Source organism: Alteromonas sp. CyTr2 (assembly GCF_947311905.1).
Classification (GTDB): domain Bacteria; phylum Pseudomonadota; class Gammaproteobacteria; order Enterobacterales; family Alteromonadaceae; genus Alteromonas; species Alteromonas macleodii.
Genome location: NZ_CAMZMZ010000002.1, coordinates 115,343 through 173,013, shown reverse-complemented (window position 1 = coordinate 173,013; position 57,671 = coordinate 115,343). Strand labels below are relative to the sequence as shown.

Here is a 57,671-nt window from a genome sequence, read left to right as displayed (position 1 = left end):
TCAACGCGGCAATGTGTTTTCTCTGGTTTTTAACTGGGTGAACAGACGTGTCGCTTTTGCTAATGTGAACATAAGACGTAAATACAGGTCGGGCTTAGCGTGAATACCATCAATAAAAAAAATAGCACTCACTCCCAGCGCAACGCAGTGTCTGAAGAGCACAACGCAGTGAATAAAGGGCGCAACACAGCGATTGAAGTTAGCAATTTACAGTTTTCGTATACCAAAGAAAGTCCTCCCATCGTTGACATTAAAGCGTGGCAAGTTTCGCAAGGTGAACACGTTTTTCTTTCAGGGCCTTCGGGTAGCGGAAAGAGCACATTGCTCAATTTGCTGTGCGGAACATTAACTCCAACTCAGGGCGACATCGCTTTATTAGCGCAGCCTTTCTCCGCATTATCGAACCGACAGCGGGACAAGTTTAGAGCACGCAATATCGGCGTTGTTTTTCAACAATTTAATCTTATTCCCTACCTTTCTGTGGCACAGAACATTAATGCGGCGGTGTATTTTGCAAGTACAAACGTCAGCAAGACAGCATCAGACGCAAAGCTTCGTCATTTACTGGACAAGCTACAGCTGCCTTCTCACGTGCTGCATGCGAAAGCTGACGCATTGAGTATTGGTCAGCAGCAGCGCGTTGCCATTGCCAGAGCACTGATTAACGACCCACAATTATTAATTGTCGATGAACCTACCTCTGCCCTAGATACCGATGCCAGAGATAGTTTTATGTCGCTGCTAAAAGACGTTGCAGGTGAAAGCACCATGATTTTTGTTAGTCACGATAAAGCCATGGAGAGTTATTTCGACCGCCACTGCAGCATGAGTGAATTAAACCCAAGTACAAACCACATAAAAACGCGAGGCGATGAGGCCACAAAAGCACAGGAGCGTGCGTAATGCTAAGTACCATTGCTATTGAAAGCTTAAAGCGCAGGAAAACAACGGCAATCCTCACACTTTTAAGCATTACCATCAGCATTAGTTTACTTTTGTGCGTGGACATTATTCGCACCCAAGTTAAAACCAGTTTTACGCGCACCGTTTCTGGTGTAGATCTTATTGTTGGCGCACCAAGTGGACAGCTTAATTTACTCCTGTCATCAGTGTTTAATATAGGCACTCCCACCAAAGGTATTGAATATAAAAGTATTGCGGCGCTTCAATCTAACAAGCAGGTATCGTGGCTTATCCCACTATCTTTGGGTGATACCCACAGAGGTTTTAGAGTAGTAGGTACGACCAACAGCTTTTTCGACCACTTTAAATACGGTGATATGCAATCACTTGAAATGGCAGCAGGCTCGGCATTTACGCAGCCACTGTCTACCGTTGTTGGCGCAGATATCGCCAAATCATTGGGGTACAAGGTAGGGGATAAGATTATTATTTCCCATGGTCTGGGTAGCGTATCGTTCAACAACCATGATGATCACCCTTTCACTATCTCAGGCATAGTTAAGAAAACCGGTACGCCCGTAGATAAAGCCGTATACGTTACCCTACAGGGACTTGAAGAAGCCCACACAGGACCTAAACATTCGCCCACCTCAATGTTAGGCCGTAAATCTGCTGACAAGGCGAACGAGCATGAGCATGAGCATGAGCATGAGCATGAGCATGAGCATGAGCATGACGAGCATACAAAAGAACATGCAGTTTACAATAGCGAAGCGTTTACGCCTGAGTCAGTATCCGTGGTGATGCTGGGGCTTAAACATCGGGTAACTGCACTGCAGCTTCAGTATCAAATTAATCAAAGTAAAAAAGAGCCGCTAATGGCTATTCTACCGGGCATGGCACTCGCAGAACTTTGGCAAATTATGGGAAATGTTGAATCGCTATTGCTTGGCCTTTCCGGTCTTATCGTCATCTGCGCGCTTATTGGGCTTGCGACTATGCTGCTAGCAACGATGAGGGAGCGTTATCAAGAAATCGCCGTTTTACGAACTATAGGCGCAGGACCGTTTACCTTACTGCTACTCATACAGATTGAAGCGATGCTGCTTACGATTGTGAGTGCCGCACTGAGTTTAGGCTTGGTAGCTGGGCTTATGAGCGCACTAAAACCTTGGTTAAGCAGTACCTATGGGTTGTTTTTAAGCAGCCCGCTGTTTGGACAAAGCAGTGTTATTATCATTTTACTGATACTGGGGTGCACATACTTGGTTTCACTATTCCCCGCTGTGGCGGCCTACAGACGCGGCCTACACGCGGGACTAAACGCGAACTCATAAATACCCATGCCTACAGCGTTGTTTCGGGTTTTGTCAGCTTCTATTTAGCCCCACATCTGTGCGCAAATAGGCAATAGGTCTTTTAATGGAGCGAGCTTAAGCGAGCTGGAGTGAGTATTACTCTCCTACTCACTTATCTGTACTGAAACGCAATATTAGCTCGTGAACCTGATTAACCGTTGCGCGCAAATCGTGGCTTGCTGCAAGCGATGCTTCAGATGAACGCTGGGTTTCAGACGCGCCGTCAGCGACTTCTACTAACTGCTGGTTAATATGCTCTGCCACCGTGCTTTGTTCTTCTACCGCTGAAGACATCTCTACCGTGGCATCAGCGATACCTTTCACTGCATTGTTAATTTCAAACAATGCACCTCGGGTTTCTTCTACTATAGCGCTGCCGTGCTCAGCTGAAGCTAGCCCTTCCGTCGATACCCTTACAGCTCGATCAGAACGCTCAGCCAATTCATTAATGATGTTGTGGATTTTATCGGTCGATTCGCGAGTTTTCGAAGCTAAAGTACGAACCTCATCGGCAACAACCGCAAAACCTCTTCCTTGTTCGCCAGCCCTTGCAGCTTCAATCGCAGCATTAAGCGCTAACAGGTTAGTCTGCTCAGCGATGGTCGAGATGATATTGGCCGCTTCGCCAATATCGCTGGTTGACTGAGCCAACTCTGTCACTGTGGTAGAAATAGACTCTACCGCCTCGCGCAACGCTACGATCGCCTGCATGGCTTGTTCTGCTTTTTGGTTGCCTGTCTCTACATTGGATGCCGCTGTCCTTGCGCTCTTTGCGTTACTTTCTACTCGTTCGGCAACTTCTTGAATCGCTTGACTCATTTGTGTTACCGCAGACGCAATTTGCTGTGTAGCTTGATTTTGCTGAACAACCGCGGCACTGGTGCTTTCTGCTTGCTCATGCGTGGTGTTAGCAATTGATTCGAGCCCCGCTGACGCATCTTTAATTCGGGTTAATGCCGTGCGATTTCTGGCAAGTTCACACCCCAGTGCAAGTTTGGCTTGGCTTATGTGAGGGGGGTCTGGGAAGTAGGTTTGTGCCACCGTTTCATTCGCGTAGCTTTCTGGGCTAAGAGAAAGCAGCGCGCCCCAGTCTTTTCTTGTCTTGGCTTCTTGAGCAATCATTAAAACTATAGCTCCAAGCAGCGCAATGCCAGCCGCAGCGGCGCCGTGGGTAAATGCAAGAGCTATTACTAAGACAGCACTTATCAGCAACGTAGGCGCCAGATGCATTAGGTTTTGAGCTAAGCGCGACATTGGTGATACCGCTGACTTTCCTTGCTGCATTCTTGCATAAACACCGGAAGCACGCGTTATTTCATCATTCAACGCTGGAACTCGAACGGACTCATAGCCGACAACGGTTTTCCCCTCGTACACAGGCGTTACGAATGCCGAAACCCAATAATGATCGCCATTTTTTCTTCTATTTTTAACGAGACCTAACCAGCTCTGCCCAGATTCCAAAGTACGCCACATCTCTTTGAATACGGGGGCTGGCATATCTGGATGACGGATAACATTGTGGTTTTTACCAATGAGTTCTTCACGAGTATATCCGCTCGCCTCTACAAATTCGCTATTGCAATGCTGGATAACACCGCGCTTATCGGTCGAAGATATCAGGCGATGATGTGCTGGAAACTTATATTCTTTTTGGGTAACTGGCTGATTGTTTCTCATTCGGTGCTTTCTCCATGTAGCAAAGCAACCATCCGTTAATCGTAGGAAATGTTGCTTACCTCCTAAGACTAGAACATAAACAAATTCTGTCTAGCAGGAAGAAAAAATTAGAGAAATTCTATATTCTATCAGCTATTTAGGAAAGCAATTTATACTTTAGGCTAGAGGTAACAAAACGGTAACGCGCGTACCCTTTCCTTCTTCGCTAGTGATATTTATCTTTCCGTTGTGCTCTTCAACAATAGTCATGGAAATAGACATTCCCAACCCTGTTCCCTCGCCGGGTGGTTTAGTTGTAAAAAAGGGCGTGAATATTCTATCCAGTGTTTCTTTCGACATACCAATACCCTCGTCTTCTACGATAAGCATGGCGCTTTTGTCATCTTGCTGCACTTTTAGTGTTATGGACTTCCCTTCTGGTGTTGCATAAATAGCATTGGTCACAAAGTTAACCAACACCTGCTGAATCTGTCCTGCATTACCAAGGAAATAGACATCCTTATCGGGTACTTCTACATTAAGTTTGTTTTTGTACCTGTGCAGGTTATTCGTGAGCTTGATCACCGTGTTCATGGCGTCAATGGCACTAATTTGTGTATGCTTTCCTGAACCAGGATACGAAAAACTTCGCAGCGCTTTTACAATTTCAATAATACGTTCAATGCCCTCGTGAGATTCATTGAACATCTCTGTAATTTCGCTCGCACTTTCTTGTAGTGAAAAGCGTTTTTCCAGCGCCTCGAACTGCGACTCTACCTCTCCACCAGCAGTGCGACAAAGCTTGCCTATTTCTTCTAACGCGTGTTGATAGTCGCTAAAAATTTCTTTTGCAACCACCGTATTGCTTCGAACATAGCCGATAGGGTTATTGATTTCGTGTGCTATACCCGCAGCAAGTTGCCCCAACATCGCCATCTTGTCTGCACTAACCAGCCTTTCTTCTAGAAAGTCTCTGTCTTTTTTAACCGAACTCAATTCTATTTGCCGACTGGTGAGCTCAGTTTTTTTGTTCTGGTAACGAGACGTAATGTTTAGATAATGTTTGGAGGTATCAAGAACGTGAAGCGTTTCTTCTTCTAAGTGATCGTCTTTGGTAAGTAACACGAGCCAAGCGAATTCGCCGTCTGCCATCTCATGCATGAAGTGAAGTAAGCGCGCCTCTTTTTGAGTGTCGGGTCGCTGAACTGCAGTAACACACCAATGGGAGTAACTGTCCCTTAAGGAAAGTGGTGTTTCAAACTTAATCAATTCGGCAAGCTCTGGGGAGCTACGCCAACCCTCTTCATAAGTAAGTACTTGGTTATCTTCACCCACTACTAGTTCATCATTTTTTCACAATGAATGCTTTTCCACAATGGGCATTACTAAATTCCACCGCCGATTCTAAGGCAGAGAATATAAAACTTTTACCTGGCTGGGCATTGGAAAGCTGTGATGCAGCTCTGTTGAGGTAGAGCAGCTCTCGCTCTCGCTGCTTCGAATCATTTAGTGCTTTTCTAAGCGCTTGGTTTGCTAGATAAGCATCTTGAGAATAGGTTTCTAAGAAAGATTCTGCGTTTTTACGCGCAATTTTTTGACGCTTAAGTTGTCGCTCTAACGAGTTAACGCGGGCTTCCAGCGCAAGAATACGCTCGTGTTCGGTGGAATACGATGTTTCACTCACCAAGAAGCCCTCCATTTAAATCGCCGATAAAATCTCAGAGCGCCATGCGTCTCAATAGGGCCTATCGAACCATAGAGTTCTGCGGCCGCTAGCTAACTAGCCTATCAAGGAGTGTTATTACTCTCTCACTGGCTTGTTCCATTTCTATAAGCTTAGCATCAGCTTCAGCGTTGTTGCCATTTTGTTTAGCTAGAACGGCAGCGATACCGCTACTATGCACTTTTGCATGCGGCGCTTCAATCTCTCTGAATGCCGTTGTCTGGCCAATCGCTTTGTTAGCATTGTCGCTATACCACTGCCCAAGGCGGCAGTTCTTATGATCGCCAAAGTCCGCTACAGATTTATTGCTGTAACCGCACAGCACCGCATAAACCTCGGCCTTCCACACTACATGATCCAATTTTACTGTTTGAATGAACGTAGCAATTGCGCCTTCGCTAATAGTGGACTTCATACTGTCACAGTGTTGTACCATAACTTCGTAGCTGCCATTTAGCTGATTAATGCCGGTCCCTAGCTGCTCATTGTTACCGCGCAGCTCATTAACACCTGAAACCGCTTTGGAAGTAGACTGAATTATACCGTTCACCAGCTCAGATACTTCTGTTGCTGATTTGTTGGTTTCTGTCGCCAATGCGCGTACTTCATCAGCAACAACACTAAACCCGCGGCCTGCATCGCCTGCTCGCGCAGCTTCGATAGCAGCGTTTAGCGCAAGTAAGTTAGTTTGATCAGAAATACTCGTAATAGTAGTAACAAATTTATTAATGTTATCTGCTGTTGTTGATAGCCCCGATATACGTTCACTCATGCTGCCCATTTGGACATTAAGCCCGCTCATGTCGGTAACAATTTTGCTTAACGTAGTAGCGGAGTCACTAAAGAGCTCATGAATATTAGCCACTGACTGATTCTCAGCGTCAATACGCTGATAAGTGGTCAACACCGTTTCACGAATACCTTCTAATTGACGCATACCATCAATAATGCACTTCATTACAACGGAATCGTTCGACGATGCGTGCTGGCTACTTGCAGCCTCAATGGCATTAATGAGCTCACTATTTTCTGCCTCTAAAACGTCAATTTTGTCTAAGGCTTCTTGCACTCTTGCTTCTAGTTTACGTACTTGCGCTTCTTTTTCTTCGTATTTACTGCGAGATACAAACATGTGTGGTTACCGATATGTTTTTATAGAGTTATTTTGTTCAGATTAACAGATATTCAGACCATTTAACTATTAGTCTGAAGTAGCGTTATGCATTGAATATCGGCAGATTTTCTAAATTCGATACATTTAAAACGACGCGTCCAGTTTCTTATCTAACGTTACGAAAAGTGTAAGTACCCTAAAATGATGAGTGCTAACCATAAGGTTTCTGCGAAAATCATAATTATTGGTCGCACACCAACATTGATGAGCTGACCCAAGTTTGATTTCATTCCAATCGCGGCTATGGAAACGATGAGGAAAAAACGTGAGATTTGACTCCCCATCTCTACAAGACTTTCAGGTAAAACAAAGAAGCTGTTCACGAGCATCATCATTACGAAGCCGACTAAAAACAGTGGTATTTTAGGACTGTTTGTTTGGCGGCTTTTGATACCAACAGATAAGGTTTTTGCTACGACTAACACCATAATCATAACTACTGGAACTAGCATAGCCACCCTAACAAGTTTAGTTAGCGTCGCCATATCACCTACTTCCTGAGAAATCGAGTACCCTGCCCCTACAACTTGCGCAACATCATGAATAGTGCCACCTAGAAAAATGCCGGCTTCACTGTCTGACAGGTTTAGCTGAACAGCGATAATAGGATAGAGTACCATGGCGATTGTAGACATAGCGGTAACGCCAATAACGGTAACTAGTGTATCTCGCTCATGGTGCTGGCCTTTGGGTAGAATGGTAGATATAGCTAATGCAGCGGATGCGCCACAGATGGCAACTGCGCCTCCTGTTAAGGCACCTAACTGCCCTTTTAACCCAAAAATTTTAGCGAGGCCAATTCCAAGCAAAATAGTCGTTAAAATGGCAAAGCACAATAAGCCCAGCGTATCCCAACCCAGTGCCGTTAAATCTTCAAGTGCGAGCCTTAAACCAAGGAGTACAACACCTGTACGTAATAGAGTACTGGCACAGAAATCAATACCTTCGGTACTTGGTGAATCGGCTCGATAGAGGAAAGAAACAGCCATTCCTATCAGAAGAGCAAACAGCATGGCAGGGGAACCGTAGTGATCGCTGAGAAAAAGAGCCGCCAAGCCGGTTATGACCGAAACGCTTACTCCCGGGAGAATCGCTTGATATCTAATATTCATACTTTTATTTATTAATTATAGTTATTACTTAAAAGGCCTATCACTACAATAGCTTGATTTTCGTAGGCCTCTAGAGAACGAATCCCTACTCTCGCCAGAGTTAAACGCAACTTATATCTCTTCGTGCTGGTGTTCATGAGAGTGGGCGTGTAAATGGTCATTATCATCACGACATGGCTCACCCGGCAACTCAAACTCTATCGTGGTATGAGCAAGTTCAAAGGGGGCTAAACGCTCGTGAACTTCCTTTTTGAGTGCTCTCAGTTTGTCATTGTCTATTGCACAGTTTATTACCACGTGTGCAGTAAGCACGTGCTGCTCTCCGTCAAGCGACCAAAAATGTACATGGTGAATTTCTTCAACGTGCTCGATTTTCAAAAGCGTGTTGCTAATAGCATTCCTTGTAGCCAAGTCAGGTACGCCCTGTAGAAACAAAGACATGGTCTGCACAACATACCGAACAACATTGACCAAAATAAATAGCGTAAAACCAATAGATAAAATTGGGTCGAGTATAGGCCATTCAACAAAATGGAGCACAATGGCTACTACCAGTACCGCTACCCACCCCATCGTGTCTTCAATTAAGTGCCAGTTAAGCACCTTTTCATTCATCGAATGACCGCCGTGGAGTTTATAAGCTGCAAATCCGTTCACGACAATACCGAGGATCGCTAATCCAATCATACCCTCTGTAACGGGCATTTCGGGGTTAGATAAACGAGGGATGGCCTCAGACAACACCCAAATTGAGCCAATCACCAAGATAACGCCGTTAATCATAGCTCCCATAAGGCTTAGCCGTTTGAAGCCATACGTATACTTTTCGGTAGATGCTTTATTCCCGAGCTTACTTAAATACCACGCCAGACCTATGGATAGAGAGTCTCCTAAATCATGAACAGCATCTGCCATTATGGCGACACTGTTAGTAAGCCACCCCCCGATGAATTCAATAATAGTAAAGATGAAATTTAGCCAGAACGCCCATCCAATGCGTGTGGAATCTGTGCCTAGCGCTTCAGCATGCGCACCGTGGTGATGGCCGTGATGCTGACCTTTATGATGATTGGAGGCGGTAGTGCTGTGATTGTGGTGATGCATAATAACAACTCACATGAGATCGTATATTGAGCTTAACGTGATGTGTACCCAGGTGCGAACAAAATATCGAGCACAGGTCATTAACAAGTCCCTGAGATAATTTGTAAATAGTGAGTGAAACAAGCACCTTTAAATTTTAACCCACCCTCTAATACAACCTTATATTATTGTTTTATTTGACAATAAGCGAAAAACAACAAAAATAAGACCGACAGCCAAATGTTAATTTTTTGAGAACAGCATTGATCTTTATGTGTCAGTCGCTTAATGTAATGTAAGCGCTTTCAAACAGCCATTTTTATTTGACCTAAATTGTAAGCGCTTACAAAAAGCTTTTTACGTGGCATTTGCCACTACATAAAAACCCAATTTCTTTAGATCAGGGCTGAAAACAATGACGAAAAAAGCATCTCAACTTTCGCGGATAGCTGCCGCGATCTCAGTCGCAACCCTATTTGGCTGTGGAGGCGGAGCAACCACATCTACAGACATCGACGTTGTTGATCCTGCGGCACCCGTTTCTGACTGGGAGCTGGTATGGAGCGACGAGTTCGATGGGAACAGTATTGACGATGACAACTGGACTCATGAAGTAAACTGCGACGGTGGCGGCAATAATGAATCTCAGTGTTATACCGACAGCGAAGACAATTCATTTGTGTCTGACGGTAGCCTAAAAATTGTTGCTCTACCCGCGGAAGAAGGAGCGCAAAAGCCTTATACGTCAGCCCGTCTAAACACGCGCTACAAAGCAGACTTTAAATACGGCCGTATTGAAATGCGTGCTAAATTACCCTCTGGTCAAGGCAGTTGGCCGGCGTTTTGGATGATGCCTACTGATGAGGTTTACGGTGGCTGGCCTCGTTCTGGCGAAATTGACATCATGGAAGCCGTAAACCTTAAGGCACTAGATGCTGACGGCAATCCTGAAAGCCATATTCACGGCACCCTTCACTATGGTCAAGAATGGCCAAATAACGATAGCTCAGGCAAAGCCTACTCGCTTCCTGATGGAGCGAATCCAGCAGACGACTTTCACACCTACGCCGTTGAATGGCAAGAAGGCGAAATTCGCTGGTACATGGACGATTACCTTTACGCTACGCAGCGTCGTTCAGAAGTTCGTTATAACGCAAACGGTGACGCAACTGGACTTTCTCACCGCGGCTGGTATGCGGAATACTTTGAGCAAGGCACAGGTGAGCTAACCACTCACTGGGACAACGCGCCATTCGATCAAGAATTCTACATTATCCTTAACTTTGCAGTAGGTGGCGACTGGCCAGCTAACGTAAACGAAACAGGCATTGATGCTGAAGCGTTTGCCGAAGGTCAGACTTACGAGGTCGATTATGTTCGAGTGTACCAATGTGCATCGAACCCAGACACCGGCAAGGGCTGTGAAACTGTTCGCCCAGGTTACAACTCACTAGACGATGCATTAGTGGAAGGCGAGGCGCCTATCCCTTCACCACCGTCAACCGGTGTTGCACAAAACCTTACTATTTTCGACGGAACACCTAATCCAAACTGGCCTGCGTGGGACTGCTGCGGTGGGTCAACACCAGCACTTGTAGAAGATGCCGAGCAAGGACAGGTTTTCGAATTTGCTATTAATGAAACACCTACGGTAATGGGCTTTATCAGTCGAGCTCAATTCATTACCGACCCAGAAGGTGAAGCGTCTCCGTTTGATGCGTCTCCAATGGAAGAAACTGGCAGTGTTAAATTCGATCTGAAAGTTACATCGCTGCCTGCAAATGCGACAACTAATTGGCTATTTAAGATTGAAAGTTCTGAAGGTTCAACTGCCGCAGAACTTCCACTGATGGACGGCTATGTAGGACCCGCAGACACCGCTGGTGCTGCGCCTGAACAGGGTGTGTGGGAGTCTTACGAATTTCCACTTAGCGCGCTTGCAGCAGCAGGCTTAGATACAAGTGCTATCGATGTCATCATGGTTTTCCCTGCGTGGGATACCGGCAATGGAGCAGTGTATCGCATGGCTAACGTAGAAATTTCGCAAGAAGGCGGAGCTAGCTACCCAGAATTAGTCATCTTCGAAGATGGGCAAAACCCTAACTGGCCTATGTGGGACTGCTGTGGCGGCTCTACCCCTACTGAAGAAATGGACAACGAAGAACACGGTCTAACTGCAGAATTTCGAATTGGCGCAGAACCGACTGTAATGGGCTTTATCACGCGTCCTGAATCTGGCGGCGGTGACACCCCGTTCGATGCTACAGCACTTACCGACGGTGGCTTATTGCAGTTTGATATGCGCGTAGTGAGTGCGCCTAGTAACGCCGAAGCATCTTGGATATTCAAAATCGAGTCTAATGGCGCATCTACTGCTGTTGAATTGCCACTTTCTGATAGCGTTGAGGGTCAGGAGCCTGTGGAAGGTGAATGGCAAACCTACACATTTACTATTTCAGAATTGCAGGCACGTGGTTTGGACGTAAGTGCTATCGACGTCATTATGGTTTTCCCAGCTTGGGACACAGGTGAAGGCGCGGTTTATCGCTTAGACAATGTGAAATTTTACCACCCTGATAGCGGCGAAGATGCGTCAGGTGCGGGCATCACGCTCTTTGCTGATACAGCAGCTGAACAATGGTCAATCTGGGATTGTTGTGGTGGCTCAACGCCAACTGAAGAAGTAGACGACGCGGAACACGGCACAGTAGCAGAATTTCGCATTGGCGCTACACCAACGGTGATGGGTTTCTTAGCTGATGAAACCGTATCATTCGATGCTTCATCACTACTTTCAAATGGCGCGATTAAGTTTGAAATGAAAGTAAGCTCAATGCCTAACGACGCCTCTGCACCTTGGTTGTTCAAAGTAGAGTCCATTAATGTCTCTTCTGCTGTTGAACTTCCAATGTCGGCCAGCTTGGAAGGTGCTGATCCGGTTGAAGGTGAATGGCAAACATACACTTTCCCACTACAAACCCTATATGACGCAGGCTTAGATATCAGCGCTATCAACGTCATCATGATGTTCCCAGCATGGGGGCAAGGCGAAGGTGCAGTTTATCGCATCGACAATGTAGAAATAGCAGCACAGTAACAAAGCAAATGCCGCTTTAGCCTTTAAAGCGGCAGTGACCAATTGATAAGAATTAGTAGGGCAATTATGAAAAACACACCATTTAAAAAGACCCAGCTTGCCACATCAATGGCTTTGTTGATGGGCTCTACCCTAGCTCTTCCCTCTTACGCACAAGAATCAGAAGCGGTAACACCGGCAGAGGGCGAAGTTGAAGTTATTCAAGTAAGCGGTATTCGCGGCAGTATGATCCGCTCTATGGATTTGAAACGCAGCTCAAGCGGCGTAGTAGATGCCATATCCGCTGAAGAACTAGGTAAATTTCCTGATACCAACCTGGCTGAGGCACTTCAACGCATTACAGGTGTAAGTATTAGTCGTTCAAACGGTGAAGGTAGTGAAATTACCGTTCGTGGTTTTGGTCCTGAGTTCAACCTAATTACCCTGAACGGTAGACAAATGCCGGGGACGGGCTTTACCCGTTCCTTCAATTTAGCCAACCTTTCTTCTGAAGGTGTAAACACGCTTGAGCTTCAGAAGACCGCCCGTGCAGAAAATCCCAGCGGGGGACTAGGTGCAACGGTAAACATTATTACCATGAAGCCGTTGGCGCAATCAGGACAAAATGCCACGTTTTCAGTGAAAGGTATTTACGACTCGTCTAACGAAGCGGGTGATGACGTAACCCCTGAAATTGCTGGTGTCTACAGCAACACGTTTGCCGATGACATGTTTGGATTTGGTCTGTCATTCTCTCACCAAGAACGTGACTTTCAGCAGCAAGCGGCAAATATTCAAGGCTGGCAGCTTCAAGAAAACGCTGTACTACCTGACTTAGACCCTGAAAATGTGGTTGATAACCGCACCAATATTACCGACGCTGCGTTCTTCCCTAAAGACATGAACTACAGCATTACTGACGTTCAGCGTGAGCGTTCAAACGCCCAAGTTACTTTCCAATTTCGCCCAGTTGACGATTTTACGGCAACGATAGATTACACTGCAACACGCGCCACAACTGGCACCAACACAGTGGGATGGGGTATTTGGAATAACTTTGGCGCTAATATTAATGCGTACGAATTAGACGAAAATGGTACAGCAGTCTATGCCGATATTAGTGGCGACGACGGCTCGTTTACTGCCAGTCGCGAAACCACGCGAGTTGACGCGCGTTCAATTGGTGTAAACCTAGACTGGGTAGTGTCTGACGATTGGCATTTCCGTCTGGATTACCACGATTCTTACAACGAGATTGATAACGGTTATGACAAAGGTTTGGGTAGCTCTGGTCAAATTATACTGGGCTCAAACCAGCTTGAGTCAAAAGTTTACGACTACAGAGCAGGCGAGATTCCACAAGTTTATGTGAACTGGAACAACGGTACGAATGAAATCTTACCTAGTGAAATTGACTCTAACTTCAGCCAATTCATTTACTCACCAGGTCGCTCTGATATTGAGCAACTGCAGCTTGACGGCACGTGGTATAACTCAGCTTTCGACATACCACTGGTTAAAATTGACTTTGGTTACGCCCGAACAGAACAAGCATTGACGGGTTTTGAAGCGTGGAGCGGACTACGCGGTGGCCCGGGTTTTAGTCCATCTTTCACAGAAATTTTCCCAGACAGCATGTTTATTCGCAATGACACATCAGGCTTCCTAGACGCTTTTGACGGTGGCGGCGCAGGCATGAATCCGGGTTACTATTACACCTATGATTTTGACGAAGCCATTGCCCGTCAACTTGCTTTCATTACTGGTGATGTCGTTGGCGAGAGTAACGCTTACTCTATCGACCCTTACTTCAGCGGTGCGCCTTCTGTCAGTAACGTAGAGGAAATTACCGACTCTATTTATGTTCAGTCAGAGTGGGACTTCGAGGTCGGTGATTATTACGTGCAAATAAATGCTGGTGTACGCTACGAAGAAACAGAAGTGCCAAGCTCTGCGGAGGTTCGTGTACCTGTGCAGGTAAATTGGGTCGCAGCTTCTGAGTGGATCACGCAGTTTGAAGACGAGCTACAGGTGCAAGACTTTACTGGCGAATATGACATTTTATTACCCATGTTCGACGTAAAAGTAGATGTGACGGATGACATTGTTGCGCGTTTCTCTTGGGGTAAATCAATTACCAGAGCGCCGATTGGCTTGCTACAAGGTGGCTTGGCATTCAGTGGAAGCCCTAAAATTGGCGCGAGAACCGCATCGGCGGGTAACACCAGCTTGCTACCGTTCGAGTCAACTAACTTAGACCTTTCATTTGAGTGGTACTACGACGAGTCGAGCATGCTTGCCGTGGGTTTATTCAGAAAGTCGGTTGAAAACTACATTACAACCACAGGTCAAGATCAGCAGTTCGAAGGTTTACGCGACATCTATCAAGGCCCTCGCTGGAACGAAGCCGTGACCGCATTAACGGCAGCTGGTGAGCAAGCCACCGATAGCGCTATATATAATTACTTTATTGATAACGGCTATGCTGACGAAAACGGTGTGGTAACCCCTAATGCGGACGACCCGTTAATTACCTGGCGTACCACACAGCCTGGTAATTCCAGCGATTCAAAAACGGTTGAAGGTATTGAGCTAGCTATACAGCACACGTTTGGCGACACTGGTTTTGGTTTCGGCGCCAACGCAACGTTAGTTGACGGTGACGTTGAATACGACCCTTACAACCTGAACGAGCAAGACCCGCTAGTAGGTATCAGCGACTCCGCCAACTTCCAAGTGTTTTATGAGAAAGAAGGCCTTTCTGTAAAAGTGACCTATGCATGGCGCTCAGACTATGTTGTGGGTATTGGCCAAGCACAAGGTTCTTCAGATAACCCAGCAACTCAGTTCGACACCTTTGGTCAAGTTGATGCCAGCATCAACTATGATGTGAATGAGCACCTAACTGTCTTCCTAGAAGGCGTAAACATTAACGACGAAACAGAGCGTGGCTACGGCCGATTCGAAGAGCAATTCTTATTTGCTCGTCAGTACGGACCTCGCTACACGCTTGGCGCTAGATATACTTTCTAAGTTGATAGAGCAATAATTCTAAGGGCCTTTTCAGGCCCTTTTTTGTAATTAAACAGCATTGTTTTAACGTCGACAAATCGCTTATCCAACATTACTCGGTAACGGGCGTTCCGTCCTTATTAAATTTCGCTATTTCGGCCCCAGAAGACTCCCATTCTTCCTTTTCAGCTTTAGTGGCTTTGGGTGAGAACCAGCCAACGTAGGCGTAAAATATCCCTATTAGGGGCGCCGTCCAACAAGCAAAGGCAAGAGGGATGTACAGCAGGTTTTCTAAGTTTGCGCCAGAAATACCCAGGCCAAGAGCAGATATCACAAACGCACCACCGGCATTCCAAGGGATGAGCGGTGACATTAACGTGCCCCCTTCTTCAATGCCACGGGACAGGTTAAGCGTGGAATAACCCATGCCTCTATAAACGGGTGAATACATTCTTCCCGGCAAGGCTACCGACAAGTACGGGTCGCCAGCCACCAGATTAGTAGAAAACGCCGTTCCTACAGCTGCAACCTGAGTACCGGCGAAGGTTTTCGCTTTGCTTTTAATAGCGTTAATAATGCTTCTTAGGCAGCCCGTCGTTTCTAGCGCACCGCCAAAACCAAGCGCAATGAGTACCAACGAAATGGTCCACATCATAGACTGAACACCACCACGGTTAAGCAAACTATCTATTTCAACGATATTAGTTTGAATTGAATAGCCGTTATTTGCATAGTCGAAGACGGCTTGTAGGCTTTGTCCCTGCATAAACATGGCGAACACGCCTCCAACTACAGCCCCAGCGAATAGTGCAGGAAGGGGTGGAATTTTCTTTAGCGCCAGCCCCATAACAACAAGCGCTGGCAATAATGCCCAGCCGGAAATGGTAAAGTTGTCTTCTAATGCTGTAGTAATACCTGCAATTTTTGCAAACGAAACGCTCTGAGCGTCAATGACGAAAAAGCCAACGCCAAGATAAATTAAAAATGCGATAACCATGGCTGGAATTGTGGTTGCCATCATATTTTTGATATGTGAAAACACATCCGTGCCGGTAACAGCTGGGGCAAGGTTTGTAGTATCAGACAGGGGCGACACTTTATCGCCGAAAAATGCGCCGGAAACTACTGCGCCCGCCGTCCAATACATAGGAATATCAAATCCTTCGCCGATACCCATCAAGGCAAGGCCAACGGTACCTACACTTCCCCAGCTTGTGCCTAGTGAAACGGATACCACTGCACAAATAACCATACCCGCGGCCAGAAAAATTTGGGGAGACAGGGTCTTTAACCCGTAGTAAATAATGGTGGGTACCGTACCGCTGGCTATCCAAATACCTATGATCATCCCTACAACAATAAGTACGCTTACCGACGGCAACGCAACATGGATAACTTTAAAGATTCCTGCCCGCACTTCTTCCCACGTTAGACCAAGATAAGTACCAACAAAACTTGTTAATGCTATGCCAATGGCAAGCGGTATATGAGGCTCAAACACGCCAAAGTAAAATATCTGGGTGCCAAGGATTAAGAGCGTCAATACAACAGGTGTTAACGCAAGTAAGAGACTTGGTGTTGCCCGCTGTTCATCTGTCATTTTACTACCCTGTAATTCAATGAGTGATAAGAATGAATGCACAGCCGACAAACACCTAAACCAGCTTTCATTCAAACACTGATTATTGTTAATGTTACAGATTGGCTACGGGATGAATTGCATAATAGATCGATAAATAGCTGGTTAAGAGACCGTTGGTACCGTTCTCATCTATCGAAAACAAATGAAATTTCATTTAATCATGAGCATACGATCACCTTTGTTGGCTCCTCGCATTGTGTTTTTTCAGCATTGGACTTGAACGTGAAAGCTTTTTGTAATTTAGCTCCAACGATACGTGTTTGTGATATAGAATCTCTATTGAGGAACACACGCCTCACTCTTTCACACAGGATAAAGGGATTAATGTGAATATGATTAATAATAAAACGTTTATATCAGCGGTATCACTTCTAGCCACCATCGGCGTCACATCAGGATGTGCAACAACATCTTCTCAAGTAGTTGAGACACCGAAAGTAAATAGCTATAACACTCAGTATACAGGCGAAAAGAAAAAACTCGTTGTCGGCCAGTTCGTAAATCGCTCTAGCTTCCAAAACGGCATTTTCTCAAATGGCCAAGACCGTCTGGGTAGCCAAGCTAAGACCACGTTGATGAGCCACTTACAACAAACCAATCGTTTCAGCGTTTTAGATAGAGATAATATGAATCTCTTAGCTGAAGAAGCTCAGCGTACTGGTACAGAACAAAAAATTTCTGGCGCAAAGTTTGTTATCACAGGTGACGTTACTGAGTTCGGTCGTAAAGCAATTGGTGATAAGCAGCTTTTCGGTATTCTCGGTAAAGGTAAATCGCAAATTGCTTATGCCAAAGTAACGTTGAACGTGGTCGATGTTACCACGTCAGAAGTGGTTTATTCTGTCGCAGGCGCAGGTGAATACAGTCTTTCAGAAAGAGAGGTTATCGGCTTTGGCAGCACAGCAAGCTACGATGCCACGTTAAATGGAAAGGTTCTTGATTTAGCCATCCGCGAATCGGTTAACAATTTAGTTAACGGTATCGAATCAGGGGCATGGAAGATTTAAGAATGAAAAAGTTAATAATACTTACAGCCCTAACATTAGGAATTGTAGGGTGTAAAACTACCGAGCCGCTTTACTATTACGGTGAATATAATAAAGCCGTTTACAGTTACCTGAAAGGCGAAGAAACGACCGTCGAAGAACAAATTATGGTTCTAGAAGAGACTATTGAACTCGCTGCGGCAAACGGAAAAAATATTGCACCTGGTGTACATGCACATCTTGGAATGCTGTATTTCGAAAGTGGAAATATTCTGCAAGGCGAAGCGCATTTCGAAACAGAAAAGCAATTATTTCCAGAATCGAAGCAATACATCGATTTCCTTCTTAATTCAGCTAAAGGAGCGTAATTGATGTTTGCTAGAATCCTTAGTGCACTTGTTTTAATTACCTCTTTGTCTGCATGCGTAAGCATGCCGCCTGCTCACGACTACACAGCATTTAAAGCTGCCAATCCTGCGTCGGTTATTATTTTACCTCCGTTGAATAATACCCCTGAAGTGATTGCGCCATATAGTGTTATGACACAGCTTGCTACCCCAATTGCCGAATCAGGTTTTTATGTATTTCCTGTCGCTATGGTTAATCATACCTTTAACAATAATGGTTTGACGCAAGCCGCCGATATTCAAGCAGTTCCGACGACTAAGCTAAAAGAGATATTCGGTGCAGACACGGCACTTTACGTCACTATCGATGACTACGGCACAAGCTATGTGGTTATTTCAAGTGAAACACGAGTAACTGTAACAGCATCTCTTGTAGATCTTGAGACTGGAAACATGCTTTGGACCGGAGCGGCTACCGCATCGAGTGCAGAACAGCAAAACGCCAACAGCGGCGGTTTAGTGGGTATGCTAGTACAAGCAGCGGTAAGTCAAATTTTTGAAACCGTAACAGATAGAGGATTTGATATTGCAGCTATAACCTCTGCTCGACTTCTTTCTGCTGAAAGCTATAACGGCCTGTTATATGGCCCTCGCTCTCCGAAGTACGGGCAACCTGTACCTAGCGAAAAGCAAAAATAAGAGCGTTTATCGTTGGTTAATACCGCCATGATTAAATAATCATGGCGGTATTTTTTCACTCAACTCGTCACTTGTCAGTAACTCAGTTTTGGCAATTTATACTCGCCGATTTGCCAGCCTCGGGCGTAAACTGAATATCTGCCACACTCAAGCTAGCCTTCCCTGAACTTCCCAGCTCAAACGGCACCACAAGACCGGTAAAGTCGATACCTTCATTAACAAAGCACTGTAGATCAATACTTACGTTTGTCCATGTGTCAGCTGGCATTGCCTTTAGCTGCTCGCTAATATCAATTTGAGTTGAGCAGCTGCCTGCTGCGTCTCCCTCGCCCTCACAATTCATGCCTACCGTTACAGGTGTATTGATGTCTGAGTGACGACTTACGTTGAAGCTAAGCGCACCATGTGTAAGTAATTGCGCACTTAAATCTTCACGGAAAAAGCTCTTGCTTGCAAAACGCATGGCGGCGAACTCAGTGCCATCGAAGGTTATTTTACGCGCATCTTCCTGCACTTCTTTATCAACCGTACGATAAGTAATTGCTCCAACAGTATGCGTGCTTGCGTTCACTGCCAGAGAATCATCACCAGAGTAAAGCCATAACACCCAAGGTGCCTCAACCGAGCCCTTCAGAATTTCCATCGGCTTGTTACTGTCCGTACTCACCTTAATTTCAGTATTTAGCGTATCGCTTAGAACGTTGTCATCGCTGTACGTTAAGCCGAAGCCATAAGGCAGCAAAGGTTCATAGGTTTCATCCCCTTTGTTAACGATTTGCTGGGGTTCTGACGGCCACGAGAAAGACAGCTTGCCTTTAAAGTCCTGCTCACCAAACAATACGTCTGCCACCGCTGCACCTTCAGAGCCAGGAAGCCAAGCTGCAACAAATGCATCAGATGCATTTAGCTCTGCATTAACCCACATCGGACGGCCGCTGATAAATACCGACACCACGGGAATGCCCTGAGATTTCAATTTTTCGAGCAACGATAGATCCGTCTTGCTACCGTGTTGATAAATTAAGGTTTCTCTATCGCCATGACCTTCTGCATAAGGCTCTTCGCCGAACACCACAATGGCGACATCAGGTTTAGTTTCAAAGCTACCGTCAACCGATAGCTGTACGTTGCCACCTGCATTTTCTACATGCGCTTTAATACCGTCATAAATAGAGCTGCCGCCAGGGAAATCATCATTGGTATTATTTGTTCCTTGCCACGTGATGCTCCACCCCCCAGATTGCTTGCCGATGTTATCTGCACCATCTCCCGCTACCAGTATGCGTTTGCTTGCAGAAATCGGGAGGGTTTTATTTTTGTTTTTCAGCAGCACCAGAGACTCGCGCACCGCTTGCGCCGCCACTTCTCTATGCTCTGCCTTACCAATAAGCGAACGGTCACCAGATAACGGGCGGTTTGCCGGGCTTGGCTTTTCGAAAAGCCCAGCGCGTACTTTCACTCGAAGAATTCGGCGTACCGCATCGTCAATACGCGACATAGGGATGGTGCCGTCGTTTACTTGAGCAAGAGTGTTGTCATACAGCACCTTCCAATCATTGGGCACCATAAAGATATCTAAGCCTGCATTGATGGCCTGCGCACAATCTTCGTTGTTGCAACCTTTAACTTGCCCATGACCGTTCCAGTCACCGACTACAAACCCGTCAAAGCCCATTTGCTCTTTAAGTACGTCGGTTAGTAAGTACTTATGACCATGCAGTTTCTCGCCATTCCAGCTATTGAACGACGCCATAACAGATTGTGCGCCCGCCGTTAGTCCGCCCACGTAGCCTTGGGCGTGAATATCAAATAACTCTTGTTCGCTGGCAACATTGTCACCTTGGTCATCACCGCCAACCGTACCGCCGTCACCTACAAAGTGCTTTACCGTGCTAATTACACGCTGGTCGCTTAAGAAGTCTTTGTCAGCTGCCCCTTGAAGACCTTTAACCACTGAAGCAGCATACTCTCTAACAATGGCTGGGTCTTCAGAATAGCTCTCGTAGGTTCTGCCCCAGCGATCGTCACGTACCACAGCAACGGTAGGCGCAAATACCCAATCGATACCTGTCGCCATGACCTCTTTAGCTGTAATGTGCGCAATCTTCTCTACCAGTTCAGGGTTGTTTGCAGCGCCTAATCCAATGTTGTGAGGAAACAAGGTTGCGCCTATAACATTGTTATGACCGTGTACTGCGTCTGTCCCCCACATTGTAGGAATTGTCGAGCCGTCCAAACTGTCATCGATGGAAGCCTGATAAAGCTTTTCTGCAAGTGCTACCCAGTCTTCTGGTGTGGCGTGCTTGTCGTTATTAGGGAATGCGCCACCGCCATTAAGATAAGAACCAAATCCGTATTTGCGCATATCTTCTACCGTGATATTGCGAATTTCAGGCTGGATCATCTGCGCAATTTTTTGCTCGACAGTCATGGTAGACAGAATTTCTTCAACCTTGGTTTCGACAGCAGGGTTTGATTTAACTTCAATATCAAGCTTAGGCCACACTGCGCTCGCTTTGCTTGGCTGTGGCTCAACATCATCGACTGAAGCCGTATTTTTTTCAGCTGAACATGCACTAACTAAAACGCCAACCAATGCACCGGTAACAACTTTCGCGATTATACTTTTTCGCATTATTTATCCTCGTTACTTTTCAGTGGTATTAATGTGAGATACGCGACTTCCTACAAGCCCATAGTAGGCAATGTAAAGGTAGCAAGAAGCGGGTAGTAAAAATGACAGCGTAACGCCGACGGTGTCTGCAAGCATGCCTTGAAGCAGTGGAATAATGGCACCGCCAACTATGGCTAAACAAAGAATGCCTGAACCTTGTGGGGTGTCTTTTCCTAGCTGGTGAAGTGCAAGACTAAAAATGGTAGGGAACATGATTGAGTTAAACAAACCTACTCCCAAAATGCTCCACAGCGCTATGTCTCCTGTGCTTGAAAGTGATAGCAAAATAAGCGCAATAGCCACACAAGCGTTAAACGCCAGCACGTAGCCACCCGAGATTTCTTGCATGACCACAGCACCGATAAAGCGCCCTACCATCGCGCCTCCCCAGTAGTAAGCAAGCAGCTTGGCCGCCCCTGCCTCACTTAATCCGCCAACCGCCGGACTCGCTAGATAATTCACTAGCATGCTGCCAATAGCCACTTCCGCGCCGACATACATAAAAATGCCGACAGCGCCTAAAACAAGGTGCTTGTGATGCCATGCACCTCCTTTAAATACTCCAGTGCTTGCGCTGGTGTGATTTAGCTTCGGCAGCTTTAAATACATGAAAATAAGAGCCAGAAGAAGCAGTGATGCAGCAAGCATTAGGTAAGGCACTTGCACGTCTGATGCACTTGGCGTACCGCCTCCGTGCTCTCCTGTAGCGCCGTAGATAAGATAAGAACCGAAGAAGGGAGCCACGGTTGTACCAAAAGCGTTAAATGCTTGGGTCATGGTGAGTCGTGACGAGGCAGTTTTAGGGTGGCCGAGTGCCGTTACATAAGGGTTGGCAGACACCTGAAGTACGGTTATACCAGACGCTAATACAAAAAGAGCTAACAGAAAAATACCGTATATTTGACTTGATGCAGCGGGGAAGAACAGCAAGCACCCCACGCAGGCTATAGCGAGCCCAAGTACAATACCTTTCTGGTAACCAATGCGCGACACCACCATGCCTGCAGGCAGTGACACAATGAAATAGGCACTAAAAAAGCAAAACTGAATCAGCATTGCTTGTGTGAAGCTAAGGTTAAATGCACCTTTTAAGTAAGGAATAAGGATGTCATTCAAACAGGTAATAAAACCCCACATGAAGAACAGCGTGGTGAGTGAGATAAGCGCAAAACGGTACCCACCGTTTGCCTCTGCCTCTTGGGCGCTTGAAATATTAGGCTGCACTGGTGTGTCCACGAATAACCTCTGTTGCTATTTTTCTATTTAATGATAAATTTACATTTGAAAGCGCTTACATCTAACTTCAAGTAATTTTGTAAGCGCTTACATTGAAGAGATAATTACACGAAGCGTAATCGAATTCAATGTAAATATGATGTTATTTGCCCTGTCTAGCGCAGGGTTAATATGAAAAAATTGTTATAGTCAGGACATACCCACGATGCAAGAAATTAACCTTCCATCCAATTCAATGATGTTGTCGAAAGACTTTTTGTTTGGTGTGGCTACATCAAGCTTCCAAATAGAGGGAGACAGAAAAGGAAGATTAGATTGTATTTGGGACACGTTCTGCGAAAAGAAAAATGCCATTACTGATGCCACTAACGGTGACATTGCCTGTAACCACATAGATTTGTGGAAACAAGATGTAGAGCTAATTGATTCTCTTGGTGTTGATGCTTATAGACTGTCTATCTCGTGGCCACGAGTGATGAAACAGGACGGTAGCGTAAACGAAGTGGGCATGCGCTTTTACGTAAACTTAGTCAATGAAGTTATCAAGCGCGGCATGAAAGTGTTCGTGACGCTTTATCACTGGGATTTACCGCAACACCTTGAAGACAACGGTGGCTGGCTTAATCGCAATACAGCCTATGCATTCGAAAAATATGCTGAAGCCGTAGCAAACGCGTTGGGCGAAAAAGTCCACTCCTACGCGACATTAAATGAGCCATTTTGTTCAGCCTATTTGGGGTATGAGTCAGGCATTCATGCACCTGGAAAGACAGGCGTGGCAAATGGTCGAAAGGCAGCGCATCACTTATTGCTTGCTCACGGTTTAGCGTTGAAGGTGCTTAACCGAGTTTGCCCAAAAAGCCAAAACGGTATCGTACTTAACTTTAGCAATTGCCATACAAAAAGTGATTCACCCGAAGACATACACGCCGCCAAACTCGCCGATGATTACCACAATCAATGGTATCTAAAGCCTATTATTGAAGGCAAATATCCAGACATTATTGATAAGCTCGCTCCCGACGTTAAGCCAGACATTGCGGAAGGTGATATGGCTATTATTTGCCAACCAATTGATTACTTAGGCATTAATTATTACACCCGCACTGTGTATCAAAGTGATGGCAATGGTTGGTTTGAAATTGTGCCTCCAGCCACAACCGAATTAACCGCAATGGGCTGGGAAATCACTCCTGATGCCTTTACCGAGCTGCTTGTTGATTTGCACCAACGTTACGACTTACCGCCTATCTATATCACTGAAAACGGAGCAGCAATGGATGATGAGCTCATAGATGGGGAAGTGTTGGACAATGGGCGTACCGCCTACTTCCACACCCATTTAAATGCGGTAAATGAGGCAATAGAAAAAGGCGTAGACATACGCGGATATTTTGCATGGAGCCTAATGGACAACTTTGAGTGGGCGCTGGGCTATTCAAAGCGTTTCGGCATAGTTTATGTCGACTACGAAACCCAAAAACGTATGCCAAAACAAAGCGCTTTGGCTTATTCAAAACTGGTTAAGAGCCGGATAAATGGGTACATTAGCGGTATCAAATAAGGACAAGTACCAAACCGTATGGCAACAATTTACCAAGTATCAGAGGCCGCAGGTGTTTCGTTAGCTACCGTTTCTCGCGTTATGAATGGCAACGCGAAGGTAAGCGAGCGCACCCGCAAAAAAGTAGAGGATGCTATGGCATCGTTGGGATATCAACCCAATGCCATCGCTCAATCTCTTGCGTCAAACCGCACTAACAGCGTCGGTTTGCTCGTATCAGAACTGCACGGCTCTTACTTTGGCGACCTGATGAGTACGGTAGAACATGTGCTAAAACAAAATGGTAAGCACGTTATTATTACCGCCGGTCATGTGGATGAAAAGCGCGAGCACGAAGCTATTGAGTTTTTAAAAAGCCGCCGTTGCGATGCCTTGATTCTTCACGCTGAAGCGGTATCTGATGAGTACTTAAAAACATTAGTAGACAGTAAAATCCCCGTTGTTGTCATAAACCGTAAAGTGGAAGAACTCGAGGAAAACTGCTTTGTTGTGGACAACGAAAGAGGCGGTTACATGGCAACGAAAGCCGCTATTGATGCTGGCCATAAAAAGATTGCGTACATTAGCGGCCCGCTATTTAAAAAGGATGCGAGCGATCGCCTGGCAGGTCACAAAAGAGCCCTTCAAGAAGCAGGGCTAACTTTTGATGAAGCGAGCGTCTTTGAAGGCGATTTCCACGAGTCATCAGGCCAAGAGGGTATGCAGCATCTTCAAAAGGCATTCCCTCAATTTACAGCTTTGGTATGTGCTAACGACGAAATGGCGTCTGGCGCAATGACCGCTGCACGAGAATCGGGTTTTGATATCCCTTCGCAGCTTTCCATAATCGGTTTCGATAATGTGCTGTTTTCGCGCTACCTTTATCCAAAACTTACTACCATTAATAACCCTATTCATGCTATGGGAGAAATGGCTGCTTACTGGGTGCTACAACATGTTTATGACATAAAAAGCCCCATTCCTATTGAGCACTTATTTGAACCCGAAGTAGTAAATAGGGACACATTAGGCAAATTATAAAATGAATAAAGCCCTGTCTCCGTCGCTGTATTACACACTCATTGTCTCTCTTGGAGGGTTTATTTTTGGCTTCGATGCCAGTGTGATAGCAGGAGCCAATGGCTTTATCGATGCCGAATTTAATCTGAGCGACTGGCAGCAAGGCTTCGTCGTAAGCTCTCCGACACTAGGTGCGCTTATAGCCATGCTATTTGCAGGCGGCGTTAGCGACGCTATTGGCAGACGCAAAGCACTCATTCTTGTCGCTTTCCTTTACCTGCTTTCTTCTGTCGGCTCAGCCTTAGCCCCTAATTTCGAACTATTAGTGCTTTCTCGCTTTATTGGCGGCATTGCCTTTTGTTCGCTGATCATTGCCCCGCTGTATATCTCGGAAATAAGCGCCCCTGAAAACCGAGGAAAAATGGTTTCGGTGAACCAGCTAAACATTGTATTTGGCTTCGCCCTATCCTATTTCACCAACTATTACCTGTTGCAGCTCAGCAATAGCGGTGCAGGTTGGGTTGCTGAATGGGGTATAGATACGCATTTGTGGCGCTACATGCTGGGCTTGGAGGTTATTCCCGCTGCATTATGGTTTGGTTTACTGTTTACTATTCCATGTAGCCCTAGGTGGCTGGTATTGAAAGGCCAACACGAGGAAGCCGAACAGGTTATAAACCGCTTATTCGACAAAGCCCAAGCCAGCGCTCTTGTTGAAGATATAGCGTCTTCACTTAAAGAAAAGTCGTGGCCTTTTCGTGAACGCCTAGGCTTTCTAAAGGCGAAGGCCATGCGATTTCCGTTAATGGTCGGCATTATTATTGCCATTGCTCAGCAAATTACCGGCATTAACGTTATCTTTTTTTACGCGCCCACGATTTTTGAACAAAGCGGTGTAGGTACCAATGCGGCATTTATGCAAGCTGTATGGATTGGCTTGGTTAACGTAGCATTTACCGTGGTTGCTATGCTAACTATTGATAAATGGGGAAGAAAACCGCTGCTGCTGATTGGCTTAACTGGCGTAGTGATCAGCATGTCTATTTGTACCTATGGCTTTAAACAGGCGACATATCAAGTGCAGCAAACGGCCATAAACGAAATACAGCAAGATGCGCCGAGTGTGGCAATAAAGCTAACTCCACTAACCAACGATATTTACTATTCAGACGTTGAGTTTAAGCGCACGCTAAAGACCACACTTACCAGCGACGAATACGATGCGTATCAGCAACCATTGCTAACTAGCAGTATTAATATGAATGCACCTTTAGTGTTGTTTGGCATCATTGCGTTTGTTGCTTCGTTCGCGATGTCTCTAGGCCCTGTGATGTGGGCGATGCTTGCTGAAATTTTTCCGAATCAAACCCGCGCTTTGGCTATTTCATTAGTGGGCATGGTGAATTCACTCACCAGTTTTCTAGTTCAAGTTGCTTTCCCTTGGGAGTTGGCCAACTTGGGAGCCGCGGCCACGTTTGCAATTTACGGCGGGTTCGCCTTAGTCAGCCTGATATTAGTTGCTAAGTTCTTCCCAGAAACAAAAGGAAGAACGTTGGAAGAAATCACGGAAGAATTTGAGCGATCCGCTTAGCTGAGGTCAATCCTGTATATTAAGGCAACCTGATAGCATGCTGACCTGCACAATGGTTATCCATTCTCGCCTCTTCTAATAGTAGTGTTGATGATACATTTAACGCGCTTGGCGTAACGTGAGAAGCAACTAGGATGAGATGGTTGGCAGCGTAGCGATTTAATACCTCACACACTTTATGCTGAGTAGCCACATCCAAGCCCTCGAAGGGTTCATCAACAAGCAACACTTTTGCGTGAGATAAAATAGCGCGCGCTAAGGCTAGTCGCTTACGCTCTCCCCCAGAGAGCGTCCTACCCGCCTTGCCAACCCAAATCGACAGTGGCAACAGTGCCTCTAGCCCTAATTGAGCCAACAGGTTAGTCATGTCATCAAGGGGAATACCCATTCCGGCAGGGTCTAAATTTGATGAGACACTGCCAGAAAGCACTATTGGCTCTTGTTCCACATAGCGCCAGTTTTTAATTAAGCCATCGGCTATACGCATGCCATCCACTTCTTTAAGTCCAGTAGAAGGCACAACCCCCGCAATTGACTGAAGCAAAGATGACTTACCACAGCCTGACGGCCCGGATATACATACGATGCCAGTGGCTGGAAATGTAGCGCTAACCAGAGGTAAGCGTCTATTTTTGGCAGTATAGCCAGATAACGTGAGTGAATGGTGCAGTTCGGTGCGTTCAAGTAGTTTAATGGGTGAGGTTTTGAGCTTCTTAAGGGCTTTCGCGCTTTGTTTGTGCTGTGCAAACTTGGTAATGCTGTGAAAAGCTGCACCAGCCCAATCAGGCGCAGCCATCAATATCATGGGCACAACAATAGCAATAGGCATATACGAAAAGTCAGATATTGGACTTACTGCGCCCGACATGACTAACACTACCGCGAAAAATGCCGCGCCTTGAAACCACCAGCTCGCGCGTTGCGCTTTGTCTTTATGCGTAGTTTGTTGTCGCCACACCCTGTCAGCACTCGGCACACTATTGATCACATGCCCACCCTCTTCCTGCGGCTTATCTGTCATTGTTTTATTTAAGTGCCATAAAGCGCTGCAGTTAAGGAAGTCGGCTGACTCTTGGCGAAACACTTTATTTTCCTTTGTCGCTTTTTCCGCAACGTTTAAACCAATAAAGCCTTGCAGCACAACGATGAAGAGCCAAATAGCAAAAAGCGTAATTAAAAACGAGGTGCCAGGAAGATTAAACCATACTGCAACAACGCAAAGATTTGTGAATATAAATGTGATGTTAGAAAGCGGAGCTATCCATGCAATCCAACGGCTGGCAAGCTCTTCGGTATGCTGTGCTAACGCTTCTGTGGTGAAGGCTTTGTCGGTAATTTTACTGTTTTCAAGTTGCCTAAAAACACGTAGTCGCCCCCCTGCGATACGCGCAAGTAAATCGTTGTGCCCCACCCACATACTGGCATACCCAGATGCTATGCGAAGTAGTGCTAGCGCGCGAATGACCACCGCCGGAGTAACGTAATTAAAACCTACAGGTGCAATAGCGCTGATAGCAATAAACCACGAAGAAATAACAAGAATAGTTATTCCTGCCACACCGTGTAAAAGAGCAAGCAGTAGCGTGAGATAAGCCGGTTTACTTTTCATCAAGGCCACACTCCTTTTGATTGGCATTCGCCTTAAAGCTCGTTGCCGTCACACTGCTACAGCCTTGTAGGTGCTCGTCTTGTAATGCGCCTATTTTGCTTTTAAGCCCTGCCTCTGATTTTGACTTTGAGTTGGAAATGGCGTCTTGTTCGGGCGTGCTTCGCGATACCGTCCAAAAGCGGTTAAACCAGTTTGCAGGGAGTGCTTTGTGAGAAGCCCAAATCAGTGTTTTGTCTCTACCCAAACGTTCAATTAACTGTGCCAATCTTGCATGCTGGGGATCTGGCAAATGGGCTGTAGGCTCGTCTAGTAACCATATATCGTCTTTGCGCAACAGCGCTCTCGCTAGCGACAGCCGTTGCGCTTCTCCACCTGAAAGCAGCGGATAATCAGTCATTACCGTATCAAGCCCGCAAGGCAATAACGACAGCCACGCGTCAAGTTCTACTGTTTCTAGTGCTTTCATAAGCGCGTCGTCTGTATAGTTGTCGTTTAAGCACAAATTTTCACGCACGGTACCTGGCGTGATCACGGGGTGCTGGGTAATCCAAATTACCGGTTCACTGAATGTATGTGTGCTAGGCCTTTGACCGCCTAAGGCTTCTAATAATAGTGTTTTACCTGAACCAGAGCGCCCGCTAATGAGTATTTTATCGCCCTTTGATACTTCTAGAGATTCAGCGTGCAATAGTGCAGGAGTATCATCAACAGCCGATTTATCCTTACCGCTCGGCAAGCGAGGTTGCGGGGCGTTTATGTCAAAAACCTTAAGGTTTTTAGCCGCAAGCAATACCTCGTGTTCTGATGAATAATGGTGGGTTGTGTCAGCGTGGACCGGATTCACTGCACTACAAGCAAGATTTTGCGTGAAGCACGAGAATAATGGCGCGAGTTCAGTTTTGGCTGCTTCTGCTTGCGCCTTCTGATGGTATACCTGCCCCAACTTTTTCATTTCACTGAGTAACAATGGCACAGTCAGCAATATCCATAAGCCCTGCTGGAGCGTTATCTCTGGCCCAATGCTCAATTCGCCTAACAGTGAAAAACCAATAAATACTGCCGTAAGTGCAACCGCGAGTGTTGCGAAGAAGTCGAGCACGCTGTTGGACAAAAACGCTATGCTCACTACTTTCATAGTTCGCGCATTCAAGTTTTCACTGGCATCTTTAAGCAGGGCAGTTTGTTTTTGATGCGCCTGATAGCTAGTCAGCATCGGCAGCGCGGCTAACCTATCAGTAAATAAACTTCCCAAACGTTCAAGGGCGATAAAGTGCTTTCGATGTAGGGCTGCGGCTCCCTTGCCCACAATGATCATAAAAAGCGGCACTACCGGCAATGTTAGTAATAGACCAATCCCTATAACGGGGTTCACATAAAAGATAACGGCTAAAGCAAACAAGGGGACAACAACTGCAATCATTTGCTGCACTCGATATTCAAGTGCCCAGTCAGCAAAAGCCTGTAAGTGCTGCAGCCACACCGTTTGCCAATAGTAAACCGAGTGCTGGCGAATAAGCGCATATTGACGCTCAATGAATACGTGTTGTAGGTGCTGTTCGAGCTTGTTTAACACCTGCATTCTTGCACTACTAGATAAGGCATTGAATGCGCCTTGTAGCAGCCAGCTAAGCCCCAGAGAAACGGCAAGTCCTGTGACATCACTCGCTGTTGCAGGAGACTGGTTTACTACCCAGTCATGAGCAATATGAGAAAAATAATAGAACCCAATAATCAAAGAAAAAAGCGACAAACACTTAACCACTACTTGCGCCATAAGCGAAGTGCGCAAGCCAAGCGACTGCGCCTTATCCATCTCATTGCACCACGCATTAAGCGTTTGCCGGTTGGGAACTTTTTCTTTGATCACTGTGGTTTTGACTCATCTTTTTCGTTACTTAGTAACGAGAGCAAATCTCGCATTTCTTTTTCATTCTTTTCCAAGTGGTGGGCTGGCTGCAAGAACGCTCCAACACCTGCCAACTAAACTGATGACTCGGTGTTCACCCGTTTTCAAACCTTCAGCAGCAGGGACGCTGTTGAAGAGCCCCCATGGATGGGTTTACGGCGTGTTTGAAACCGGATGAACTCCGCGCTATTTAAAACACCTAGTCTTCGGGCCTATCCATATTTTCCGTCGACTCCAACCACATGGCGTTGATAATGCCAAAAGAGCACGCCAGTAAAACTCCTAAAATCCAAGCGAAATACCACATAGCGTTCTCCTTAATAAATGGTGTGAGACTGGTCGAGGTCTTCGTTTTTAATGCGTCCGCGCATTACGTAAAAGCTATAGGCCGTGTAGCTAAGTACAATAGGCACAAAGATACAGGCAACAATAAACATTACGTTTAGCGTCATATGGCTAGACGTAGCGTCCCATACGGTTAAGCTCGCTTCTGGCATGGTGATGCTTGGCATTAAGAATGGGAACATAGAAAAGCCAGCCGTTAAGATAACGCCTGCTATAAATAGCGCACTCGATACAAACGCCATGCCTGCATTACCTTTCTTAGAGAAAAGCGCACAGGCCAGACCCGCAATAATACCCAGCACAGGTGCTGCCATCATAAGGGGGTATTTGCTGTAGTTGCTCACCCAAGCTCCAGCTTCAATGGCAACCTCTTTCTTAAGTGGATTTGACGTAGCAATGGTATCGACTGCCGACGTAATCACGAAGCCATCTAATCCAAAGGCTACCCAAAGACCTGCAAGTACAAATAGCGTGACACCAGCCAGGCTTAACACAACCGATACTGCACGTGCGCGAACTTCAATAAAGCCATCGGTTTTCATTTGTAGCCAGGTTGCACCGTGGTTCAGCAACATAGCCACTGAAAGCAGGCCTGCTACCAGCGCAAACGGTGTTAAAAGGCCAAAGAACGAGCCTGTGTAGGTTGACTTAAGCGTACTATCCATTTCAAACGGTACGCCCAACAGCAGGTTACCAAACGCCACACCAAAGATAAGGGCTGGGATAATACCGCCAGCAAATAGCGCCCAATCCCACGCTTTCCGCCACTGCGGGTTAGGCAATTTACTGCGGTAATCAAAGCCTATCGGGCGCATCCAAAGGGCAATTAAGGTGAGGGCCAGCGCAAGGTAAAAACCAGAAAACGCAGTGGCGTAAATCATCGGCCACGCGGCAAAAATAGCGCCACCTGCGGTAATAAACCAAACTTGGTTGCCATCCCAGTGCGGCCCTACTGTATTTATCATTACGCGGCGCTCTTTGTCATTTTTACCAATAAGCGTGAGCAGTGCTCCAACGCCCAAATCGAAGCCATCAGTAACCGCGAAGCCAATTAGCAGAACGCCAACCAAGCACCACCAAATGACTCTCAGTAGTTCATAATCAATCATGCTTTTGCTCCTTGCTCATCAAGGTCAATAAGATCAAATTCAGTGTCAGGCTGCTTATCTTCAGGTGGAACTGGCCCTTTCTTGGCAAACTTCTTCATTAGGTAAAAACCAATAATGAACATGCCGGTGTAGAAAGCACTGTAGGCTACAAGGGTTATTACCACGTCGCTTACGGCGAGATTAGATACCGACGTATGCACCGGAAGCACCTCTGCAATTGACCATGGTTGGCGGCCATATTCAGCGACAAACCAGCCAGCCTCACAGGCAATCCAAGGAAGCGGCAAACCATAGAGCGCGCTTTTTAATAACCAGCGTGGCTTAGTAATCTTGTGTTTAGTGCTGTAGTAAAAGGCGCACACAAATAGCGCAAGCATAATAAAGCCAGCCACAACCATAAGGCGGAAACTCCAAAACAATGGGGCAACCGGCGGAATGCTGTAATCTACTGCCTGTTGAAGCGCGGCATCAGAAGGATTTGAAACGTTCTCAGTGAAAGGCTCTAGCAACATAGCGTAACCTAAACTGTCTTTATTTTGGTCGAAGGCAGTACGTTGCTCAGCTGTCGCGGTGCCGTTTCTTACATCATCAAGCACTTCATAGGCTTTAATTCCGCTTAGAATACGCTCGCGATTCTCTTCTTTAAGATCCTTAATACCTTTTACTTCTTCGGTTAACGAACGGGTAGCAATAATGCCCATTGCCCAAGGAATTTGAAGGGCGTACTCGGTTTCCTGCTTTTCGTCGTTTGGAATACCAAACACAGTAAACGGCGCAGGTGCAGGATGGGTTTCGTACTCAGCTTCAACTGCTGCCAGCTTCACTTTTTGTACATCACCAAGCTCATAACCACTTTCATCACCTAACACGATCACAGAAAGCGTTGAGGCTAGGCCGAAGCTAGCAGCTATGGCGAACGAACGGCGCGCAAAGGCGATATGCTTATGATTAAGCAGGTAGTAACTTGAAATTGCCAACACAAACATTGCGCCGGTCACGTAACCTGCTGATACAGTGTGAACAAATTTGACCTGTGCTACGGGGTTAAAAATAACCTCAGCAAAGCTTGTCATTTCCATACGCATGGCTTCAAAATTAAATTCAGCGCCTACCGGGTATTGCATCCAGCCGTTAGCAATCAAGATCCACAGTGCAGAGAAGTTTGAACCAATGGCCACCAGCCAAGTCGCCATCAAATGCTTCACCTTTGACATTTTGTCCCAGCCAAAGAAGAACAACCCCACGAAGGTAGATTCCAGGAAAAAGGCCATTAGGCCTTCGATGGCAAGTGGCGCACCGAAGATATCGCCTACATAGTGAGAATAGTAAGACCAATTCATTCCGAACTGGAATTCCATGGTTAAGCCTGTGGCTACTCCAATGGCAAAGTTAATTCCAAACAGCTTTCCCCAGAATTGGGTCATCTGCTTATAAATTTCTTTACCCGTCATTACGTATACCGATTCCATAATGGCAAGTAAGAAACTAAGCCCCAAAGTTAAGGGTACAAATATAAAGTGGAACATTGCAGTTAATGCAAATTGCCACCGCGATAGTTCTATTAACGTATCGCTCATGGGTTATCTCCCTTGTATTTCGTGTGCGCGTTAAACGCTTAGCAGAAAAGTGGTTTAAAATTCAGTGATGAACACATGAATATGCCGCATGGCAAGAGCACGGTTTATGCCATACATCAGTAATTTGGCTGCTAAAGCGCAATTACCGATAAACGGCGGTATTTTCGTACTGTGCAGATAAATTATTCCACGACCGAGCGTGTGGCTTATTGATCCAACGCAACAATTGATGGCGATGCATTCGCCATATTTGTCATTTAGGTGACAAATATGGCACAAGAGAAAGGTCACGTAGGTGAACATTGAGAGGTAGAGAATAGGGCGCGTTAGGGTGTATATGTGATTGTGAATGCACCCCGTAAATCACCCAATTCAAACCCTGTAGCTTGATCATTGGGATAGTGCTTTAGAATGGATTGTTTTACTGAAGGTGCCACATTGGCTCCGTGGCATGCCATGCACACCTGACCTTGTTCAATAGCCATCATGTACCTAAACTTACCGCTTTCGCTATCGTATTGATAAGTTTCAAGGGGTCTTTTATGGGCCAAATTGTCTTGCTTAGCTTTGGTCAGTAATTGTGAAAACCACGCTAACTGCTCACGCTCCCATTGATCTGCCGCATTGTTTGGGTTCCTTACTTTCAGCGCGGTACGCCCAACCTCCCACCCGTTTTGACTAAGCGCCAGAGCAATAGGAGCCGCAGCAATCTGGCATTCATTAACGCCAGCCTCTAGCCCTCCGGATTGAATTGCTTGCTGTAGTCGTGACTTTAGCGCGCCTCCCAGTGCTTTTGCGTGTAATCGCGCTTCTTTGACTTTTTCCTGTACACTGTTTTCACTTTTTTTCTCATTGGCAGTCACTGTATCTGCCAATGAATGAGCACTACTTGCCAATAAGCTTATCGCCACCAGCATTACGCTATTTTTCATTATAAAACTCTCTTTGGAACTGAATGAATTTCTACCGAAGTATTGTCGTTTGTCTCAAACAATGAACAAGCTCTATGCCAATATGATAAATTGCCAAAATCAAATTAGAACAAACTAATATTCAGCCACCCATGAATATATCCATAGTACAAGCGATGATAGATGCGATAGATAAACCCGCAATCTTCATTAACCCAAGCTACGTTATTGAAGCTGTCAACCAGCCCTACAGAGACACCTACCCTGTGGATATAAAGCTTGGCTTTAGTACCTGCTATCAAGTCTCTCACCGCAACAACAAACCTTGCGATAAGTGCGGCGAGCATTGCCCAATGCAAGAGAGTAAAGCCACAGGACGAGCGGCTAGCGTAGTACACGTTCATACCACCAGTGAGGGTCAAAGCTACTGCGACATCCTCATGCGCCCGATCTTCGACGGTAGCGAAGAATTATTAGGTTACTTGGAAATACTTGATAAGCTGTCGTTTGCCTCAAACCGACCTTCAGCAGGAAAGATGGTCGGCGAATCAGAGGCATTTAAAGCAATGCTAAACAAAATAAATCGCGCCGCTAACTCAGATATTTCAGTACTATTGTTTGGCGAAACCGGCACGGGTAAAGAACTGGTGTCCCAAGCACTTCACTCGAGTAGTCACCGTGCTGGCAAACCATTTGTTGTCATCGAGTGTACCGGCATGTCTGACACGCTGCTTGAAAGCGAACTATTCGGTTATGAAAAAGGGGCATTTACAGGCGCAACCACAAATAAGAAAGGGCTCGTAGAAGCAGCGGAAGGCGGCACATTGTTTTTTGATGAAGTCGGCGATATCCCACTTTCCACACAAGTAAAGCTTCTGCGGCTGTTCGAGTCGCAAACTTATCGGCCCGTAGGAAGCACAGTGTCTAAAAAGGCTGATTTTCGTTTAGTGTGTGCATCACACAAAAATTTAAAGCATATGGTGGAAACGGGCGAATTCAGACAGGACCTCTACTACCGCATTGCCGGTTTTCCTATCAACCTCCCTTCTTTAAGACAAAGAAAATCAGATATAGCACTGATAGCCGCTCATTTTTTGGCAATGTCTAAAGAGAAAAAACGGTTTCATAAAAACGCGCTAGAAAAACTAACCAACTACCCGTTCCCAGGCAATATTCGCGAACTCAAAAACATTGTAGACCAAGCTATTTTACTGGCTGATGAAACCGTTATTTACGATACAGACTTACCCGAGCTCGATAACATAAGCTCTGATGCTATCAATGATGCCTCTTCATCTCACAGTAACGTTGTGACCTTAGACGAATTGGAACGCCAATACTTACGTCAGGTTCACACGTCTTTTGAAGGCGATACCCAGCAACTTGCACAAGCGCTGGGAGTGAGTACCCGTACACTTTACAGAAAGCTGAAAAAAGCGGGGGTTGGAGATACGTAAAAAATAATAGGTAGAAAAATTACCAAAACGCAGGCTATGATAAAAAGGCGCTAACCAGATAAAGAAAAATGACTTTAAGACGCCTACTTACACTAACACTTTGCCTTTGTATGCTTTTGCAAAATGCATTAGCACTTGGCCTTGCTGCCCATACTATGCAGCAAGCACGTGCGTTTGTAGGTGAAGATATTGAACTTATTTGTACTGGCAAGACCATGCGCTACATTTCAATTAGCGCCACTGAGTTTGAAGGTGAGTTCGTTTTTGTTAGCCCCGAACTGCTCAAAGCACCCGCCGAGCACGTTGACTGTACCAATGGCACATTAGCCGACTTACCTCAGGTTGACGAGCCACTACATGCCACATTACCTTTGATATCACTAGTTCGCTATCGCGCTCTAGTCGCGCGTTTAGCGGCTAAGCCCTTTACAGATTTTGCTTACGCGGCGCCGCTAAGTCGTGCCCCACCACACGCATAACAACCTCCAAAACACACTGAACATGCATGCTTTCACCATGCACAACACTCGTTTTTTAAAATGGAATGTTATGAAGCAATCTATCATTGCGCTTGCCGTATTCACTGCGTGCGCGCCCGTACACATTTACGCAAACACCATCGACTTGGCCGATAACACTTCGACAGAAGTGGTCACCGTTATTGGCACACCGCTTTCCCTTAGCACGCAAAATATCGAGCAAGAGTCTGTTAGTGCTACCAGCAATATTGACGCTGACTTCGGCGATCAGCTTGCCACATTACCTGGCGTGTCGATATCCCGAAACGGCCCAGTCACTGGGCTTATTCAGTATAGAGGACTTTATGGTGACCGAGTTGGCGTAAGCATTGATGGCGTTGATATTGCTGGAGCAGGACCAAACGCCATGGACTCGCCCCTTTCTCATGTGCTGCCAGAACCAGGACTGACCGCCACCCTTTACCGGGGGATTGTGCCAGTAAGTGCAGGTGTGCAGACGCTAGGCGGAAAGCTTCGCATTCACTCTGATGCCTCAGCACTTTTTGACTTGAATACAGGCTTTAGCGGTAGCGTAAGTGCCAGCGCAATATCTCCGGGGAGCGGTCAGCAATACCAAGGCAATGTATTTTATAAGAGTGAGCAGGCTTTTGTTAGCGGCGCCTTCACTCATCAGCAGCGCGACGAACAAGAGTCGGGAGATAACAGCGTTATACCAAACAGCCATTACCAAAGAAATGGCGGTAAGTTTAGGGCGGGCGTCGAGTGGGGCAATCACCAAATCGATGTGAGTTTTCAGCAACTTAATACTAACGAAAGCGGCACCCCTGCTTTAGCCATGGACATTGGTTTTATTGATGCCGCTTGGTATCGACTGGGCTATCGCTATAACGCAAACGATAGGGAGTTCTTCACGTTAAGCTGGTTTGGCAACAGCAACCAACATGCCATGGACAACTTCTCACAGCGCATGGTGATGTCTGCCGACATGGCGAGAGAGAATAACGCTGATGCTATTGCTCAAGGTGTAGATGCCACCTATGTAATGCCATTTTATAAAGGCGCCCTCAAACTGGGTGCCAATCTGCACCACAGCAGGAATAACTCGACCATCACCAACCCTAATAACGGCATGTTCTTCGTTGATAACTTTACCAACGTAGAAAAAGACACAGCCAGCGTGTACGCAGAATGGCAGCGAGATAAAGCATCCTTTTCAACAACAATTGGTACCCGATATACACGTGTTGACATGGATGCCGGGCTAGCCGGTTCTAATATGGTTATGATGAACCCTGCCATTGCTTCACTCGTTGATGATTTCAACGCGGCAGAACGCAGTAAGAGCTATAACATGTTAGATATTGCCGCTAGCACGCGATATCACGCCAGCGACAATGTCGATGTTGTCCTTGGCGTATCGCAGAAAAACCGTGCCCCTACTTACTTCGAGCGCTATACGTGGCTACCTCTTGGTATTTCTGGGGGAATGGCAGACGGATTTAACTACATTGGTAACTTGGCTCTAGACAACGAAACTGCACGCCAGATAGATGTGGGTATTGATTACCGTTTCAAAAGCTGGTCAGTTTCTCCTCGTCTCTTTTATCAAGATATTGAAGACTATATTACTGGTTCTCCCAGCACGAATATGGCTGCCAATATGGTCTCTACCATGATGGCAGGCACAACACCATTTCAGTGGACTAATACAGACGCCGTAATCAAAGGGGCAGATCTGACTGTTTCGGGTAATGTGTTTGATAACGTGAAGCTTAACGCAGTAGCAAGTGTTCAGCACGGTAATCGCGACGATATCGACGATGCGTTGTTTCGTATCGCCCCCGAACAGCTAATCACCACCATTCAGTGGGATACACAGCTGCTTGATGTGCCAATGGCACTCCAATTAACGTCAGAATTGGCAGGAGCACAAAACCACGTTTCAGCGCTACAAAGTGAAAACACTACCGCTGGATATGGATTAGTGCATATTACGGGGCTTTTCACCCTTATAGATAATGCACAGTCAAACCTTCAGGTAACGGCAACCGTTCATAACCTGTTTGACAAACACTACGCCACACACAGCAGGAATTAACCGCGTGATGAATACTGATGTTGCAGTAGGTGAGCGAGTACCCGCTGCGGGACGAGAGTGGCATTTATCGCTGAGCTACAGGTTCTAACCGTTTAAAACTCAAACTCCAAAAGGCATAAAGATAAACCAGTGATTCTCCTTCGCTGGTTTATCTACTCGTAATGTCTGATACACATGCCGTTTTAAACGCTAGAAATGAAAACTTATGCACTAACGTAAGTATTTTGAAGGTAAAGAACTGTGTCAGATTACAGCGGGAAATAAGGTTGAGAATGCCTGCCACAAGAGCCGCAGGGCCAACAGTGTCACCACTATCTTGAACGCCAGCATAAATTTTTCAGCTGGGACACGCTTTAATACTTTCAAGCCGATGAATGTGCCGAGCGCACCACTGGCAATCATAATAATGATTAGCCCGGCCCACTGGGCAAAAGAAAACCCTACAAAGGTAAAAACAAACGCTGTAAGGCCGTGTTGCAGTGTCATACAGCTGGCAAACGTGCCGGTAATCTGCATTTTGCTGTAATTATTTCGGTGTACAAATGCCGCCACCAAAGGCCCTGTGGCACCTACAAACATTGAAACCAGCGTGGTTACCAACCCTGCCAATGTTCTACCCGCGGGGTTCATTTCTTGTGCTTTGGGTTTACTCCCCCACACCAGAAATAAAATAAATGCGGCAACCGCAAATTGAATAATAACCAACGGCAGCTGAACCACAACAAACGAGGCCAAAAAAGCGCCAACGATTGCGCCTAAAGAAAAATACTTCAGCATATTCCAGTCGATATGCCTTGCCGTCATCAGTGCACGGTTACCGTTTGAACCAAGCTGTACTAAACCGTGAACCGGGATCAGCGCACTGACTGGCATAGTACCGGCCATTACTGCCAGTAATAAGACCCCGCCACCAATACCCAGCGTTGCTGTCATCATCGACGTAAAGAAGGAGGTAACAACAAGTACTACTGATGATGACATCGACAGCGCATCATTGGCCGTTAACCAGCTATAAAGTAACTCCAAGGGTCAAATTCCACCTTAATTCGTAACACAGTTTGTATGGTTTGAGTGATCATTACACCAAAACATATCGTTTAAATATCATACAAAACTCACGCCTAGCGCGTAAGGTTATTTATCATGCCTTCTATTAGTTATTTAAACAAAGCACTTCGAATAATACGTGACAAGCAGTGTACAAAAGGCGCTAAGCTAGTTGCCAGGCAACTTCTCCGCAATAGCGGGTTCACTGATAAAGATATTTATGATTGTTTAAAGCAGGGCTCGATTATTCGCATTACCATATTTGAAGCCTAGAGTAGCGTGAGACCTTACATCTTACACTTACCGCTTGCCCACCCACTCGCATGGGTCTAATTTCTACACCTAAAAACCCATTGACTTTCTTCATTATGCACAGGATACTCGGGTCATTAAATACTCACTAGCAGCGCACTGTTTTTAAATACTATGCCTAAAAACACGAATACACATACTGCTTACTCAGCGTCTGCGCTGATTATTATTCTCGCTATTCTAAGGAATGAGCGGGTTAGCTAGTGCGTAAATAGAATTCACTAAACCCGCCGCAAAGGCGGGTTTTTTATTGGCTCGTCTTGCGGTAAAAATAACGGAACGACAGCCATGAACAATCCAATATCTCACGTGTTACAACAGTTGCATGACGCAGTAAACCGCGGCGATCAAGACGCCTTATCCCAATGTTATGCTAGCGATGCAACAGTGGTCGCGACCCCTATGTCCAGCTCAACGCAAAACCAAGCCGCTGAAGAACATGCCACGCAGCGCGACTTTGTTGAAGCCCTGCTTAAATTTCAAAAGAAATTCATGCCCGATCATTTTGTTACAACTGGGGATGAACGGGTTATACAAGCCGGTGACGTAGCGCTAGTCGTCGCTAAGCTTTACCTTGTCCCCAAAGCAACACCCAACGCCCTACCCTGCGAGGGTAAGCGCGCCGTTTACGTTCTGCAAAGGGATGCAAGTGGTGAATGGCGCTGTGTCATTGATAACTTTTTTGGTACTGACTTACTGGATTTTGCGTAGCTTTAAAAGTTGAGCCTGATGCCCATTAAATAATCTGAGCTTCAGCTTTTCCGGCGATTAACGTCATACGCCAATGGCGCTTTAAAACAGCGCTATTGTCAGGCTCTTTGCAAACTTAAAGTGTGATAATGTATCAATCAAACAATTTAAATGTTATATTATAACACTCAAGGGGTGTGGCAGGGTCAGTAGCGCTGTGAATTAAATATCTAACAAATGCTCTGTAGCATCAAAAGTGCGAATTGCTATTTGCGCAAAGCACAGCACAACCCCATCACCTATTGTTTCATTACTTCATCAAAAGCGATCTGCTTTTTAAAAGATAGTGATGTAAGTCGTTGTTAAGGGCTCATTCAGAGGTAATTTTGGCCAGTTTCAATTCTCCCAATACGGTACTTCCCGATGTCACCACCGAGCAATCTACTGCGCAAGTTCCGGTTATTGATAAAGTTGGTATGCAGGGCATTGCCATACCCCTACACATCTTAGGTAGACGCGGTGAGCGCTTAGCCAGTAAGGCTACGGTTGATGTAACAGTAAGTTTAGATCATCCCAATGCCAAAGGTATTCACATGTCTCGTTTATACAATCTGCTGCAGCGGTATTTGAGCAACCAAGACTTACATAAGTCGGCACTTGTGTCGTTAATGAACGCGCTTATCGAGTCTCAAGATGGGCTGAGCAACAGCGCCCAGCTTAATTTACACTTTGACCTCACCGTGTCGCGTCCGGCGCTCATAAGTAGGATGTCAGGATATCAATCGTACCCTGCTTCACTTTGCGTAAGACGATCACCTGAACGTTATGAGGCACAGCTTAAGTTAAGAGTACCGTACTCTAGTACTTGTCCTTGTTCGGCCTCCCTCTCTCGCAAGGCGTTATCAAAAGTGTTTGTGCAGCAATTCGAAGGAAAAGGTTTATCCGTAGAAGAAATGGGCGCTTGGCTCGCTTCTAAACAAGCCAGCATCGCCACGGCGCATGCACAGCGTTCCTTTGCCGATATAACCCTAGATTTAAGCGACAACGAGATCCCCGATTTTATTGGAATTATTGACCTGATAGAAAACGCGTTAGGCACACCGCTTCAAACCGCAGTTAAGCGTGAAGATGAACAGGCGTTTGCCAAGCGTAATGCTGAAAACCTAATGTTTGTAGAAGATTCGGTAAGGCGACTGCATGAAGCGTTAAGTACGTATTACCAAGCTACCTATTTTCGTGTAAAAGTAGAACATCAAGAAAGTCTGCATGCACACGACGCCATTGCTGAAATATCAGGCCCAGTTTATCGATAAGTTCAGGGGTAATTATGGTGTTGAAACCCTTAGGCAGAAAAAACGATAAAAGGAAAATAACATTGTTATCTCTTAACAAACTCTCTTACATCAGCAAAGCAGCGTGCATAGGCGCTGCAGTATCAGCTATTGCGGCGTGCTCGTCTGCGCCCTCAACCCCGCTTGCTGGTGTAAAAACACATACCCTTTCGAACGCCGTGGTGTATCAAACCAGCAGCAAAGAGTACCCTGTTCTTTCCAGCTTTGTGTATAACCAAGCTATTGCAGCACTACCTACGCGCTTTGCCGATGGCGACGTTGTGGTTATGGATGTTGATGAAACTGTATTAGATAACAGCACATACCAGAAAGAGCGCGAAAGCGTAGGTTTGGGCTACTCGTCAAAAAGCTGGGCTGATTGGGTAAAGCGTGAAGAGGCTACACTGGTACCGGGAGTAGCCGCTTTCATCGATGAAGTTGTTGCACGAAATGGCAAGGTGGCGCTTATTACGAATCGCGATAAAACACTTGATAGTCACACGTGGAATAACCTCTTGGCGCAAGGTTTACCGCTTACCACGAGTAATACCTGTGTTGTTGGCCGCACTGCTGAAGACAAAGAAGCGGTAGGCCAAGAAGGTATGGTTAATGACAAGGACTTGCGCAGAATGCAGCTTACCCAAGGCAAGATCGCATGTTCAAATACGTCTAAAGACGCGACGTCTACGTGGGCTGTGCCTCACACTATTATCATGCAAATTGGGGACAACATTGAAGATGTAGGCGGCGTAACTCAAGAATCTGCCAACGTTCAGTCACTCATGCCACGAGTGGGCACAGAGATTTTTATTCTGCCAAACCCCATGTATGGGTCTTGGTAGAGAGCGAAGCTAGAGTAGCCGGGGCAACTAGCTTATTTAACACTGTTGAATAAGCTAGTATACCCAGCGCGCTCGTTTGATTATAGAAGTCAGCGGCTTTCTATCGAGAAGTAGAAGTGTCTGCAGGACACGCCAACTCCCGTTCACTTTTAAGCCCAAGTACATGTTTAAAAAATAGCGTTGCTGGGCAAAAGCCAGTGAAGCTTTGTTGAAATAAGTTTGCGCCGATAAACACGGTGAACCACATAAAGTTTGCATGAACAAAATGGGTTAGGACTACAGATAACAACACCATGAACCCTGCAAATGCAGTTAATGCTTTTTCCTGTGACATAACGAACTCCTTAAATATTGAAGAAGATTAAAAATAAAATCGATAGGCAACAAACGCATTACTTGCGTCTTCAAACTGCCCCCAAAACGTATATTTATCCTTACCTGAAAAGACATTCACCCCCGCTCTCACTTGCCACTTGTCGGTGGGCGAATAAGCCACTGTAGTCTTTAGGTATCCGTCGCTATCGCTGGGTGAATAAAACAGAAAAGTATTTAACGTCAGTGTTTGACGAAGTGCTAACCACGTTAAACGGGTCGTCACCCAATGGCGGTATTTTTCTTGAACTCGCTCAGAAGACGAGACTGTTCTATTTAGGCAATCCGCATTGTGTAAGTACTCGGTGTACCACTGCAAACCACCGGTAAGATTTGCGGCAATTTCTTGGCTATAGCCTAGTAAGAAACGACTTTGATCATTCGCTATTTGCCCGTCACTTCCATCCATGTCTTCAAGGCTGTTGTAGAAAACGTATTCCGCATTTGCTATCCCCCGCCCCAGAGGCGCGACAACACTTGCGCCATAGGCATTCATTTTACTGTAGCGCGGTCTTCCAAGAGAATCTGTCGCGGTGGGCTGCCTTGTATAACCGGTGTGACCATAGCCTGCAATCTCCATCCCCTTAACAGATTTATACACCCTTAAGGCAAGCTCACTTCCTCGTGGGCGATTATCACGTTCAACAGAAAACGAAGGGGCAATGTTTTCATCCAATTGCGGGCTGTAAAAAGAAAATATTTCGCCTGTAATACCAATATCAGGCTCAAATTCAGGTGTGACGACTAAATCTACATTGGCAAAATCCGTGTAGCCCGACACCTTTAATGCATTACTCGGCGCTTTAAGGTATTCGTCTTCTCTTCCTGCAAAGAACGACTGATAATCTTTAGGGAAGAGGTCATTTAAGAACAAGTAATCCCCTGTCCCCCAAGTCAGCACTTGCTTACCGACTTTGATATCGAATGCGTTTGCCCAGTCCCCCGTGCCGACTAAAGCGCTGAGTAGAATACTGCTTAAGCTACCTTGCCATGCCAGTTCGCGAAGTTGTGATCCCCACGACGACGTTACGCCGTCATACCAAACGTCGGCTTTACTGGAAATGGAGGAACTGTCTAATGCATAGTCTGCGCGAAGTTGAACTCTGGCGTCGCGCAATGTGCTGTTATTTAACACGGATGGCGCGTTAGCTGCTTGAAAACTCTCGTTCATTTGTGAATTCTGACTGCCAAACGCGGTAGCCATGTCACGGGAAAAACGGTTTCCTACGGCGAGCTCGGCGAAACCAGAAATACGAAGCTTACTTTTGCTGTCAGTGCCCCATTCGTCATCCCACTTATCGCTCCAATCGTCACCTGATTCGACATTATCCTCCTCAGGCCACACGCTGTCCCACTCGTCGTTTACGTTAGCTTTGTACTCTTGTGTGCCGATTTTTAACGGGTCTTTTGGGTTCTGGCTTTCAACATTTAACGTCTGAGCGCTTAACGGTAAACTTACTACTGCCATTGATGCAAAAATGAAAATAATCGGCGCGAGCAAAGCGTGCGCCCTCCATTGCTTTTTAACCCACTCAGAAAGACCATAGGCTTGGCTAGGCAGCGTTATCCATATGGATGGAGCTAGTAATTTAGGCAAGCGTACCGTGCTAAATTCCTTTTTCAAAATAGTGTTATTTAATATAGCGTTGCGGTGGCACACGTAGGCTACGCTCACTAAATATGCTATCTGGAAGACCTATGTCGTATTCAATCCCTCTGAATTCCATAAGGGTATAGCCACCTGATGCAAGGTCCGTCACTTTACTTCTCACCACAGTAGGATTGCCCTGTATAGTCTCAATAGTTACAGCTTCAACGCGGCGGTAGTTATTGTCACCCTTATAAAAGTTAATTAAGGTGGGCAAGTAAGTGCCTTTGTCTATCTCTACTACATAGTGACTGAACTCTACGAGCGCTGTGTCCTTAGGCGTCGCTTTTAAGCGATAATGAGTTTGGGTTTGTTCAAGCAGCTCAAAACTGTCCTGCGCTGTTGCGCGGCCGGAAACATCTTCATAGAAGAAATGAGAACCAACAAACGATGTACGTTTATCGCCTGCGGCGATTCGCTTTACTAAGTCTAAAGCCGGTAAATATAACCAACGGTCGTCATCAGAATTAAGCGCCGCATGCTTCTCAACGCGAAATACCGTGCCTTCAACCTCAGTAGGACGGCTAAAGAAAACCAGCATACGTTGATCGCCGTTGTCGGCGCCTGCCTCATTCAACACATCTTTGCGCAGAATAGTAAACTGACGCATTTGCTTTCGACCTTGCTCATCTACAATGAGCATTCTCGCCATTGAACGTCCGTCATTGCCCGCGTAGTACGCCGCCTGCTCAGCCTTATTAACGATTTCAGCAACATCGATACTACTGCTGCTTTCGTCGCTTTGGGTTGCCAAGGCTTGAGCGAACCCATTACCCGATATAAGTAATAGCGCAACAAGACCCGTGAACATGCTTCGAAGGTTTCGTATTTTTGGTCGATGCCACATGAACACTGATAATATGGAAATACGCATTTTAGGCCTCCTTGAAAACACAACGTTTAAGCAACGTCATAGCAGCTGGCAACACCAGCAGCGTAACGAGTGCTGAAATAAACATGATACTTGCCAGAAAAATGCCCACGGTGATGTAAGGCACAAGTGGTGCTAAAAGCAGCGGCGTAAAGCCAAGCGCGATGACCAGCGCATTACGAGTAATAGCGCTAGCAGGCTCTTCAAACATGGCATCAAACGTTTTACTCACGTTAGCCGTTTGCTTGTAAATCTCTTTGGCTCTAGCCAGAAAGTGAATGGCAAAGTCTACCGACAAACCCAATGTCAGGGCTGAAAGCACGGCAATAGGCATATCGTAATCTTTACCTACAATGCCAATAGCACCGTAAATAAAGGTGATAGTTATAGTAAGGGGCAGCATGGCTAATACACCGAATATCAGTGAGCGCAGCAGCAATACCATCATCACAAAAACAATAATGAAGGCGCTAAGTAAGCTGTCTAACATGCCTGCAACCATGTTGTCCTGCCATACCACATTTAGATATGCCTTACCTGCCCATTGATATGTCAGGCCATCAGGCAGTGGGTGTTGAGCGAAGTAGTATTCGACTAACTCAATTACCTTTGTCATATCTTGGTTGTCACCACTGGATAGTTGTAGCCACACCAAGGTTTTACGATAGTCTGGTGTCACGAAATGCCACAAGTCTTGAGGCCTATGAGAGGACTGATATTGCAAGAGCGTCTGAGCTATCGCCGGCTGAGTATTAGGTAACTCATAGTCGCTGTCATTGCCCGAATGCAGCTCTCGGTTAACCACTTTAATCACATCACTGAGGGACTGAGTTTTACCCACCAGCGTTTGAGTGCTTAGGTAATTTTGCAGGTCTGAAAGCAGCGCTACATTATCGGGCTGTTGAAACGTTTTGCTTGTGCCTTTAATTTCATCAATGCTTGAAAGCAATCGATTTAAAGCGTCATATTCGTCGCTATCAAGATCACCAAATAATGCATCATCGACGGCAAATGCGAGAGTCTCAAAATTATTGCCGGCATTTTCATTGTTTAGTGTATCGAGGGTTGTTTCACGCCATTCATCTAATGAAGGGGGCAACACTGCACTTAGCAGTATTTCACGTGCACTTTTCAGCTTGCGGGTATCTTCAATAACAATGTACGCGTTATACGTACCCGCAAACTCCTTATTAAGCGCCTTATCGGCTACGCGAATTTCATGATTTTCTTTAAACCAGCGCACAGGGTTGTCGTTAATTTGTATTTGGAAAATACCCCACACTGATACTGCTGAAATCACCATAAACGCAACGAGTAATGCCCCTTTATAATTTAGCGCTAGGGTGCGAATGCCGTACACAAATCGCTGTAAATATGTTGTTTTCATTGATGAGGTATTGGCATCGGCGTGCAGTGCAGACTGCAATTTTGCGAGCGCCTCTGGCGACATTCTTGATATATAAGCAGGTATAAAGGTAAGCGTAATAGCGAAAGCCAACAGAATACCTGAGCCAATGAAAGCACCGAAAATCTGTACGGGTGGAATGGGAGTTAGCATAAGTGAATAGAACCCTGCCGCAGAGGTCAGCGACGTAAACAGCATCGGCTGAAATAGGTGTTCAACCACTGTGGTAATCACTTGATCGGCCTTTTGACCTGGTTTATAGCGGTCTGAAAACTCAGACAATATGTGCACCGAGTCAACAACAGCGATAGGCATCAAAAATATGGCAATCATGGATGACATGATGTGCACAGTGAAACCTAAGCCGATTAGCGCCCCCATTGTGATAATTACCGTTGCCATTGCCACCACCATCGGGGCGGTAATCAGCGTAAAATTGCGGAAAAAGACAAAGAGGAGGATAAAAATCATTAGTCCCGCAGCTGGCGCTGAAATTGCCATTTGAATAAACATTTCAACGCCGAACTGATCTTCAGCAACAGGGAGTCCTGTTATGTGCCACTGCAATGTTTCGTTTATTGTATTCGCGCCAATATAGGCACGAATGTCTTCCGCAATACGAAAGCTCTCATTTTTATCTTTAATGGGCACATAGATAGCCGCAGCATTGTGTGATGAAGAAGCCAGGCTCCCCTGTAACATTGGAAGGCGTGCAATAGCATCAGCAATGTAATCGGCTTCCTCTTGCGATGATGGGGCTGGTGACATCATCCAAGAGAACTTGAGCTCACCGTTGTCACCTTGAGTGATATTGTCCACTGTTGAAAACGACATGACATCTCTAGCAATAACACCCTCAGTGTTTAATATTTGCTGGGTAACACCGTCTATTGCTTGCAGGTTGTTTGGTGTATAGATGCCTTTATTGGTACTTAAAGCAGCATTTTGAGTGGCTGTTTCATTGGCCGGTGATGCTATAACCCCCACCACTATCGCGTCGTGCATAGCAAAAGTATGCTTCACATCGTTATGAAAAACGCGAGCAGGGTGATTGGCTTCAAGCATATTCTCTGGGTCGGTATCTATCGTAATTAGCCGCATTTGATAAGCGCAAAAGACAACAGCCAACAGTAAAGCGGCATAAACCCACTTACCTTTCTGGGTAGATAGGAACAGTAATTTTTCAATAACTGCCGTGAACATAGCTATGAACTCCTACTAGGAAATACATTGATTCCCTCTAATCGTGATACGACTGGGTTAACTCCATCCACTGTGTTTCCTTGGCGTGTTGAGTGGCGCTCCACTTTCACAAACCATGACCTTTGCTCTGAAGAACATTTCACAACGCCTACCTGCGTTAGCAAAAACAATGGGTACATTTATGGGCCACAGCGTTTATGGGACACAGCATTAAATTAGATATTTCTAATATATAAATAATCTAATGTATTTTTAGAAAAGATCAAGAGCAATGCGACGAGTAACACAGAGAAAAGAAAAGTGTTTGTAAAACGCTACACACCACCGAGAAAAAACTACATACCTACTCAACCTTAGTTTTTCAAATACGAGCTACCCGCTGTCCAAAAATAAAAATAAACCATAAAAATCAGCAATTTAAATTATTCTAAACTGAATTTAAGGTTTGGCACAGATCACGCATACATTAGACTAACGGATAAATACAGAACGCAGTTTGTAGCTAGGACAGCTTTAGCGACGGAGAGGCCAAATTGCGTAGATGACAAATACTGAAGGTGACGACATGGGAAGTGCATGGAGTGTGTCACCAAGGAAAAACGGATGTGTCAGAATTGTAGCTAATGGATGCCTGTAGAAGATTCGTTAAATTGCTGGTCGATGATGAGGTTAGGTAAAAGACAACCTAATTAAACTCGCAGGATGCAAGGCACTTGTTTCATAAGGATTGCAAACAAGCTCTGAGTACCTACATCGCAAGCACCGACAGTGATGTCTCGTGCAGCAAGGGATTGTTGACCCAATTTGGATTCGTTGAATGTACGTGTGTGTTGCTTCAGCGAGACCATAGTGAGGACACTGGTAATGTCGTCGATGTTATTAGTGAGTTGTCATCCGACGACTACCCTCTCCCCTCAAAGGCCCATCCCGGCCTTTACATACCTCTGATTTTGGCCCGCCTTTGGCGGGCATTTTTTTATCTTCATTTGTGATAAAATTGTGTTGTTTCTTTATCGCCTACCAAAAGGGCTACCTGCGTGCTTTCGCCGTCTGCATCTACTATCGTTTTTAGAGTTCTTTTTTGTGCGTTGCTCGCTACGTCTGTTGGCCAAAGCGTAATGCTTACCACACTCCCTTCTATGGGGCGACAGGCGAACCTTTCTGAATTCCACATTGCCACTATTATGTCTAGCTCTGCACTTATCTTTGCGTTCGGTACGAATGTGTGGAGCAAAGTCGCTAAGCGTGCGGGCTTTAAACGTATTTTAATGGTTGGTCTGTCGGGTTATAGCTTGGGCACATTTGCCTTCGCTAGTGCATGGATGGCAGGATTTTCTGGCATTATAAGCGGCACCAATTTGTTTTTGGCATTGTTGATAAGCCGAAGTCTGCAATCAACCATTATGTCTGCAACTCCGCCTTCTGCGGTAGGTTACGCCGTCGCCATCAGTACGCCCCAAAGTAGAGTAAGTGCAATCAGCAAAGTCACCTCTGCAAGCAACGTAGGGCAAATTGTGGGGCCCGCCTACGCTGGGCTTTTAGTCGGTTTTGGCTTATTGGCACCGTTGTACAGCATCGTGTTGCTAACCTTACTGGCGCTTACATTGGTATATTTTAAGCTACCTGTTCTGCCGCCTTTGTCTCAGCAAAAAAACGCTCAGCAGACTAGCGACAATAACCAAGCGCCTAGCAAAGTACCTTATGTATTCGTCGCTGCATGTATTTGTGTATTTTGCGCAATGGCGATGATGCAGCAATCACTGGGTTTCTTTTTTATCGATTTTTACGACTATTCACCCGTAGACGCTGCTCGGCAAGTGGGTTTCGCGATGATGGTCAGTGCTGCCGCGTCTCTCACAGCCCAATTTGGGTGGGTACAAAAAGGCCGAATAAGCAAAGAAGCGATGATCACTATCGCGCTTCCGCTATTGGGCTTAGCCTACTTGCTGCTCTTTCTTCAACATTCGTTATTTATGCTTTATGCGGCCATGACATTAATGGGTTTAGGTATGGGAATGGCCTACCCATCTTTGGCAGCTGCAGCAACGACCTACTGCGCCCCCTCTCAACAAGCCACAATCACTGGGTTAATCACAGCAACGACTGCCATGGGCTACGTAATAGGTCCGCCACTGGCAGCTTTCATTTACCAACTGGATATCGCGCTTCCGTTCGCTATAGCGTCAGCGCTAATCGCAGCAACCACGTGCGTCGTCTACATAACATTGCGAAGAATAAGACACGTTGGCTAGGGCCTGTTAACCGTTGCTATACATTTGGCCCAATTCGTCATCAAAGCTAAACAGGCCTTAGCGAATTAATGCCAGCCTGACAGGTGACAGGAATACGCCTATTTCAAAGGTATCTATTTTTTTACCTTTTATTTTTAAAAAAGCGGAACCTTTTTATAATTAGGCTATCTTAACTTATACATGAAGTCGTTGAGTGTGCGTCTTTGTGGTGTGTAAATGTGTTTTCCAAGTTATGTTGTGGTTTTTTAAGGGGCTTTTTAGCCCCTTTTCTTTTGCTCTAGTCTTTCCTTTTCCAGTGCGTATTTCTCGCTTATTGTTATAGTACTAATCCAACGTACACCTATCTATTTTATTTGTATTAGTTTCTCTCAAGACCGGTCAGTTAATCTAAAAAATAGAACTAAACAATCCTGATCATTTCACCTTTAGAAATGGAAATGAGAATTATTTCTAAATAGAATAGCTACTCAAGATCACAGGAGTAAGCTAATGTCTAAACCGCAACCTCGCAGAGCTATTGTCACCCAATCAGTCCGAATTACCCCAAATATGCAGCGTGTACACCTTAGTGGGGAAGACCTTCTTACCTTTCCCTCGGTTACTGCAGGTGCGTACATTAAACTTATGTTCGACCTAGAAGGAAACCCGCTGAAACGCCCCACAGATACGAGCCAAGTGGCAATGCGCACCTATACGGTTGCGCACTTTGACGCAGAGAAGCCTGAAATGATTCTGGATATGGTTATCTATGCCGATGGTGGTAAAACTGGCCCTGCGTCGGCATGGGCGACAAGTACAAAGCCTGGCGACATCATCACGCTCGCAGGGCCCGGTTCTAGTAAGGGACTCAGCGAGCAATATGATTGGATACTGTTGGCTGGCGACATGACAGCGCTTCCTAGTATTAGAAATCACCTCGCCGAGCTTCCTGTGCAAACCAAAGGCTACGCCGTGATTAAAATTGAAGACGAAAAGGATGCGGTTACACTTAAGAAGCCCGAAGGAGTAACGGTGATATGGGAACATGAGCAATCTTTACCTTCCCGCCTTGACCAGTTAACTTGGCTCGACGGAAACCCCACAGTTTGGGTGGCGTGTGAATTTTCTGATATGCGGGCGATTCGGGCATGGCTCAAGGACGAGAAATCCGTGGCGCACGAGAATATTTACATTAGCAGCTACTGGAAGAAAGGCCGCAGCGAAGATCAACATAAAATAGAAAAAAGACAGGACAGTGAAGCGTATGCTAAAACCTTGGCCTAGTTGATGACTATGCTTCCTGTAGGCTTTGCAAGAACTTGTAAATTCTGCGTAAAAAACAACAGTACGGCAGAATTTTCATAAACAACAAATTCAATACTTTCATATACCTACACAATGGAACAGCATTTGCTGCTAAGAAAATAACTGGCCAATTAATTCCGCCAGTTTTTTCAACCAATTGTTTGGATAAGGAGAGCAAGTTATGAACAGTGATCGTATTGAAGGTAATTGGAAAGAAATGAAAGGTAAGGTGCAGCAAAAGTGGGGCAAACTTACCGATGACGACCTAGATGTAATTGACGGTCGACGTGAAGAATTAGTAGGTAAGATTCAACAAGCTTATGGCAAAAGCCGTGACGAAGCTGAAAAAGAGGTCGATGGTTATTTTAATTAATCGCCGTCTTCATTATATGAATTAAGACACTGGCAGTATAACAATCTGGTATCACTGTGTTGTTAATCTTTACTGCTACTAAAAGGGCCGCTGCATAATGCAGCGGCCCTTTTTATTTGTGTCGTAGTCAAGGGAGGTTATGCCCTTTGATTTTTTATCACTCTTCCGTCTTAGGCTGTAAGTTATCGCGAACTTCCCTTGCGTCAAAGCTCGTTGCCGACGTTGGACGCGTACCTTTGCCTATCTCAATGCTCAAGATACTTTCGATCTCACTTTGCTGAGAGCCCCCTACAAATACACCCGTTTCGAATTGGGTAGTAGGGTGGTAGGACGTTCTGCAAGTGAGCACACCGCACTCGGTAACCCGTGCATATCGCTGGCTAAAGCCTGCGGTAGGTGTGGTTTGCACGGTCTCCTTATCTACTAAGGTCTCTCGGTCAGTCACTACAAACCAGTCGTAACCTTCTAATAACGTAAGTTCGGCAGCACGGAGCATGGCGTAATCCATCGCCTTGCCTTTATCAGACCCCTTCGCTTTGAAATGCACGCGATATTGGGTATCACTCAACTTACTTTCCGTGTAGCCAAAGCCGCCTTTTTGGGCCTGTCTATAATCTGGTTGACTGGCGCAGCCCGCCATAATTAATACCGCAAGTACTAACATAATTTTAGTTTTCATCATTTACTCCTTCGGCCTTGTCAGCTAGCCAGGTTGCTTCAATTGCGTTTTTCTCTTGCTCTCGGTTTAATGGCGCAGATGCCATCATTTTGTCTAACTCTTCTTCCATTACTTTAGCGCTAGTGGCGGTTTGATATTGACCTGCATTCTCACCTAGCTCGTCCAATTTGCTAGCGGCAAGCTGCCACGCACCTTGTTTATCTTTACAAGCGATCATTACATTTAGTTCATCTTGAGATGCCACTTCAGCCTGTCGGCAGTAATTAAAATCCGTATTTACAAAAGACAACTGGGGTGTAACCGTAACACCTGTGTCAAAGGTGGTTGCTTCACCAGTTAGGTTGCTGTCCAGCACCGACGATACGTTTGCCCAATGTGTAGGCTGCGTTGTTTCAGCGCCCTGCTGATTAAAGAACACTAAGCCCGCTAATACCGCCACACTTGCAGCAATGGCGAAGGGTCCCTTCCACTTTGTCTGATTTTGCTGCGCACTGTTAATCGAGCTCGCCTTCTGCGGAAACGGCGTTACATTTTCCGTTGAATATTGCTCTGTGGTACTTTCGCGCTCTAATCTAACATCTGTTGCCTGTGCTTCACTTTTATCGCTTTGGCGGTTTTCATCACTCAAAAGTGCCACTATTTCTTTAGGTAACGCCACTGCTGTCGCTTTTTCTGCCGCCGCTTTTACCACTCTATCGACCTCAGCAAGCGCGGCGAGCCGGTCAGAAATGGCAACGTCATGCGCTATCGCTTCACGAACCAGGTCCATCTCAGCAGTGTCTAGCTCACCATCTAAAAATGCAGAGAGTTTTTCGTCAGTTAAGATCACGATAACACCTCGTTTTGGCCATTAAGTAAATTTGATATTTTTGCTCTCGCTCTGGCAAGCCGGCTCATGATGGTCCCAGTAGGAACCTGTAACACTTCCGAAGCATCAGAGTAACTCATTCCCTGTACTGCAACTAAGGAAAGGGTTTCTCTTTGCTCACAAGGTAATTCGTCCATGGCACTTGATACCTGTTTTAGCGTAATAGTCTGAGTGACCGCGTCATCCAGATCAGTATTGCTATTTGCTGATTGCGTTTCGTAAGAAAGTGCATCGGTTGCGTTGGTTCTCACTTTCTTCGCTCTATATTCGTCTATCCAACAATTTCGGCACACTCTAAATGCCCACGCCATTAGCGTAACTTGTTCAGGAAGCGGCTTACTCAATAGCCGTTCAAGGGTGTTCTGAAGTAAATCATCAGCATCATGCATGTTACCCGTCAACGAGTATGCGAATTTTCGCAACGACGGGACGAGTTCAGTCAACTCATCTTTCATTTTCATGTACCTTTGTGAGGATTTCCGTTGTCTATATCCTGTTAACGAGCCACAACTATTTTTATTCCACGTATTAAGAATTTTTTTATTAAGTTAAAACGCGTAGATCTTCGGGCTCGTATTGGAATTTTTTTTCTATCTATTCGTCACTACACTATTAGGCAGTGATAAGAGCCATGGCACAATTTATGCCATTCCTTCTTACAGCATCAAACTGCGCCAACGTTAAAGTAAAGGTAGCAAAATGAAGTACACAATTATTATGGGATTTGTTGGTTTGTTTGCGGCTTCAATATCGCAAGCCCAACTAGCGGGAACATTGAATCAAGTGGTGTCTCCCGTGCGTCCTGTAATAGATAGAACGCCCTCTGATTTAAAAGCTATTCGTGAGGAAGCAAGACGGAAAGTGCAATCATCTGTAGAAGGTGTAAGCAACGTGTCTACGCTGGCTTCAGACGTTATTAGCGGCATACCAACACCTCAATTTACTCCCCCCGCTGCGACAAACATTTTATCAGCGTCTGGCCAAGTGGTTGTTAAGGAAGTAACCGTTGAAGGTGGCTTTCTTGCTGTTGAAAAAGAATGGCTTTTTTTAGGTGAAGAAACCGACAGAGTGCACTTCCAAGGCGCAAATATAACGATTCAAAAGGCTCAGTATTTACCCGCGCTCTCCCAGTGGCTTTATAAAGTTAAAGTCACGGGAAATGAAGATGACGTGTCGTATATTCGCAACAGTTTGCCACACAATCTACGGTCTCAAATAGGTCGGAACCATATCTATCTATCGCAGAGCAGGTCCCCAACCAATGAATTGACTCAAGAATTTGAAACTAAAAATGAGGCCAACGAACTGGAAACCTGTCCCATACCGCTGCGCATTGGAATGGTTGATACCCATGTAGCGCCAACCCATCCATTGCTCTCACACATTGATTTAACACAAGCGTCTTTCATCGTTGGTCAGAATCGAGATAGCAACGCAGATGACGAGGGTACAGCTGAAAAAACAGGTATAAAGCCTGCGGATCCCCAAGAAAATACCGTGGCGTTTTCGTCTGACCACGGTACAGCGGTAGCTAGCTTATTGGCGGCATCATTGTCCGATTCAAGTCAGGTGTTTAATGCCAGTGTTTTTTATTCACGTAATAGTGTTAGCCAAGGCGCCACGCTGATGTCGTTGATTGAAGGTCTAAACTTTCTTGCATCACAGCACGTAGACGCCATAAATATGAGTTTAGCAGGGCCTGACAACCCGGTTTTAGCGCGGGTGATAAAACAGCTTGATGAAAGTGGTATTCAAGTCATTGCAGCCGTGGGCAATGAAGGCCCAGCCTCTTTGCCCTTGTACCCCGCCGCTTATTCAGAAACGTTGGGCATTACGGCCGTTGATAAGTCTAATGTAATTTATCGATGGGCGAATCAAGGTGATTATGTGGATTTTGCTGCATTTGGCGTATCGGTAGATGCCGCACACCCCAATGGGAAAACAGTTAGGCAGACGGGAACCTCTATGGCATCACCCCGTGTCACCGCTTTGTATGCGTGCTATTTACGCAAAGAGAAAGAAAGGAACGCTGCCCTGATAAAGCTGCAACAATTAGCCATAGACGCAGGAACGCCTGGGCGGGACAGCGTATTTGGTTTTGGCATATTGCCTTAAGTTAAAAACACCGTTCATCATATGATTTACATTAACGTTCACTAAAAATGAACGTTAATGCCTAGCTCAGCAATGGTTTCTTGGTAGTTTGCATCATCTACACTAGACGCGTAGTCGCCGTATTGGGTAGACAGTTTTATATCAACATTGCTGTGAACAGCGTAGTCTGCACTTAACTCAACAATATGCCTGTCGTCTTCCCTACCAATGCCTCCATCTTGTTCTGAAGCGTAATCCCTTACATCAAGTTGATAGGCAACCTTAAGCTTCAGAGGTTTACTGAACATCGCTATGGGATAGGTGTACGCAAAATCTACCCCCTTACCTGTGTAGTCGAACACATTGTTTTGAGCATCTTCGTTTTGATACTTAAGTGCGATTTGAAAAAAGTCGTCTCCTTCAAAAAAGTAGAATAGATCACTGCGTACGGCGATAGCGTCGCTATCTCTAATCGGCGCATCCTCAGGTGTGTTTTCGAACTGTTTGTCGATAAGATCACTACTAACGCGCAAATACGTGCGCTGGCCCAGTAGTTTTCCCGCAGATAGCCCATATTGTTGATAAGTGAGAAAATCGCGTCCATCAAGTTCTGCGCTAGCGTGATAGTAGTGCGTACCTAGCTTCGCGAAATCAAACGCATAGCTAGTGCTTGCAGACAAAGTGGTAAGGCCAAGGTCAAACTCGCTTAGTGTTTGATAGTTGGTATTAGCCTGACTTACCGACAGTACATTTTCCCACTTCTCAGTGGGCTTCACTGACACCTTTAGCTGCGCTTCTGACTGTACCGCACCGTCTGCCACATCTGAGTTCGTATCTAACTCGCTTACACTCACATTACTATCATTGCGATAGCCTATGTAACCAAAACCTGAGAATGAAACTATTTGATGCTTATCACTTGTATTGCTTGCACCTTCAGCAGCCTTTGACTGACTTTCAGCGCTCGCATAGGCAGCACTACAGCCGAGTAAAGCAGCGGTAACGGCAATAGAAAGGCGTTGGTAGCTACCAAAGGTAGAAATAAATGTCGTGAATGAATGTTGAGATATTTTCGTGTTCATTGTTTTTACCTACCACAGAGAAAATAAGTCTTAGCGATTACTGTTTTGCTCTATTCAAGTAAGGGGAGACATGAGAATTGACTTGAGACGTACGGTTTGACTGAGAATAAACAGATAATGCATCCGTACGTATAGCCAGAACCTTAGATTGCGGCTTGCCTTTCTACTTAGGCAAGCCGCTCTCAGATTTTAAGGTGGCTATCTAAAGCGCTAGCTCAAGATTGCTCGGCTCCCACCTATTGGTTTTGGCCAAGATGTTAAAGGCCTAGAGCGCCTGAGATACTTGATGTAACGTTGTCGTTTACCGTGCTTGTTACGGCGCTTTCTACCGAGCTCGTCACTGTATTATTTACTGAGCTTTCCACCGTATTTGCTACAGTATTTCCAACTGTTGCTGACACAGTTTGCTCGACAGTCCCTGAAACTGCACCTTCTACAGAGCTTGCTACCGTATCAGTAACCGTACCTTCGACAGCGGTGCCAATCGTTCCAGTTACAGCACTGGTCACTGTATTAGTTACGCCGCCGTCTACTGCACTTTCAATAGTGCCTGCAGCCGTGCTCTCTGCCGCACTTGATACACTATTGCCTGCGGCGGCCTGTAAAGTATTAGTGAGCGCGCCACTTACACCTCCCGTTAGCGAGCCACCTGCGGTATTTACCGCGTTACTGTTAGCTAGGGTGCTTATTTGGTTTACTTCCGCACCCTGTGTCGCAGTTTGTGTAGCGCTTTCTGCTTCACCGCTTGGGTCTGTGTTTGCCGAAGTTGATGAAAGCGCAGATAAAGAACCAGACAAACTGTTTGTCACCGTTCCTGACACCGACGCTGTCATGGTATTTGCTGTTTCTGATGCTGCAGACACCGCACAATCAACCGAAGCTTGCGAAGTTGATAACAAAGATGCCGCTGCTGCTGTCGAAAGCTGCTGAGTGCTATTTGCTAACAAACTGGCGTTTGACGTAGACGTTTGCGCCACTTCGTTTGGTGT

45 protein-coding genes (1 of these 45 cut by a window edge) are annotated in these 57,671 nt (G+C 45.8%); 20 read left to right on the top strand and 25 right to left on the bottom strand.

The window, feature by feature from the left end; all coding sequences use genetic code 11:
• The first annotated feature begins 99 nt into the window (after positions 1–99).
• Positions 100–903: an ABC transporter ATP-binding protein gene (locus QME20_RS02155; RefSeq protein ID WP_080986363.1), complete on the top strand. Its 804-nt coding sequence runs from the start codon at positions 100–102 to the stop codon at positions 901–903.
• Positions 903–2,240: an ABC transporter permease gene (locus QME20_RS02150; protein ID WP_239244230.1), complete on the top strand. Its 1,338-nt coding sequence runs from the start codon at positions 903–905 to the stop codon at positions 2,238–2,240. Before QME20_RS02155 ends, QME20_RS02150 begins: the two co-directional genes overlap by 1 nt.
• Before the next feature lie 129 nt (positions 2,241–2,369).
• Here the strand turns inward: QME20_RS02150 and QME20_RS02145 are convergent, their stop codons facing one another.
• The 6 genes from QME20_RS02145 to QME20_RS02120 form a co-directional block, all read right to left on the bottom strand.
• A complete protein-coding gene (locus tag QME20_RS02145) occupies positions 2,370–3,941 on the bottom strand; it encodes a PAS domain-containing methyl-accepting chemotaxis protein (RefSeq protein WP_061096105.1) in 1,572 nt (523 codons plus the stop codon).
• 156 nt (positions 3,942–4,097) lie between these two features.
• Positions 4,098–5,255, bottom strand: coding sequence for an ATP-binding protein (locus QME20_RS02140; RefSeq protein WP_281715366.1), 1,158 nt, complete (start codon positions 5,253–5,255; stop codon positions 4,098–4,100).
• Positions 5,256–5,265: 10 nt separating this feature from the next.
• Complete coding sequence (locus QME20_RS02135; protein WP_281715365.1) at positions 5,266–5,604, bottom strand: hypothetical protein; 339 nt, start codon at positions 5,602–5,604, stop codon at positions 5,266–5,268.
• A gap of 88 nt (positions 5,605–5,692) precedes the next feature.
• Complete coding sequence (locus QME20_RS02130) at positions 5,693–6,775, bottom strand: methyl-accepting chemotaxis protein (protein ID WP_281715364.1); 1,083 nt, start codon at positions 6,773–6,775, stop codon at positions 5,693–5,695.
• Positions 6,776–6,933: 158 nt separating this feature from the next.
• Entirely contained in the window at positions 6,934–7,929 is a 996-nt protein-coding gene (locus QME20_RS02125) for a YeiH family protein (protein ID WP_168532764.1), read from the bottom strand.
• Between the two features lie 111 nt (positions 7,930–8,040).
• Entirely contained in the window at positions 8,041–9,033 is a 993-nt protein-coding gene (locus tag QME20_RS02120) for a cation diffusion facilitator family transporter (protein WP_168532766.1), read from the bottom strand.
• A gap of 394 nt (positions 9,034–9,427) precedes the next feature.
• Here QME20_RS02120 and QME20_RS02115 point away from each other — a divergent pair, with 394 nt between their 5' ends.
• Together QME20_RS02115 and QME20_RS02110 are read left to right on the top strand one after the other, a co-directional pair.
• Complete coding sequence (locus tag QME20_RS02115) at positions 9,428–12,109, top strand: glycoside hydrolase family 16 protein (protein ID WP_281715363.1); 2,682 nt, start codon at positions 9,428–9,430, stop codon at positions 12,107–12,109.
• Between the two features lie 66 nt (positions 12,110–12,175).
• Complete coding sequence (locus QME20_RS02110) at positions 12,176–15,121, top strand: TonB-dependent receptor (RefSeq protein WP_281715362.1); 2,946 nt, start codon at positions 12,176–12,178, stop codon at positions 15,119–15,121.
• Positions 15,122–15,212: 91 nt separating this feature from the next.
• On the opposite strand, the gene nhaC is transcribed toward QME20_RS02110, so the two are convergent.
• On the bottom strand, positions 15,213–16,700 hold the full coding sequence (gene nhaC / locus QME20_RS02105) for a Na+/H+ antiporter NhaC (protein ID WP_281715361.1): 1,488 nt from the start codon (positions 16,698–16,700) through the stop codon (positions 15,213–15,215).
• Positions 16,701–17,074: 374 nt separating this feature from the next.
• On the opposite strand from nhaC, the gene QME20_RS02100 reads away from it, so the two are divergent.
• Genes QME20_RS02100 through QME20_RS02090 form a run of 3 tightly spaced genes read left to right on the top strand, consistent with a single transcriptional unit; the run spans position 17,075 to position 18,774 of the window.
• Positions 17,075–17,749: a CsgG/HfaB family protein gene (locus QME20_RS02100; protein ID WP_281715360.1), complete on the top strand. Its 675-nt coding sequence runs from the start codon at positions 17,075–17,077 to the stop codon at positions 17,747–17,749.
• A 2-nt stretch (positions 17,750–17,751) separates the two neighbouring features.
• Positions 17,752–18,096: a DUF4810 domain-containing protein gene (locus QME20_RS02095; RefSeq protein WP_044556859.1), complete on the top strand. Its 345-nt coding sequence runs from the start codon at positions 17,752–17,754 to the stop codon at positions 18,094–18,096.
• Positions 18,097–18,099: 3 nt separating this feature from the next.
• Complete coding sequence (locus tag QME20_RS02090) at positions 18,100–18,774, top strand: DUF799 domain-containing protein (RefSeq protein ID WP_239257676.1); 675 nt, start codon at positions 18,100–18,102, stop codon at positions 18,772–18,774.
• 82 nt (positions 18,775–18,856) lie between these two features.
• On the opposite strand, the gene QME20_RS02085 is transcribed toward QME20_RS02090, so the two are convergent.
• Together QME20_RS02085 and QME20_RS02080 are read right to left on the bottom strand one after the other, a co-directional pair.
• A complete protein-coding gene (locus QME20_RS02085) occupies positions 18,857–21,409 on the bottom strand; it encodes an exo 1,3/1,4-beta-D-glucan glucohydrolase (protein WP_281715359.1) in 2,553 nt (850 codons plus the stop codon).
• A gap of 12 nt (positions 21,410–21,421) precedes the next feature.
• Positions 21,422–22,684: a sugar MFS transporter gene (locus tag QME20_RS02080; RefSeq protein WP_281715358.1), complete on the bottom strand. Its 1,263-nt coding sequence runs from the start codon at positions 22,682–22,684 to the stop codon at positions 21,422–21,424.
• A 205-nt stretch (positions 22,685–22,889) separates the two neighbouring features.
• On the opposite strand from QME20_RS02080, the gene QME20_RS02075 reads away from it, so the two are divergent.
• The 3 genes from QME20_RS02075 to QME20_RS02065 are packed head-to-tail and all read left to right on the top strand — an operon-like array spanning position 22,890 to position 26,838.
• Complete coding sequence (locus QME20_RS02075) at positions 22,890–24,248, top strand: GH1 family beta-glucosidase (protein WP_281715357.1); 1,359 nt, start codon at positions 22,890–22,892, stop codon at positions 24,246–24,248.
• Between the two features lie 18 nt (positions 24,249–24,266).
• The gene (locus tag QME20_RS02070) at positions 24,267–25,268 is read left to right on the top strand and encodes a LacI family DNA-binding transcriptional regulator (RefSeq protein ID WP_281715356.1); all 1,002 of its coding nucleotides are present in this window, start codon (positions 24,267–24,269) and stop codon (positions 25,266–25,268) included.
• A gap of 1 nt (position 25,269) precedes the next feature.
• Positions 25,270–26,838 (top strand): sugar porter family MFS transporter, encoded by a 1,569-nt coding sequence (locus QME20_RS02065; RefSeq protein WP_281715355.1) that lies wholly within the window; start codon positions 25,270–25,272, stop codon positions 26,836–26,838.
• A gap of 19 nt (positions 26,839–26,857) precedes the next feature.
• On the opposite strand, the gene QME20_RS02060 is transcribed toward QME20_RS02065, so the two are convergent.
• The 6 genes from QME20_RS02060 to QME20_RS02035 all read right to left on the bottom strand — a co-directional run bounded on the left by QME20_RS02060 (position 26,858) and on the right by QME20_RS02035 (position 34,316).
• Positions 26,858–28,447: an ATP-binding cassette domain-containing protein gene (locus QME20_RS02060; RefSeq protein WP_281715354.1), complete on the bottom strand. Its 1,590-nt coding sequence runs from the start codon at positions 28,445–28,447 to the stop codon at positions 26,858–26,860.
• Entirely contained in the window at positions 28,437–30,314 is a 1,878-nt protein-coding gene (locus QME20_RS02055) for an ATP-binding cassette domain-containing protein (RefSeq protein WP_281715353.1), read from the bottom strand. The genes QME20_RS02060 and QME20_RS02055 overlap by 11 nt, the downstream gene beginning before the upstream one ends.
• A gap of 238 nt (positions 30,315–30,552) precedes the next feature.
• Positions 30,553–30,660, bottom strand: coding sequence for a cytochrome bd-I oxidase subunit CydX (gene cydX / locus QME20_RS02050; protein ID WP_061096111.1), 108 nt, complete (start codon positions 30,658–30,660; stop codon positions 30,553–30,555).
• 10 nt (positions 30,661–30,670) lie between these two features.
• Positions 30,671–31,807, bottom strand: a complete 1,137-nt coding sequence (gene cydB, locus QME20_RS02045) for a cytochrome d ubiquinol oxidase subunit II (protein WP_049585641.1) — start codon at positions 31,805–31,807, stop codon at positions 30,671–30,673.
• Positions 31,804–33,384, bottom strand: a complete 1,581-nt coding sequence (locus QME20_RS02040) for a cytochrome ubiquinol oxidase subunit I (protein WP_039229177.1) — start codon at positions 33,382–33,384, stop codon at positions 31,804–31,806. Before QME20_RS02040 ends, cydB begins: the two co-directional genes overlap by 4 nt.
• 326 nt (positions 33,385–33,710) lie before the next feature.
• On the bottom strand, positions 33,711–34,316 hold the full coding sequence (locus tag QME20_RS02035) for a DUF3365 domain-containing protein (RefSeq protein ID WP_281715352.1): 606 nt from the start codon (positions 34,314–34,316) through the stop codon (positions 33,711–33,713).
• Positions 34,317–34,471: 155 nt separating this feature from the next.
• Here QME20_RS02035 and QME20_RS02030 point away from each other — a divergent pair, with 155 nt between their 5' ends.
• The 3 genes from QME20_RS02030 (at position 34,472) to QME20_RS02020 (ending at position 38,329) form a co-directional block, all read left to right on the top strand.
• On the top strand, positions 34,472–35,752 hold the full coding sequence (locus QME20_RS02030; RefSeq protein WP_281715392.1) for a sigma-54-dependent Fis family transcriptional regulator: 1,281 nt from the start codon (positions 34,472–34,474) through the stop codon (positions 35,750–35,752).
• A gap of 68 nt (positions 35,753–35,820) precedes the next feature.
• Positions 35,821–36,231 (top strand): hypothetical protein, encoded by a 411-nt coding sequence (locus QME20_RS02025; protein ID WP_039233679.1) that lies wholly within the window; start codon positions 35,821–35,823, stop codon positions 36,229–36,231.
• Between the two features lie 70 nt (positions 36,232–36,301).
• Entirely contained in the window at positions 36,302–38,329 is a 2,028-nt protein-coding gene (locus QME20_RS02020) for a TonB-dependent receptor (RefSeq protein ID WP_281715351.1), read from the top strand.
• Between the two features lie 243 nt (positions 38,330–38,572).
• Here QME20_RS02020 and QME20_RS02015 read toward each other — a convergent pair whose 3' ends face one another.
• Positions 38,573–39,355 carry a sulfite exporter TauE/SafE family protein gene (locus QME20_RS02015; protein WP_281715350.1) on the bottom strand — a complete coding sequence of 261 codons (783 nt, stop codon included), beginning with the start codon at positions 39,353–39,355 and terminating at the stop codon, positions 38,573–38,575.
• Between the two features lie 621 nt (positions 39,356–39,976).
• On the opposite strand from QME20_RS02015, the gene QME20_RS02010 reads away from it, so the two are divergent.
• The 3 genes from QME20_RS02010 to QME20_RS02000 all read left to right on the top strand — a co-directional run bounded on the left by QME20_RS02010 (position 39,977) and on the right by QME20_RS02000 (position 42,551).
• On the top strand, positions 39,977–40,399 hold the full coding sequence (locus QME20_RS02010; protein ID WP_281715349.1) for a nuclear transport factor 2 family protein: 423 nt from the start codon (positions 39,977–39,979) through the stop codon (positions 40,397–40,399).
• A gap of 365 nt (positions 40,400–40,764) precedes the next feature.
• Positions 40,765–41,691 (top strand): GTP cyclohydrolase FolE2, encoded by a 927-nt coding sequence (gene folE2 / locus QME20_RS02005; RefSeq protein WP_281715348.1) that lies wholly within the window; start codon positions 40,765–40,767, stop codon positions 41,689–41,691.
• Between the two features lie 62 nt (positions 41,692–41,753).
• Entirely contained in the window at positions 41,754–42,551 is a 798-nt protein-coding gene (locus QME20_RS02000; RefSeq protein WP_281715347.1) for an HAD family acid phosphatase, read from the top strand.
• A gap of 100 nt (positions 42,552–42,651) precedes the next feature.
• Here QME20_RS02000 and QME20_RS01995 read toward each other — a convergent pair whose 3' ends face one another.
• Genes QME20_RS01995 through QME20_RS01980 form a run of 4 tightly spaced genes read right to left on the bottom strand, consistent with a single transcriptional unit; the run spans position 42,652 to position 48,050 of the window.
• Positions 42,652–42,885 (bottom strand): DUF2892 domain-containing protein, encoded by a 234-nt coding sequence (locus QME20_RS01995; protein WP_281715346.1) that lies wholly within the window; start codon positions 42,883–42,885, stop codon positions 42,652–42,654.
• A gap of 27 nt (positions 42,886–42,912) precedes the next feature.
• Complete coding sequence (locus QME20_RS01990; RefSeq protein WP_281715345.1) at positions 42,913–44,598, bottom strand: hypothetical protein; 1,686 nt, start codon at positions 44,596–44,598, stop codon at positions 42,913–42,915.
• Complete coding sequence (locus QME20_RS01985; protein ID WP_281715344.1) at positions 44,555–45,445, bottom strand: outer membrane lipoprotein-sorting protein; 891 nt, start codon at positions 45,443–45,445, stop codon at positions 44,555–44,557. Before QME20_RS01985 ends, QME20_RS01990 begins: the two co-directional genes overlap by 44 nt.
• 1 nt (position 45,446) lies before the next feature.
• Entirely contained in the window at positions 45,447–48,050 is a 2,604-nt protein-coding gene (locus tag QME20_RS01980) for an MMPL family transporter (protein ID WP_281715343.1), read from the bottom strand.
• Between the two features lie 1,037 nt (positions 48,051–49,087).
• Between QME20_RS01980 and QME20_RS01975 the strand changes: the two genes are divergently transcribed.
• From QME20_RS01975 to QME20_RS01965, 3 genes are all read left to right on the top strand, one after another.
• The gene (locus QME20_RS01975) at positions 49,088–50,302 is read left to right on the top strand and encodes an MFS transporter (RefSeq protein ID WP_080590410.1); all 1,215 of its coding nucleotides are present in this window, start codon (positions 49,088–49,090) and stop codon (positions 50,300–50,302) included.
• A 489-nt stretch (positions 50,303–50,791) separates the two neighbouring features.
• Complete coding sequence (locus tag QME20_RS01970; protein ID WP_281715342.1) at positions 50,792–51,565, top strand: siderophore-interacting protein; 774 nt, start codon at positions 50,792–50,794, stop codon at positions 51,563–51,565.
• Positions 51,566–51,767: 202 nt separating this feature from the next.
• Complete coding sequence (locus tag QME20_RS01965; RefSeq protein ID WP_014951177.1) at positions 51,768–51,959, top strand: CsbD family protein; 192 nt, start codon at positions 51,768–51,770, stop codon at positions 51,957–51,959.
• Between the two features lie 157 nt (positions 51,960–52,116).
• Here QME20_RS01965 and QME20_RS01960 read toward each other — a convergent pair whose 3' ends face one another.
• Genes QME20_RS01960 through QME20_RS01950 form a run of 3 tightly spaced genes read right to left on the bottom strand, consistent with a single transcriptional unit; the run spans position 52,117 to position 53,961 of the window.
• Complete coding sequence (locus QME20_RS01960) at positions 52,117–52,638, bottom strand: hypothetical protein (protein WP_239257697.1); 522 nt, start codon at positions 52,636–52,638, stop codon at positions 52,117–52,119.
• Positions 52,628–53,467 carry a DVU3141 family protein gene (locus QME20_RS01955; RefSeq protein WP_239257698.1) on the bottom strand — a complete coding sequence of 280 codons (840 nt, stop codon included), beginning with the start codon at positions 53,465–53,467 and terminating at the stop codon, positions 52,628–52,630. The genes QME20_RS01960 and QME20_RS01955 overlap by 11 nt, the downstream gene beginning before the upstream one ends.
• Positions 53,464–53,961: an RNA polymerase sigma factor gene (locus tag QME20_RS01950; RefSeq protein WP_239257699.1), complete on the bottom strand. Its 498-nt coding sequence runs from the start codon at positions 53,959–53,961 to the stop codon at positions 53,464–53,466. Before QME20_RS01950 ends, QME20_RS01955 begins: the two co-directional genes overlap by 4 nt.
• 244 nt (positions 53,962–54,205) lie before the next feature.
• On the opposite strand from QME20_RS01950, the gene QME20_RS01945 reads away from it, so the two are divergent.
• Positions 54,206–55,621 carry a S8 family serine peptidase gene (locus QME20_RS01945; protein ID WP_281715341.1) on the top strand — a complete coding sequence of 472 codons (1,416 nt, stop codon included), beginning with the start codon at positions 54,206–54,208 and terminating at the stop codon, positions 55,619–55,621.
• 41 nt (positions 55,622–55,662) lie between these two features.
• On the opposite strand, the gene QME20_RS01940 is transcribed toward QME20_RS01945, so the two are convergent.
• Complete coding sequence (locus QME20_RS01940) at positions 55,663–56,682, bottom strand: outer membrane beta-barrel protein (RefSeq protein ID WP_239257701.1); 1,020 nt, start codon at positions 56,680–56,682, stop codon at positions 55,663–55,665.
• Between the two features lie 257 nt (positions 56,683–56,939).
• On the bottom strand, positions 56,940–57,671 hold the 3' portion of the coding sequence (locus tag QME20_RS01935; RefSeq protein ID WP_281715340.1) for a hypothetical protein. Its footprint extends 348 nt past the window's final position; the window shows 732 of its 1,080 coding nt (coding positions 349–1,080); its start codon lies off the right edge, out of view; it ends in the stop codon at positions 56,940–56,942.

Coding starts and splice junctions, on each gene's coding strand:
- QME20_RS02065 (WP_281715355.1), top strand. CDS start 25,270: ATGAATAAAGCCCTGTCTCCGTCGCTGTATTACACACTCATTGTCTCT.
- QME20_RS02075 (WP_281715357.1), top strand. CDS start 22,890: ATGCAAGAAATTAACCTTCCATCCAATTCAATGATGTTGTCGAAAGAC.
- QME20_RS02025 (WP_039233679.1), top strand. CDS start 35,821: ATGACTTTAAGACGCCTACTTACACTAACACTTTGCCTTTGTATGCTT.
- QME20_RS02145 (WP_061096105.1), bottom strand. CDS start 3,941: ATGAGAAACAATCAGCCAGTTACCCAAAAAGAATATAAGTTTCCAGCA.
- QME20_RS02070 (WP_281715356.1), top strand. CDS start 24,267: ATGGCAACAATTTACCAAGTATCAGAGGCCGCAGGTGTTTCGTTAGCT.
- QME20_RS02090 (WP_239257676.1), top strand. CDS start 18,100: ATGTTTGCTAGAATCCTTAGTGCACTTGTTTTAATTACCTCTTTGTCT.
- QME20_RS01960 (WP_239257697.1), bottom strand. CDS start 52,638: ATGAAAACTAAAATTATGTTAGTACTTGCGGTATTAATTATGGCGGGC.
- QME20_RS02085 (WP_281715359.1), bottom strand. CDS start 21,409: ATGCGAAAAAGTATAATCGCGAAAGTTGTTACCGGTGCATTGGTTGGC.
- QME20_RS01995 (WP_281715346.1), bottom strand. CDS start 42,885: ATGTCACAGGAAAAAGCATTAACTGCATTTGCAGGGTTCATGGTGTTG.
- QME20_RS02120 (WP_168532766.1), bottom strand. CDS start 9,033: ATGCATCACCACAATCACAGCACTACCGCCTCCAATCATCATAAAGGT.
- QME20_RS02110 (WP_281715362.1), top strand. CDS start 12,176: ATGAAAAACACACCATTTAAAAAGACCCAGCTTGCCACATCAATGGCT.
- QME20_RS01950 (WP_239257699.1), bottom strand. CDS start 53,961: ATGAAAGATGAGTTGACTGAACTCGTCCCGTCGTTGCGAAAATTCGCA.
- QME20_RS01945 (WP_281715341.1), top strand. CDS start 54,206: ATGAAGTACACAATTATTATGGGATTTGTTGGTTTGTTTGCGGCTTCA.
- QME20_RS02150 (WP_239244230.1), top strand. CDS start 903: ATGCTAAGTACCATTGCTATTGAAAGCTTAAAGCGCAGGAAAACAACG.
- QME20_RS02030 (WP_281715392.1), top strand. CDS start 34,472: ATGATAGATGCGATAGATAAACCCGCAATCTTCATTAACCCAAGCTAC.
- cydX (WP_061096111.1), bottom strand. CDS start 30,660: ATGTGGTATTTCGCTTGGATTTTAGGAGTTTTACTGGCGTGCTCTTTT.
- QME20_RS02095 (WP_044556859.1), top strand. CDS start 17,752: ATGAAAAAGTTAATAATACTTACAGCCCTAACATTAGGAATTGTAGGG.
- QME20_RS02100 (WP_281715360.1), top strand. CDS start 17,075: ATGATTAATAATAAAACGTTTATATCAGCGGTATCACTTCTAGCCACC.
- QME20_RS02020 (WP_281715351.1), top strand. CDS start 36,302: ATGAAGCAATCTATCATTGCGCTTGCCGTATTCACTGCGTGCGCGCCC.
- nhaC (WP_281715361.1), bottom strand. CDS start 16,700: ATGACAGATGAACAGCGGGCAACACCAAGTCTCTTACTTGCGTTAACA.
- QME20_RS01940 (WP_239257701.1), bottom strand. CDS start 56,682: ATGAACACGAAAATATCTCAACATTCATTCACGACATTTATTTCTACC.
- QME20_RS02035 (WP_281715352.1), bottom strand. CDS start 34,316: ATGAAAAATAGCGTAATGCTGGTGGCGATAAGCTTATTGGCAAGTAGT.
- QME20_RS02115 (WP_281715363.1), top strand. CDS start 9,428: ATGACGAAAAAAGCATCTCAACTTTCGCGGATAGCTGCCGCGATCTCA.
- cydB (WP_049585641.1), bottom strand. CDS start 31,807: ATGATTGATTATGAACTACTGAGAGTCATTTGGTGGTGCTTGGTTGGC.
- QME20_RS01965 (WP_014951177.1), top strand. CDS start 51,768: ATGAACAGTGATCGTATTGAAGGTAATTGGAAAGAAATGAAAGGTAAG.
- QME20_RS02130 (WP_281715364.1), bottom strand. CDS start 6,775: ATGTTTGTATCTCGCAGTAAATACGAAGAAAAAGAAGCGCAAGTACGT.
- QME20_RS02010 (WP_281715349.1), top strand. CDS start 39,977: ATGAACAATCCAATATCTCACGTGTTACAACAGTTGCATGACGCAGTA.
- QME20_RS01985 (WP_281715344.1), bottom strand. CDS start 45,445: ATGCGTATTTCCATATTATCAGTGTTCATGTGGCATCGACCAAAAATA.
- QME20_RS02040 (WP_039229177.1), bottom strand. CDS start 33,384: ATGAGCGATACGTTAATAGAACTATCGCGGTGGCAATTTGCATTAACT.
- QME20_RS01970 (WP_281715342.1), top strand. CDS start 50,792: ATGTCTAAACCGCAACCTCGCAGAGCTATTGTCACCCAATCAGTCCGA.
- QME20_RS01980 (WP_281715343.1), bottom strand. CDS start 48,050: ATGTTCACGGCAGTTATTGAAAAATTACTGTTCCTATCTACCCAGAAA.
- QME20_RS02125 (WP_168532764.1), bottom strand. CDS start 7,929: ATGAATATTAGATATCAAGCGATTCTCCCGGGAGTAAGCGTTTCGGTC.
- QME20_RS02060 (WP_281715354.1), bottom strand. CDS start 28,447: ATGAAAAGTAAACCGGCTTATCTCACGCTACTGCTTGCTCTTTTACAC.